Below are 57671 nucleotides of genomic sequence, written 5' to 3' on the forward strand. Positions count from 1 at the left end.
GCTTTTGATTCGATGACATGAGTACGGTATAGGTATTGGTAAGACGTCCTTGCTATATTTCCTGGATCAGGTATTTGCCGGTTAGGGGGGCACCCTTTTTTAGATGAGGCTATAGTCCTAATTCGCTTATTATGAGGTAAGTAGAGATAGGATTTGCAGGCCATGCTCAATCCTGTGCTAAGTGTAGGCCATGAAAATCCGCGTGTAAATGATAGAATTTATTAGTGTAGAATGATGGGTATTCATGCTCAACAACTTATTTAAGTGAAGCTATTTACTAGACTTTTGTAAGTACTATAAGTCACCAGAGTCGCCAGAAATTTATTAGTCGGTGTTAATAAATGTAAAATAGGTTTACTAGATGTTCAAAATGATAAGTCAATCAACACTAATCAGACCTCTATCTTATTACAAAAATTATTCACCTGTATTGAAGCTAACAAATTCTATATCGTGCGGCATCCGGTGCGCTCCATAAGTTTTTGATCTGATTTCTTGTCTGCTAAATTTCTTGTGCAAATCGTGTGCGAATAAAAAATCACTTACTGCTTTGATGCTGTAAGTGGTTGATAATCAAGTGTTAGTTGGCGAGTTCGAACCGCCAGCCCTCTTGTCCTGATCCCCTGAAAGTGAGCCAGTGAAAAGTAGAGTAAAAAAACTAACTTTCACTGTCAGACAAAAGGGAAATGAAAGCAGGAAAATTCTCTGAATCACAGATCGTAGCGATTCTCAAACAGCAGGACAGCGGCCAGACCGTCGCTCAAATCACGCGCGAACACGGCGTGAGCGAAGCCACATTTTACAACTGGAAAGCCAAGTACGGTGGTATGCAAGTTTCAGAAGTCAAGCGTCTGAAAGACCTTGAAGAAGAGAATCGGCGATTGAAAAAGATGTACGCAGAACTGAGCTTGCAACACGAAATCACAAAGGAGGCTCTGCTAAAAAAGTGGTAGGGCCGACCGGGCGACGGGCGTTGGTCAGGTGGATGATCGCTGAAAAGCGCATCAGCCAACGTAAAGCCTGTCGCTGGGTGGGCCTGACGGGGCCGCCCGTGCGGCCGGAATGCTCTGAGAGAGCCAGTAGCCGTCAAAGAAAAAGACGTGGCTCTCCAAAAGCGGATCAAGCAAATGGCCAAACGCTACAAACACTGGGGTTTGCTCAAGATTCACCACAAACTGCGCAAGCAGGGAGAGACAGCTAATCACAAGCGGGTCAGACGATTATACCGCTCAGCGGGATTGACCTTGCCCCGCAAGTTAAAAAAGCGGTTGCCTGAATCAGTCCGCCAGCCCCTGCCCAAAGCAACGGCCTGTAATGGTTGCTGGTCGTTGGATTTTACCTCTGACGGCTTGTCTGATGGGCGCAAGTTCCGTACACTGAACGTGATCGATGACTACAATCGGGAGGTTCTGGGTATCGAGGTGGACTACTCCTTACCAGCCAAACGGGTGCTTCGTCTGTTGAATAAGTTGGTTGAACAGTATGGGAAACCAACGCGGTTGCGGAGCGATAACGGCCCCGAATTCATCAGTCAAGACTTGCAGGACTGGTGTAAGGAGCATGAAGTAGTACTGCACTGGATCGAGCCGGGTAAACCCACTCAGAATGCGTATATTGAGAGGTTCAATGGTACGTTCAGGCGGGAAGTGCTTAACGCCAACGTGTTCGGTAGTCTGGCGCAGGTGCGCCGAGCGGTGGATGCCTGGTTGGTGGAATATAACACGGAACGACCTCATCAGGCATTGAGATTTATGACCCCTGTTGAGTACCGACAGGCGGCTTAAACTCCAGTCAAAACTGGCTCACAAAACGGGGTAAGGACACTCTACCTCAAAAGGAATGAAACATCTAAGCAGCTTGCCTACTAATTAACTTCTAGGTTTTACAGTAATGACCAAACCATTAATTAACTTCTTCTTCCTCTTTGTGACCCTATTTCTCCATTATAGCCCAACAACCCGTTTGGCCCATGAATTAGAAGTACCTTAGTAAATGGTTTACGACCCGCTGGGAAGATATAGTGGAGGCTAAATAATCAAGCTGCTTCGAAGTCGAAGCGACCTGACCGCATTCAACGTATATGGGTAGATTTATTACTAACCCATGCGTACTACAGTCCACCATTGAGATAATTTATTATTCTTTAAATAGTGCGCTAATGAAATACAAAAGCCCAAGCTATAGGCCAGGGCTTTCGAAGTGTGTGGATAGTACGGGCAACAGTATAGTAACAGTATTTTCAAATTAGACTCAAAAGTCCGACCAAAGTCACCTTTTTATTAAATTTTTAGGATTGTTATATAATTACTGTACTCATAATATGAAACGTTACACCTACCTCGGCGATCGCATCACCGATCCTACGTTGAAAGGTCAGGACTGTGCGGCTGTATTGCAGAAAAACGGCAAATGTATTCGAGGTAAAAATGGGAGTATGTTGGTGCAATTCGACTCTGGTCGGAGGGCGGTAGTAATTGGGAGGTTGCTTCGTAAGATTTCCCAATAATGGGAAAACCAAGTTTAGGCGGAGTTACACCTTTTTGGTTGGTTTAAAAAAGCGGGGAATATTGTCTTTGGCGATAGCGGCTAACGTTAGGCCTAGTAGGCCACCACCCGACCCCCAGCCAATATCCGCCAAGCTGAAAGCTCGATTTGGTAAAAACAGCTGACCAAGTTCGGCCAGAATAACCAATGCCGTTAGCAGGAGCCACGTAATGGCCCAGCGCGAAATGTTCTCTGAAGGGCCAACGATGGGTAACAGCCCCACGCAAAAACCAAGAATAAGTAAGGGAACGCCGGTACGAATATCCTCAAAGATTTCCTCATCGGCCCAGCGACTAATCCAGGCTGGAATAAACGTCACTTTTACCAGCTTTGGATCAGGTATCCAGCTTAAATAGAGAACCAGGGCAGCAACGAGCAGTATGACAACATATAGGATTCGCATCGCACAAGATTACGAAATGTAGATCAAAACTGAGCCAAAACCCCGTAAACGCGTATCAGAAATGGAAAAAAGCGTATCAAAACTGAACAACTTATGACAACTATAGACGACGACGACGAGGAATGCGAAAACGCTCCTGATTTCCGTGATAATATTATGAAGATTGGGACGATAAGCGCGGCATTGAAGACACAGAAGACTTATGAACGACGTAGTGATCACTCTCAAAAATTCCGAATTATCGCTCGATCAGCCCGTCATGATCCAAAAGTCGCAATGTCTTTTCTGGCTACAGTTTGCGACCATGGTAGTGAAATAAAGTTAAGGGAGGTTAGGCTGTTGGTTGCCATCCCCAATGACCAGCAGGCCTTACCCCCCCAATCCCACCCTGCGCGGTCTGGTGTTGTTGGCGCTGAAACGACAACATCCCATTTACCAGTACGTAGCGGAACAGAACGGGGTGGCCGTGATCGGCTATCACGAGCACTACATGTTTCATCATATGATGGGGCTGGTTGAATACGATTCTAATGGGGCAGCAGTCCGAATGGTATTATGAAGTGGCGATTATAAAGAGGCCACATTTAAAATAGTAAAGCCATTTTATGGCTTTATGTACATTATATTGCTATTGAATTTAAACAACGAGTTCAATGGATTTCAATGACTTAACTAAAAAAATTAAAAGAGCTTATATAAACATCGGTGAACTGTCTACGCCGAATTTTGAGAGAAAAATTAAGTGGGCGCCTAATGCTCTAAATATTAGCTTTGGGTCAACTGATGATCTAACAGATGAGACAAAAATACTTAATGCTGTTGGAGCTATAGCCGACATGAAAGATTGCATTAAGAGAAAAATGAGTTCTATGGACCTAAGCCCTAAGTTGGCAGAAGATGAAATTAACAATAATTTATCTTTACAATTAATTACAGATCTTGATAACCAGCAAAAGCATATTTATCCATTAACTAATGAGGAGAGATCTCATAGAAGTCCTCAATATAGAAACGTACATTCCTATGTAAAATTTACATTCGGGTCTGGTGCTGACTCTGGAATAGCTTTTGATTTAGTTGGCCAAACAGTTAATCCTGTCGGAAACACTGTAGTCAAAGCTGAGGTTGAGGCTGAAATAACAGACAAGGATGGTAATTTTATTGTGACCCTTGATACTATGATTAATGATGCGATTGCTATATGGGATAATTTCTTTGTACTACATAACATAAAATAACATGCCAGCCCCGCCCCCCTCCATCGCCCATATCAAAATCAATAAACATACAAAGGGGCCGGGTATAGATCATATCCATTCACTGAAACTACTTATTTGCCGGGAGCACATGATTGTCATAATGGAGAGATAAAAAAACTCAGATCAATAATATGAGTGTTTGCGCTTCCTTATCCTAACCTAAATCTACAACCCTTTTAGCCTTCAGATACAGCCCACCTGCTGCGCCTAGCCAACGTTCTGTCGATGCTTTTTTATAGAGTTTCTGCCAGTACGTAGCCATTTGCCAGCCTTGGTGATCGGATTAATTTGCATTCTGCGAGTCGTGGAATACGACTTAATTCGAGTTATCTCAATGGATGACAACTCGTTTTGTTACTAAATGCTTATTGGTGGCAGGTGGCAAACCCTTATGTAGAGCGTTGCCTTTGCCACAACTATAACTTGCGAAATAAGGCACCTTTAGTCTCTTTTATTAATACCTTACACTATACATTTTGCAAAATGATTAATGATCGCTTCAGAGCTATCTGTATCTAAAATTTGGAGTCAAAAATGGAGTCAGATTTTAAAATTATAGATAAGAAAATTCCTGAACATCCGTCCCTTAACCGCCAATCAAATTTGGGTTAATGTAATCTACCTTTTATCGGTTTTGTCAATAAGTCATACCATACATTTCCAAAAAAGGTAAAATGGAAGATTAGACGAGCTTGAGCATTTAAATCAAAATGGATTAATGGCGTATGACCAGTAAAACCGTTCAGGCAACAAGATTAGTTTGTTTGATAATTTTTTGCGAATCCGTACACTACCTAAAACAACAAACACCTAACTATCTACATTTGAGTTAGTTAGGTGTTGTTTTTGTACCGGGAGCCGGACTCGAACCGGCATGTCCTTGCAGACAATGGTGTTTGAGACCATCGCGTCTACCGATTCCGCCATCCCGGCGACAGAATCGTCTCTGTTTCCAGAGATGCGTTTGTCAAACGTGGGTGCAAAAGTAAGGATTAATGAATAATGTACAAGGACTAATTTAGAAATTTATTCTTACTCCATACACTGTATTCTACACTTTCCAGTCCATTTACTCATAACGCAAGGCTTCAATAGGATCAAGTTTCGATGCACGAACGGCTGGATAAATACCCGCAAAGAGTCCTACCGATACACAAACGAGAATACCCAAGCCCATCCAGGTCCAGGGAACTACAAAACCGCCCTTGCCCTGGCTGACAACCCCCGAAATTAAATTGCCTATCCCTAAGCCCAATAGTACACCGCCTAAACCGCCAAGGATGCAAATGACAATGGCCTCGATCAGAAACTGTTCGCGGATACGTTTGGGAGTAGCGCCGAGTGATTTACGGATACCAATCTCCCGCGTTCGCTCTGTGACGGATACCAGCATGATGTTCAGCAAGGCAATGGAAGCGCCCAGTAACGTAATGAATCCAATTCCAAAGCCGCCCATGCGTAAATACCCCGTGATATTAGCCGTTTCCTTCGCCAGTTCGTCGGCACGCTCTACATCAAATGAATCAGGTTGTCCAAGTTGATCGTGGCGCACCTGGCGCATAACCCCACGCGCTTCGTCGACAGCTTCGTCCTGATCAGAAACCGATGGCACAGACGTAGTGATATCGAACGAAAGTTTCTGAGTTCCGGCCAGGGCACGTGCGTTGTTCAAAGGAATAAGAATCATACGATCATCACCGCCACCCGAAAAACCGCCTTTCTTGGCTAATAAACCCACAATTTTGTACTGCGTACCGGACACCCGGATTACCTGGTTGAGCGGGTTTAATTTTCCTTCGAATAGCGTATTGGCTACTTCGCTGCCAATTATAGCCACATTGAGCGCATACGTTAAGTCATTAGGGGTCAGGTTACGACCGCTCTGAAGCGTGAATCCTTTCACGGCCAGATACGTATCGTCGCCCCCCGTAAGCTGGATATTGGGGTTCGTTTTTTTAGAACCAAATTTAGCCTGGGCTGCTCCTGTCACGACGGATGAAACGGAGATGGTAGCCCCATACTGAAAACGCCGTTTGAACTGTGTAGCATCGAAATAATCAATGGGTGCGTCCTGCTTCTGCACCCGGCCACCTCGACGAAAGGCATCTTGTCGGGCTACAATGCTGAACGTATTGGCACCCAGTCCGGCAAAACTACTGTCAACCGAACTCTGAATACCGTCAATGGCCGTCAGGATACCAACCAGCGATGTAATGCCAATGGCAATGATAAGCGAAGTCAGGATGGTACGCAGGCGGTTCCCCGCAATTGAGCGAAGACCTTCGCGGATATTTTCGATGAAGTTCATGAGCAGGGAGCATGAGGCAAAGGGCGTGAAGCTTGGGGAATAAAAAACCTATGCCCTTTAGCCCTATGCCCCATGCTTTTTTTTGCACAATATTTGTGTATATTTCGTTATGACAAAACTACCAAGAGCATTCTTAACGGGGAAACCAATGAAACGGCTACTGTTACCGCTTATCCTAATTCTGGTCCTGACGGGCCAGGCTTTGGCATCTAAAATTTTGATTCCTATGGACGACTCCCAGAAGAATCACCTTAAAGCCTATGGCATAGCGTATTGGGTACTGAAAACCCATGACACAGAGATCGATTGGTTACTCAATTATCGCGGTGGTTCGTTCATGATGCCGCAAAGCCAGACGTTCATCAACGAAATGGTGATCCGGGGTGTTAGCTACGAAGTTATTTCGGATGCGCAGTCAGCGCAAATTTTAAGTGAAGTGGCGGCTGCCGATGCCAATATGGATGCGGTGAAACTACAGAAACCACCGAAAGTGGCCGTCTATTCTCCTAAAACGAAACAGCCCTGGGATGATGCAGTAACGATGGTGATGACCTATGCCGAAATCCCTTACGATGTTGTTTTCGATGAAGAAGTGATGAACGGTAAACTGCCCGAATACGACTGGCTCCACCTGCACCACGAGGATTTTACGGGGCAATATGGTAAGTTTTTTCACTTCAAAGATCAGCCCTGGTATATCGCTCAAAAAAATGAAGCCGAGTCGATCACCCGCAAATTCGGCCTCACCAAAGTCCCGCAGTTGAAACTGGCAGTAGCGCAAAAGATCCGTGATTTTGTGTTGGGTGGCGGTTATCTGTTCGCCATGTGCAATGCTACTGATACGTATGACATCGCTCTGTCGGCTCACAATACGGATATTGTGGATACGTTTTACGACGGCGATCCTGCTGATCCAAGCGCCAATAGTAAGCTGGATTACAGCCAGACGTTTGCGTTTCGAAACTTTCAGGTTTACACGAATCCGTATCTGATTGAATTCTCGAATATTGACAACCAGCCCGAAGAACGCGGTCTGAGCGAACATAACGACTATTTTACGCTGTTTCAGTTCTCGGCAAAATACGATCCCATTCCAACCATGCTGACGCAGAACCACCTGAACGTCATCAAGGGATTTATGGGTCAAACAACGGCTTTCAAGAAAAACTATATTAAACCCGAAGTCGTAATTATGGCCGAAAATCGCGCAGCGGGTGAGGCTCGATACATCCATTCGCCCTACGGCCGGGGCTTTTTTACTTTCTATGGTGGGCATGATCCCGAGGATTATCGTCACGAAATAGGAGAGGAGCCTACCGATCTCAATTTACACCCTAACTCAGCCGGTTATCGTCTGATTCTCAATAACATCCTGTTTCCCGCGGCTAAGAAGAAGAAGCAAAAAACGTAGGAATATATATAGAACAAAAATGGAAACCTTCACAGAAACACAACGTTTTCGCCAGGGGTGGGTGTGGCTCATCATGGGTTTTAGCGTGCTCATTTTTTTAGGATCATTGTCCACTATTGATGCGTGGAACCAACCAATAGCCTGGTTCAGTACGATGCCGTTGCTGTTGATTGTGGGACTACTTTACGCCTGGCAATTGGATACCCAGTTGGATTCGGAAGGTATTCATTACCGTATTTTTCCGATTTTCCCCTGGCGGACAATTCCCTGGCGGGTTATTCAATCCACCTCTGTCGTTCAGTATAGTTATGTTGGCTATGGGATTCGCTGGGGATTTGAAGGCTGGATTTATAATGTTGCGGGAGATAAGGGGATACGCGTGCTTTTTGACGCTAATCAACGTATCACTATTGGCACCCAACGGTCCGATGAAGTGCAACATTTTCTTGATCAACTAATCGTTGTTCGTAGTTAATTCCAATGTCAGTGGGGAAATAACGTAGCGATAACCAACAGTTCGATCGTTTTCTGCGAACTTTGCCGCCGGATATTCCACTCTCGACTTTATGATTCGCATTTTTCAGCAAGACGCTACTTCTGTCCGCAAAATCCGCGATATTGACTCCTTCTCTAATACTGAACGGACATTATGGGTCGACCTGCAAAACCCGACGGCTACCGAAATCAAGCGGGTGGAAGAAAAGTTTGACGTTGATTTTCTGAGCCAGCAGGAGCAGTTAGAAATTGAAAGTAGCTCGCGCTATATTGAGGAGGACGATTTTATGATCGCCAACTCTAACTTTCTTGTGCCCGACACCGAACATCGATACGTAACGGTTCCAGTCAGTTTTTTGCTCAAAGATGATACGTTGTTTACGTATCGAAATGCCGATCTAAAAGCTTTCGCGGATACCGTAAAGCGTATCAAGTCGCGTCGGGCCTTGTTTAATGACGGCGCACAAATTCTAATTTCTATCTTCGAGTCCAGAATCGATTCGGATGCCGATTTGATTGAAATGGTGTCCGGCGAAATTAAGGCGATCAACCGGATGCTCGATCTGGATGCCAATCTTGACCGCGAAATGCTCCTGAACATAAACGACTATCAGGAATTGACGATGTCCATTCGGGAAAATGTGGTTGATAAACAACGGGTTATATCGGCCATGATACGTTCTGATGGTTGGTTTAACGAACTTGAACAGCAGCGTTTACGAACGTTGATCAAAGATATCAACTCACTGATCGACCATACGAATTTTATATTCGAGCGCCTGGAATTTTTGCAAAATACCTACCTCGGTCTCATTGATCTGGAACAGAACCGGGTCGTCAAAATCTTCACCGTCGTGTCACTGGTATTTTTGCCCCCAACGTTACTGGCCAGTATCTGGGGGATGAACTTCGATGAGATGCCGGAAGTCCATTGGAAATATGGATACGTTTTTGCCCTGACCATGATGATTTTATCTTCGGCGCTGACGGTCTGGATATTCCGACGTAAAAACTGGCTGTAACCTCAAGAAAAACGTAAAAATATAGCTGGTTTACTGATCGGTAAGGAGGTTACTTTTCTGTTTATTAGCGTCTGATCCCCAAACACTACTCTCCTTTTATTTATGGAACAGGCGCAAACCAGACTTGAGCTATTCTATAGCCAGGTACTAGCCTTTGCCACGCTTTATGGCGGCAAGGTATTACTGGCTATTATCACCCTACTTGTTGGCCTTTGGGTTATTGGTTGGATCTCGAAACTTTTAACATCAACCATGACTAGGCGGCATGTCGATCGCGACGTGCAGCCGTTTCTTTTGTCGTTAGTGAATGGGTTACTACGTGTACTGTTGCTCCTGAGCATTGCCAGTACCTTAGGGGTTCAAACGACCTCGTTTGTAGCTATAATAGGAGCGGCAGGGCTGGCCGTCGGGCTGGCTCTTCAGGGAAGTCTGGCAAATTTTGCCGGTGGAATACTGATCCTGATCTTTAAGCCATTCAGGGTGGGTGATCTGATTTCGGCACAAGGCTTTACTGGCAATGTTGAAGCAATCCGTATTTTCGATACAACGCTGGTCACGCTGGATAACAAGACGATTATTCTGCCAAATGGGTCGTTATCAACTTCAGCACTTACGAATATCAGCACCAAAGGCGTTATCCGGGTAGATCAGGTATATGGTGTTGGTAGCCAGAACGATCTGGATGCTACGAAAGCGTCCATTCAAAAGGTAGTCAATGCTTGCCCATATGCGCTTAAAGATCGCCAACACGACGTATTGATTGCCAAACTGAATCCAAATTCGCGCGAATATGATGTACGCGTCTGGACAAAGAGTGAAAACTTTTGGGATACCCATTATTACATGCTCGAAAACATTGCCAGGCAGTTTGGGAAAGATGGGATCGAAGCCCCAAAACCGAAAATGTTTATCACCAACGAAGCCTGATGCTTACGTTCATATAGCCTAGACTTTCGCCCCACTGAATCAGACAGTGGGGCGTTTTTTTTGTAGTACGTTAAACGTTTGATAAACTAGGTAGTCTAACGTCCGATGAGTGCAAAAGCTCAGCACTTAACAACGTAGCATCATGAATAGTCTGAATAAAATAAAACTGGTTGGTCTGATTGCAGTACTTGCATTTGGTCCATTTGTTGCCCGCGATGCTACGGCTCAACCGGGTATAAGTGTTCCGGTACAAACGTTCTATAACGAACTCGCTCCGTATGGACAATGGTTACCTAGCCCCAACTACGGTTCGGTCTGGGTGCCGAATGTTGGACCTGATTTTCAACCTTATGCCACGGATGGCCACTGGATTGTAACGGAATTCGGGAATACCTGGGTGTCCGATTATCCCTGGGGCTGGGCACCGTTTCACTACGGTCGATGGTATTTCGATAATCAGTATGGGTGGGCGTGGGTGCCAGATAGCGACTGGGGACCAGCCTGGGTGTCCTGGCGATCAGGAGGAGGCTACTACGGGTGGGCGCCCCTGGGACCTGGTTTGAATATTAACGTGAACATTAACATTCCGGCGCCGTACTGGACGTTTGTTCCGCAGATATACATCACGAGCCCGCGCTTATACAGCTACCGCGTGCCCCGGCCTAACGTAGTGAACATTTACCAGAATACGACAATTATCAATAATATTTATCGCTCCAACAACCGTTCCTACGTGTACGGACCACCACGGGGCGACATTGAACGGATAACCCGCCGATCGGTTCCCGTATACCGGATAGATCCAATGGATCGCCCCGGTCGTTCGATGGTTGGCAATGGGTCAGTTGGTTTTTACCGGCCCGGTCAGTCGTCGGGATACGGTCAGAACTACGGGCGCAATGACCGATTTGACAACGCCCCCCGCTCTGGTTATAGTGAATCAAATCGCGGCAATTACGGTGGCGGAAATCGGGATTATAATGGCAACAATACGCCAAACCGAGACTATAACAACAGTAATAACAATTCGCCAGGTCGGGATTATAATAGTAATTCAACACCGAGCCGGAATTACGACGGGAACAATAATCTCCCAAGTCGAGGTAATTATGGCGGTAACAATCCGACGGACCGAGGTGGAGCGTATAATAACAACAATACACCCACAACGCCTACACCGAATCGGGGTGGCTATTCGCCGGTAAGTCCTCAACCAAATAATACGCAACCGAGCGATAACTCGTCGGGTAATACGTCTCGCGGCAATTACTCACCCGGTATGCCGCCATCAAACGGCTCGTTACCACAGCCAAACCGGTCGTTTGATCGGGGTGAACAGCAGGGGTCAGTCAATAGCCAGCCGATGCAAGGCGGACGTAGCGATGGAGGGAATTTTCAGCGGATGCCGGAGAGTCGTGGCGGGCAGAGTCAACAAGCTGTTCCACAACCTCAGCGGCCCAGTATTGGTGGCGAACGTCAGGGCCGCGGACCGCGCTAAAAGACACTGAGTTGAAACAGAAAAGCCTCACGTTCAATTGAACGTGAGGCTTTTCTGTTTGTGGCTTCGAATTATGCTGGGACTTCAGGGCTTAGCGAGCTGATGACTGCGCCGGCCAGTTGCTCCGTACCCGCATTTAGCTGCTGGACATAGGGAAGAATTGCACCAACGCCGATTGGATGCCAGATTGACCGTTGACCAGTGGGTGTTTCCACAATGTCAGCAATTAAATCAGCCACCTCCTGTGGATCAGGGCTGGTTTCGGAAGGTACAAATAAGCCCGCAACGGCAGATTTGAGCTGAAGCGTATCGTCGCTATAATTTGCTTCTACCGATAAATTAGCGGGCGTTAGTTGCTTGGCAATAATATCGGTTGTGGGATAGCCTCCGGGTTGAACAATGACTGAATCAATCCCCGACGACCGGAGTTCATAATGATAGGTTTCTGCCAGCGCATCAATGGCTGCTTTGGCGGCTACGTAAGCACCCATATGCGGCAAATGAAGCCGGGCCAATCCACTGGACAACTGAATGAGTAGGCCGCTTTTCTGTTGGTGCATATAGGGAAGAACCGCCTTAATCAAGCGATCGGCTCCAATTACATTTACCTGGAAAATTTGATTAACCTGCTCTGAGCTAAACGATTCATTCAGGCCAATGGCGGCAATACCGGCGTTATTAATCAGTACGTCGATCTTTCCGCTTGCTTTGTCTGCTATCTCGGTTATGGCTGTTTTAATGGATGCATCGCTGGTCACATCCAGTTCTACGACTTGAATATCTGCGTTATTGTCAACTGCCCACTGCCGAAGTTGATGCGCTGCCGCTGCATTTGTTGTGCTGACATTCCGCATGGTTGCGAAAACGGTGTGTCCTTGTTTGGCTAATGTCTGAGCGGTGAGTAATCCGAAACCACTGCTGCTTCCTGAGAGAATGATATTTTTCATTTGGGATTTACTGAATTTTATATACCGATCGGTATATGAGTTGATAAAAAAATAAAGCAATAATTTATTGACTGGCTTGCGCATCCATATACCAATCGGTATATGGATGCGCAAAAAAATATTAATCCACTTCGATAGCGTTGATCATTTCCTTAACTGTCTCTAGTACGGTACTCATGTATTCATAATTTTTAGTGGATTTGCCAAGTAAAATACCCCCTTCAATCAAGGCTATCATGGACAACGCCAACCGATTTGCATCTACATCAGCCCGAAATTCATTAGCCGTAATCCCCTGTTGAATCAGGTCTACAAGGTCATTTTTCCATTGCAGCAATGCCTCGGCAACCCGTTGTCGTAAGGGTTCATTTGTATCGTCGGCTTCCGTACCCGTGTTCAATAAGGGACAGCCGCCCTCTGGTAGCGTAATGCTTGCGCCACTGCCATATAGCGTGGCATAAACCAGCAATTTGTCTTTGTAGCTTGAATACGTGCCAATTTTATCTCGTGCCGTCTTGACGCGGTTTGCAGCATTGTAATCGAAAGCGGCCAGCGCTACGTCTTCCTTGTTCTCGAAATTTCCGTAAATACTCCCTTTCGTAAGCTTTGTTGCTTCCGTCAAGTCTGAGAGTGACGTACCCGCATAGCCCTTCACATTGAAAATACCAGCGGTACGTTCAATAATGAATTGACGGGTGCTTTCTGAGCGGGGTTGAAATTTCATGATGCAAATATACCGATCGGTATATGAATGTCAAATTTTAGCGTAAATTTTTTTTAGGTAGTGTATTTGTGCTCTTAAAAAAGACGTAGTGAAATGACAACTGATCATTAAACGGTACTTTTGCGTGGTATGCGTTATTTTATTGAATTATCGTACCGGGGAACGGAATACCACGGTTGGCAGACGCAGGCAAATGGCGTAAGTGTTCAGGTAACGCTTGAGGCAGCCCTAACGCAACGCATCGGTACGCCAATCTACGTAATGGGAAGCGGCCGCACCGATGCGGGTGTCCATGCCCGGCAGCAGTTTGCTCATTTCGATATAGATGAGCCACTAAATTTGACAGACACCTTTATTTACTCGCTCAACTGCATCTTGCCCAGCGACATTGCCATCCACGCCATTTTTCCCGTTAGTGATAAAGATCATGCCCGGTTTTCGGCGGTTTCCCGCTATTATCAATACCACATTACCCGGCAGAAAAATGCATTTCAAACAGGCTTAACGTATCATTTCAGGCCGCTGCTGAACGTAGCGTTAATGAATGAAGCTTGCCAGATACTCTTGCAGCATACCAATTTCCAGAGCTTCAGTAAAGCCCGTGCTAACGTAACGCACTTTCACTGTCGGCTTGATTTTGCTTATTGGGAGCGCATAAACGATGATTTGCTGACGTTTCATATCAAAGCCAATCGGTTCCTGTGGGGCATGGTACGTACTATAGTGGGAACAATGGTAGAAATAGGGCAGGAGCGAATGAGTCTTGACCGATTTGAGCAGATTATTCTGGCCAGAGACCGTACCGTCGCAGGTCGGGCGGCCCCGGCCAATGGGTTATACCTGGTGGAAGTCGGTTATCCGGCGGAAGTGATGGTGGCACGGGGCAGTGGGCATAAGGCATAGGGTTAAGGGAGTAGCAACCAAGTGCAAATGGCGTGGGCAAGGTGAAACAATTTTGTTGATGCAGGAAACAAATTCCCCGCTTTATACCCTCCTTGTGCCGTAATATCCCCCTGCTCTCTGCCCTTACCCCTTGGCTAGTTTGCCTATTTCCCTTAAAGTTTGTTAAATTCGGCCATTCAGTGGTTGAATAGGTTATTTTTGTTTCATAACACGAACCCCATAAATGGCTCGTAACAATAAGAAAGTAGGTGCGTATCCCAGCGGGATCATTCTGTTTAGTTTAACGCTGGCATTGTTTTTAATTGGTTTCTGTGGGTTACTGGCTATCCAGTCGAAGCGATTGGTAACCTACATCCGGGAGAACTACGAGGTTCGGGCTTTTCTGGATAAAGGCATTAAACTGAAAAAGATAAACGCTTTATACAAAACCATTGCCGACCGGCCTTACATTCTGAAAGCCAATGGGACTCCTCAGATTAATCTGGTTACCAAAGAGGAAGCCGCTAAAGAGTTTATTGCTGAAACAAAGGAAGATTTTTCGAAGTTTTTAGGGGAGAATCCACTGCACGACAGCTATCGGATCAAGCTCAATGAAGCCTATTTTGAAGAAGCCAAATTGCAGGAAGTAAAGCAGGATTTAGAGCAGATTGATGGCGTGTTTGAAGTGGTGTATCAGGAAAATCTGGTAGACAAGATCAATCAGAACATCACGCAGATTTACATTGTTATGTCGGCCTTTGCGCTGATTCTGCTCGTGATTATTGTTGTGCTGATGAATAATACCATTCGTCTGGCGCTGCATTCTCAGCGAATGCTGATTCGAAGCATGCAACTGGTTGGGGCAACGAACGCTTTCATTACCCGACCATTTCTGGGCCGGGGGATGTGGCAGGGCTTTCTGGCTGGCGTTGTCGCTGTCCTGCTGCTTTTGGTAGGATGGGAGGTTGCCAAGCATAACATGCCTGAGTTAGCCGCTTTTCAGAGTATAGAAAAGATGATTATTCTGCTGGCCGGTATTATCGGATTGGGCGTTCTGATTGGTTTTCTCAGTACGTTTCAGGCGGTCAATCGGTATCTGGGCCTCACATTGGATGAGCTTTATTAAGGTAAATGAATAATGTATGATGGGTAGTGAAAGTGAATGAGATAGGATCGATAAAAGATCATTATTCAGTTTAAATTATCCGCTAAAAACACAGAAAGGACATGGCAAAAGATAAACAATACGGCTCGACGCTGACTCGCGATGAACCAGCCGCAAAAACAATGGCTACATCACCTGTAGCGCCAAAAACGGTTTCTACCCGTTCGTCGGTAACGGAATCAACCCGCCGGGACGTAGCGGCAGCGGCTGCCATGCCGTTTGGTCGGCAGAACTACATCTTACTGTTGGCTGGCATTGGTATTATTCTGGCTGGATTCTTCATTATGAGTCTTGATAAAGAAGAATTTGGCTTTGGCTTTCTTGGCCTCACGCTCGGACCTATTGTGGTTATGAGCGGTTTTGTGGTCGAATTCTTTGCGATTCTTGTGAAGCCCAAGGCGTAAAAGTTATAAAGTTTACAGGTATTGAATGATCCGCCGTAGCGGTTGTGAAGGTTTCCACTGGTAACTTTACAGCCGCTACGGCGGATCGTTTTATGACTTTGTACCTTTACAACCTAATTAATGGATCTTATTCACGCTATCGTATTAGCTATTATTGAGGGATTGACTGAGTTTCTGCCCGTTTCCTCAACGGGTCACATGATTATCTACTCGTCGCTGGCGGGTATTGCCGGAAACGAATTTACCAAACTTTACACGGTCGACGTGCAATTCGGTTGCATTTTATCGGTCCTGGTGCTCTATCATCGCCGGTTCATGACCGACACCCGTACCGGTACGTTCGTTGTGCCTTCTTACCTGAAGTCATTGCCAGTTCGTTTTCAACCATTGGCAGATTTTTACAGCAAAATCCTGATTGCTTTCCTGCCGGCGGCTGTTATCGGGTTTCTGCTGAACGATTTTATCGATTCACTGCTCGAAAGTATTACCACCGTAGCTGTCTCACTTCTGTTGGGGGGCATTGTACTCGTGTTTATTGATCGCATCGTGAATCGCCAGCCGAAGGATGGGGACGTAACCGTGCCGGATGCGATACGTATCGGATTCTTTCAGTGCATCGCTATGATTCCCGGTGTGTCGCGGTCGGCAGCAACCATCATCGGCGGCATGTTTCAGGGGCTAACCCGGACGCAGGCGGCTGAGTTTTCGTTTTTTCTGGCTGTGCCAACAATGGCTGCAGCGTCGGGATACAAGCTCCTTAAAACTTACAAGCTCCTTCAACCCGCTGACTACCAGACCTTGCTTATTGGTAATGTGATCGCCTTTATCGTCGGCTTGCTTGCTATTCGTGGCTTTGTGGGTTTCCTGACGCGCTACGGATTCAAAGTGTTTGGCTACTACCGAATCGCGCTTGGTTTGTTATTGCTGGGATTAATGGCCGCTGGCGTGAAATTAGACGTGCTTTAAAATTATTTCACAGAGATACATCTAAGTGAACAAAGATTCGCAGAGGCTTCCTCTGAATCACCGTCATGCCAACTCCGTTATCTCTGTTTTTCTCCGTGTATCTCTGTGTTACAAGAAACCATACCACAACCCGATCCCGGCCAGATTATTCTGATCGATAAGCCGCTTACCTGGACATCTTTCGACGTAGCGAACAAGCTCAAATACGCCTGTAAATTCAAGAAAATAGGCCATGCCGGAACACTCGATCCGCTGGCTACCGGCCTGCTCATTCTCTGCACGGGCAAGATGACCAAGCAGATCGATCAATATCAGGCGCAGGAAAAAGAGTACACGGGCACGCTTGTCCTAGGAAAAACTACGCCATCAGTCGATCTCGAAACTACGTTTGATGCGGAGTTCGATACGTCGGCCATTTCAATCGAACAAATTCAGGAAGCTGCCCGGCAACTGACGGGCGATATTTTGCAGGTGCCTCCGATTTACTCAGCCATTCGGGTGAATGGCGAGCGGCTTTACGAAAAGGCCCGTCGTGGTGAAACGGCGGCTGGTGTCGAAGGGGGAATCAAGTCGCGGCAGGTAACCGTCTCGGTATTTGATATTGAGGCCAGCCGCTTCCCCGAAGTTGATTTTCGTATAGTATGTTCCAAAGGCACGTATATTCGCAGTTTGGTACGTGATTTAGGGCTCTTGCTCAACAATGGAGCGTATATGAGCAGCCTGCGCCGGACGCGTATTGGCGGTTTTCGGGTAGACGATGCACATACTATCGAGAGTTTTATTAACACCTGCCGTCCACAAATAGCTAACGAATGATTATCCATACGGGTCTTGACGACATCCAACCGATAGTGAATGCCGTAGTGACAAGTGGCACCTTCGACGGTGTTCATCGCGGCCATCAGACTATTTTATCCCGGCTAACGGAGGTTGCTAAAACGATTGGCGGGGAATCGGTCCTGATAACGTACTGGCCACATCCGCGCACCGTCGTTTCCAACGACAGCCTTAATTTGAAGTTACTGACGACGTTAGACGAGAAAATCGAACTCCTCGATCAGGCCGACGTCGATCATCTGGTTGTCATTCCGTTTACACGTTCATTTTCTCAGTTAACTTCTGAAGAATACATCCGGCAGATTCTGATCGAAAAGATCGGGACAAAAAAACTGGTCATTGGCTACGATCACCGCTTTGGCCGCGACCGCGAAGGTGGATTTGACTACATTCAGGCGCACCAGCGCGAATATGGTTTTGAGGTTGAAGAAATCCCTCGTCAGGATATTGAAGCCGTGGGCGTAAGTTCGTCCAAAATTCGGGCGGCTTTGAATGAGGGGAATATTCAATCGGCGAATCAGTTTCTGGGCCGTCCCTACAGCTTGACGGGGACTATTGTGAAAGGGCGGCAGCTTGGGCGCACGATTGGCTTTCCGACAGCCAATATGCAGGTCGATGACCCGGTAAAACTTATTCCGGCCAATGGCGTCTATGCTGTTGAGGTGCTTTACGCCGGGCAGACGCTGGGAGGAATGCTTAACATTGGTTTCCGGCCAACGGTTGCTGGCACGAATCAAACCATCGAAACTTACATTTTTGACTTCGATAAGGACATTTACGGCGAACACCTGACGCTTAAATTCCGTGAATTTCTACGCCCGGAGCAGAAATTCGACGGTCTTCCTGCATTGGTAGCACAGCTAAAAATCGATGAGGAAGCGGCAAGAAACGTATTGAGATTGCCTTGATAAAATTAAACAGAAAGCCGGGCCACCGTTCTGAACGGTGGCCCGGCTTTCTGTTTAATTCCTCTTGTCACACCCCAATATTCAACCCCGCAACGTAGCCGGTTGTCCAGGCGCTCTGGAAATTGAACCCGCCCGTAATACCATCGACATCAAGCACTTCGCCCGCAAAAAACAACCCCGGTTGAGCCTTGCTTTCAAGCGTTTGTACATTCAGACTGTCGAACATGATACCACCGCAGGTTACGAATTCGTCTTTGAACGTGCTTTTCCCAACTACCTGAAACTGGCTATTTGTGAGCCGTTCAATTAGTTTGTTCAGCGGTTTGGCGGGTAGGTCGGCCCAGCGTTGTGTTTCGGGAATGTCTACTTCCGAGGCCAGCGCCTGCCAGAGCCGACTCGGTAATCCCAACGGATTCTGGGAAATGACTTGTTTTCGCCCGTTCTGTTGTCGAAAGTTCTGCAGCGTAGTACGTAACTCATTCTCGTTCAGTGTGGGCACCCAGTTAACGCGAAGCGTGAACCGGTAGTTGGCATCAGCTAAATCGCGGGCCGCCCAGGCTGAGAGACGTAGTATAACCGGGCCGCTAAATCCCCAATGCGTTAGCAATAAAGGCCCGCGCTGTTCCTGCTTCGTTCCCACCACATACACTTTTGCATCGGGCACCGCTACACCGGCCAGCGACAAAAATGGACTATCAGGAATGTTGAATGTGAACAGCGACGGTACGGGTGGGATGATGGATTCGGCGGGTTCCGGTAACCAGCCATACGAGGCCAGTTGGGGGTAGCCACCTGTTGCGATGAGCACCCGGTTGGCGCTAATCGTTTCGCCAGTAAGCAGATGTACCGTCCAGTCGGATGATTCACTACGTCGAATTTCGGCAACGCCACAACTGGTACGTATCTGGATGCCCAGCCGCCGGGCGGTTGTGAGCAGGCAGTCGACAATTGTATCGGAGGTGTTAGTCGACGGAAACATACGTCCGTCAGCTTCCGTTTTCAGAGGCACTCCCCGCTCTTCGAACCAATTTACGGTGGCAGTGGCATCGAATTGAGTCAGCAACGAACGTAGTGGTTTTTCCCCGCGTGGGTAATGTTTAACGAGCTGTCGGTTATCAAAACAGGCATGAGTAACGTTGCAGCGCCCCCCACCCGAAATGCGGACTTTGTTAAGTACCGTGCGGTTTTTTTCGAGAATTGTAACGCGGGCATTAGGAAACGTTTCGGCTGCCGTGATGGCGCCAAAAAAACCGGCTGCTCCTCCGCCGATTACGACAATAGTTAACGATGACATGGGTTTTCAACAGTTGTACACGCTATACGGTTCACGCTTCAGTGTGTCAGTCTAACGGTCATCCATACGAAACCGTAACCCTTGAACCGTAAACCATAAACACTTGTGTAACTTTACCGCTATGCGATTCAATCCTCGACCTTCCTCCAAAAACTATCATCGCCGGGGTTTCCGCCTGCGGGGTAATACGCTCGTTCTGCTCTTCGTGTTTTTCCTAATCGGCTTGTTTCTCCACTACGGTGGCCGGACCCAGCCGGTTGTCGCTTTCTGGAATGATTTTCGGCAGATCATCGGCCTGGGCCGTTCTAAATCGGAAAGCAGAGAAGATAATCCCTACAAAGCACCTGAGCCTGGCCAGTCAGAACGGGGCGGAGCCTCATCAACGGAAAGCGAAGCCAGCGATACCAAAGGCAATGCGCCATCTCCGTCGGCTGGATCGCCAAAAATAGTACGGTTTGACTTCGAGAAACAGGTTGATTTCATGCTGCCAGTGTCCAAATCGGGCAATGAGATTATCCGTCATGAAGGCTACACGCTGAGCTATCGCGACGAGTATAAAGATGCTGAATGGGTCGCCTATCCGTTGCTGGATTACGAAACCACGGGCGACGCCGACCGCAAATACGAGCAGTTTAAGCCTGATCCGGAGGTGGCAATTGGTACGGCTCTCCCATCCGATTATACCCGTTCTGGTTACGATCGAGGCCATTTGGCACCGGCTGGCGATTTTAAGTTTTCGCAGCGCATGATGAAAGAAACCTTCTTTATGAGCAACATAACCCCCCAAACGCCGGATTTTAATCGGGGTATCTGGAAAGAACTTGAAGAGCAGGTGCGGGCGTGGGCGATACGTGACAATGGCCTCTATGTCATAACGGGGGCAGTGTTGAAACCCGGTTTGCCAACTATTGGTAAGACGACTGAGGTTAGCGTGCCCGAAAAGTTTTACAAAGTGATTCTGTACTGCAACAAGCCCGATATCCGCATGATTGGGTTTCTGCTGGACAACAAAGGGGCAACGAGTTCACTCAAGCAATTTGTGGTTCCCGTCGACCAGATCGAGCAGCTAACCGGCATTGACTTCTTCCCCAAAATCCCCGATGACCTGGAGCGAAAACTGGAAAGCAAAGGACGTAGTGAAATGGTTGACGAGTGGTTTAGTAACTAAAGTGGCTCACCAAATTCCTGACCAACACATGATAGCTATTTAGCATCTTCATTCAAACGATTTTGTTCGCTACAGAATCCATACCAATAAATTGACCTTATGGCTTGCGTTCATACGTCACAAAGTCAAATGAAACAACATGCCGTTCATCGGTGGGATGGGGGTGCCGACTGATTTCCTGCCACTCATTTTTATCGAACGAAGGGAAATACGTATCGCCGTCGTATGATTGATGGATTTCCGTCAGATAGAGTGTCGTGGCAATGGGTAAGGCCATCGTGTAAATTTCGGCTCCGCCAATGACAAATATTTCGTCGGATTTTCGGGGTGCATTCATCGCTACGTCAATGGCGTCGTCAAGCGTATGCACAACCGTTACGTTCTCCGCCTTGAAATCCTGGTTGCGCGTGAGAACAATGTTGGTACGATTGGGTAAGGGTTTACCAAGAGCTTCCAGCGATTTACGGCCCATAATAATTGGATGATGGCTGGTTTTGCGCTTGAAGAAGGCAAAATCGTCGGGAAGGTGCCACGGCATATCATTGTCGCGACCAATAACGCCGTTTTGTGCAACAGCAGCAATGAGACTTATTTTCATAGATTAATGAGTGAATTAGTGAAAAGCTGGCGCAAACCATTTTTTCTGGCGCATCAGACAGCTCCTTCACTCTTTCGTTCTTTCGCCTTTCGTTTTACGCCGTTCCATTAATTCGCGCCAGGTGGTGACAATAATACCTTCTTTTTCGACAAAAGTTTTAAGAGTGGGGTCCATCATGCCCAGCATATCGCCTTTGCGGGATTGACCCGAACTGCTGATCTGATCGAACGTTGGCGTGGGCGCCGTGCAGTGCATAATGATGTAAGTCAGCCCCGGCTTTGCTGAATTGAGCAACTCAATGAATTTTTGTGTTTTAAATGTCTGTAATGCGTCGTCCGATGTTCCGGCTGGTAAATTATGGCTGGTAATAGAGCCGTCCAGATCATCCAGAACGGGCAGGCCAGCGTCCCAAAGCTGTTTGCCAACCTGCTTGATCAGCTGTTGCCGATCGGCTGGTACGTTGTTGGCTTTGATGATCAGGGAGGCATGACCGCCGGGAAACAGTATCGGGATTTTCTCTTCTATCGCCAGTTTGACGTAGCTCATCAAAAACTTTGGCTCAAACAGGGTGCCCATATGCGAATCCATGTGCGTAGGCTGTACCCCAAACGACCGATAACGAGCCAGTTGTGCCCGGATTTCTGCCGAAACTTCATCCGCCGATGCGTGTTGAACAACCTGCTCGACGGTGTGCCAGAAGGCGCCCTGCTCATCGTACAAACCCGGTGCTTTGTCTTTGCCAACCAGCGGAAACCACCGGTAGTTAGTCCACTCCGAAGTCAGGGTCAGGTGAACACCCGCATCGACTGTTGGGTGCTTTTTTACGTAGTCAAAAAACTGGGGTACCCACCCGCAAGGCATCATGATACTGGTCGAATTGGCAATGCCCTTGTCGATAGCATTGATGGTTCCTATGTTTGAGTCGTAGCTCATGCCCGCATCGTCGACGTGGAAAATGACCACTTTTTTGCCCTTCGGAAAGCCTAATTTTTCAGCATACGTTTCAGTTTGGGCATACATAGCAATATGGCTAAAAGCAGTAAAGAAAAGGCAGAGTAAAAGGAGTTTCATGAATGGTTAGAGAGTAGCCGGACGGCCACGTCCGGGTTTAGAAAATATATTATTTTACCTGGACGTGGCCGTCCAGGCTACTCTTTAAAGCTTATTCCCCCGCAAAAACTCCTCGGCAGTCATGCGCCGTTTTCCTTCGGCCTGGAGCGCGTCGATACGTAGCCAGCCATCGTCTGCGCGAACCAGTATAACTTTTTTGTTGTCGGTGTACGCTTCTCCCGGTTCAGCCGCAAACGGCGATTCGTTGGCGATTGATACGTCATACAGCTTGAATACTTTCCCGTTAATCAGCGTCCAGGCAGTAGGGTAGGGCGAGAGGCCACGAACGAAATTGTGAATGATTTTAGCGGGTTGATTCCAGTTTATTTCCGTTGTTTCCCGGCTAAGCTTGGGCGCTGATTTCAGGTCGTCGGATGCGGGTTGAGGAAGACGAGGATAGTCGCCCGCTTCGATGGCGTGAACCGTTTTTAGTACCAGATTGGCACCCCGTTCCATCAATCGGTCGTGTACCGTTCCAGCGTTATCATCCGGGTAAATGGGCTCGTAATCCTGAAAAATCATCTGGCCCGTATCAATTTCTTTTTCGATAAAAAACGTCGTTACGCCGGTTTCTGTCTCCCCATTGATAATGGCCCAGTTAATGGGCGCAGCTCCACGATACTGCGGCAATAATGACCCATGCAGGTTGAACGTACCAATCGTTGGCATTGACCAGACTACCTCTGGTAACATACGGAAGGCAACAACAATCTGCAAGTCAGCGTTATAACTGGCAAGCTGTTCCAGAAATGCCGGATCACGTAGTTTTTCGGGTTGAAGGACCGGTAAATTTGCAGCCTCGGCGGCTTTTTTAACGGGCGACGGCGTTAGGTGCAACCCCCGTCCTGACGGGCGGTCTGGCGCCGTAACGACAGCGACCAAAAGGCAGCCCGCACCGAGCAGTCGTTGCAGGCTGGCAACAGCAAAATCGGGCGTACCCATAAACACAATACGAAGCGGTTGAGTCATGAATCAAGACGTTGTTTTTAAGGTACCCATTAGCTATTTGTTGATATAGCCGGGAAGTATTTCTATTTTTGTATCAGCGATGCGTTGCTCTAAACATACCACGTCAGAATGTGATGGCCGATAAACGGCTGAGTCTATGCGAAGAACGATTTGTTATATTCCTGAACCGCTGGCTTCGGCTATCCGACGGCGACCCTGACGCGTCTGCAAAGAAAACCAATTTGGTTGCAGAACGGTCGGTGTACCGTTCTTTTTGTTTTAGGAGTACCCAAAACCAATGTGAAAAACGAGTAAGTATTTAAGTATCATGGCAAAAATTTCATACTACACCGAGGAAGGACTCAACCGGCTTAAGGCTGAACTGGTTGAATTGAAAACAAAAGGTCGAACGGCAATTGCTCATCAGATTGCCGAAGCGCGCGACAAAGGCGATTTGAGTGAAAATGCGGAGTACGATGCCGCTAAAGATGCGCAGGGTTTGCACGAATTGAAAATATCGAAACTCGAAGAGGTCCTGTCGAATGCCCGCGTTCTGGACGAGTCCACGATTGATGCTTCGCTGGTATCCGTGCTGTCGAAGGTGAAGATCAAGAATAAGAAAAATGGCGCTGAAATGAACTACACGCTTGTATCGGAAGAAGAAGCGGATCTGAAGGCTGGCCGGATTTCGGTAAGTTCACCCATTGGGAAAGGCTTGTTGGGTAAGCGCGTCGGCGAAACCGCTGAAATTAAAGTACCCGCTGGTGTCGTGGAATTTGAAGTAATTGAAATCGCCCGGTAAATTTTAATTATGAATTATAAATGATGAATTATGAATACAAAGTAGTGACGTATTTTCATCATTTATAATTCATCATCGCACCGGCGACCCGGTCATCATTACGCTTATGCCTTCTACCTTCTCCCGCATCGTTTCCGGTGAAATTCCGGCTCACAAGATTGCTGAGACCGATGACTATCTGGCTTTCCTGGACGTAATGCCCACCGCTACGGGTCATACACTCGTTATCCCTAAAAAAGAAGTCGATTATCTTTTTGATCTGGATGATGATCTCTATAACGGCCTGATGGCGTTTGCCAAAAAAATCGCTCCCGCCATTGAAAAAGCCGTACCCTGCAAACGTATCGGCGTGGCGGTTGTTGGGCTGGAAGTTCCTCACGTGCACGTCCATTTGATTCCGCTCAACTCAATGGCCGACATGAATTTCAGCCATAAGCTCAAGGTAAGCCAGGAAGAGTTAGCGGCCACCGCAGCTGAAATACGGGCGTTTCTGTAGGAAGCGATCGCTTGGCCATTAAGCAAATTGGCTACTGCCATGCTACTCAATCAAAGCCGTCAATATGCTAACCCGACTAATTCCTTCCAGTAAAGAAGCACTGCCTGTGGTTGGGCTCGGCACCTGGCAAACCTTTGACGTATTGACGCCATCAGCCAAAGAACCCTTAAAGGACGTACTGAAAACAATGCACCAGTACGGCGGGACGTTAATCGACAGTTCGCCGATGTATGGCCGTTCAGAAGGTGTAGTAGGTGAACTGACAGCTGGTTCAGACCTGGAAAATCAGTTTTTTTACGCGACCAAAGTCTGGACGCAGGGCCGGGAAGCGGGCATTCAGCAGATGAATGAGTCGTTTAGGCTCATGCGCCGGAAAACGATGGATTTGATGCAGATTCATAACCTGACGGACTGGAAAACGCATATAAAGACGCTGAAAGACTGGAAAGCGGCTGGAAAAATACGCTACATTGGTATCACGCATTACACTGATTCTATGCATGGCGAGCTGGAGCAGATTCTATCGTCCGTGCCAATAGATTTTGTCCAGTTCAATTACTCGATCGTTTCTCGCAATGCCGAAAAACGGCTACTGCCCGCAGCTGCCGAACACGGCGTGGCTACGTTGATCAATCGGCCATTGGGCGAAGGCGGCTTATTTGCCAAAGTGCGTGGAAAGAACTTGCCCGATTGGGTAAAAGAATACGGAATAGAAAGCTGGGGGCAATTCTTTCTTAAATTTCTCCTTTCGCACGCAGCCGTTACGTGTGTTATTCCGGGAACAAGCAAGCCTGATCATATGGCGGATAACGCCAAAGCTGGTATCGGCCCTTTGCCCGATAAAGCAACGCGCGAGAAAATGGCGGCTCTCGTTGCTAGCTTTTAAACACGTAGCCAGAGCGTAAAAAGGCCCAAAATTGTCAAACATCAAGTGGACAATTTTGAGCCTTTTTGTATAAATCTATTCGCAATTCTACGAAACGGCTTTCTCTAGCGTCTTTTCGACGCCCGCTGTCAACAAGGCATTAAGATCGGCGGCAACTGCTTCTGAAAAACCGGGTAGGGCCGTTAGATCGGTTTGCCAAAGTGTTACGTCCGAGAGAACACTCTTGACAAATGCCTGAACCGTGGCAGGCGAATTCGTTTTGACAGTCTTCCAGTCGCCATAAAAATAACCTGCTTTGTCATCTTTAATGGGGTACGTTAACTGGCCTCCCTTAACGGCAATCTCGCCGAAAAACTGCCCCTTTTCTTCACGAACTACTTTCATGAATAGCAGATACGCTGCGAATCCCAAGGCGGTCAGTTTCGGTACGGCGTTAAATTGTTCGTAATACCGTTGAATGGTCGCTACATTGCGGGCCTGCATTTTAGCCGTTTCCTGAAGTGAAATATTCAGCAGCAGGTGATCCAGATACGGGTTTCGGAAACGATCCAGTACGTCGTGAGCGAACTGCGAAATGGCCGCCTTGTCCATGCCGGGAATGCCATAATCCGGCACGGTCGGTACAATTTCGTTGAGCATGAGCGACTCAATAAACTTACTCATGGTTGGATGCGTCATCTCATCGGCAACGGTTTCCAGGCCGAGTAAATAACCCAGTGGCATGGTGAGTGTGTGCGATCCGTTGAGCACCCGAAGTTTGCGCTCTTTGTAGAAATTGATGTCTTCGTCGATGATCACCTGAGGGGTGCTGCCATCAGCAAACGTCAGCGTTTGTTTAACGCGATCATCGCCTTCGATGGCCCATAGATGATAGGGCTCCGTGAAGGTGAGCAGATCGTCTTCATAGCCCACTTCCTGCTCCAACGTCTGTTTGGCTTCGTCGGTTGGGCGCGTTACGATGCGGTCAACGAGGGAGTTACAGAAACGAACGTGAAATTTGAGCCATTTCGTAAATAACTTACCCAGCTCATTAAACTTGGCCAGTTGCTCAACGGCGTCCCGCAATTTCAGCCCGTTATCCGTCACGAGTTCGGTTGGGATCACAATCAACCCTTTCGCCTTCGAGCCACCCACGCTACGAAAACGCTCATATAAAAACGAGGTTAATTTCGCCGGAAATGACTGGGGTGGGTTCTGGAAAATACTTTCCTCAACGTAGTTCAGCCCCACTTCGGTAGTATTGGAGATGATGATTTGCAGCTTCGGGTTTCGGGCTAGTTTCAATACGTCACTCCACTGCGTTTGGGCGGCCAATACCCGGCTGATTGCCGAAACAATGGTATTTTCGACAACTTCCTGGCCCTGTTGAACCCCCCGAACCGCCACCGTATAGAGATTGTCCTGATCTGAAAATTCGTTGGTTTGGCTATCCGTAGATTTAACGACGACGATTGATCCCTCAAATCGCCCTTCGGCATTCGCTTTTTGAATCAGATAATCGGGCAAGCCCCGTAAAAGAACGCCTGTGCCAAATTGAAGAACTTTTTCGGGAAAAATGGGAGCGGGGTTTGTCGAACGAGTGAGCTTTGTCATAGTTGGGTGGGCGGCAATGGATTCTGCGGTCATCAGTTGAACAGGCTTACTATTAACTAAAATTGAATGTTGATGTTGGATATTTCATAATTCAGCAATATTACAAACTACTTTGTTAACCGTAACCGCTAATTTATCGAATGAACGACTATTAAGCCCTTAACGCTTCAGTCGTCCCGAACTATCACCGCTGGCCAACGTATCGACCTCGGCTACAGTTGCCAGATTTACATCGCCGGGAATGGTATGTTTTAAGGCCGAAGCGGCCGCTCCGAACTCAACGGCCCGTTGCAGATCATTGAACGTAAGCAGTCCATAAATCAAGCCTGCCATGTAGGCATCGCCCGTACCAATTCGATCCGTAATGGGCTGAATATCATACGTTCTTGATTTGTAAACGCTCTGCCCGTCAAATAACTTGGCCGACAATTGATTGTGCGATGCGCTTAGCGAATTGCGTTTGGTATCGGTGAAGTAGCGAACATTGGGAAATCGTTTCATCATCGCACGCCCTGACTCCTGAAAGGTACTGCCCACTACGTCGTATAGCTCAGAAAAAAGGCCTTTACTCCCCAAAACCAGCGTACAGCCTTCGGTTAGCGCGGGCATGATCTCCTGGGGCGTTTTGCCATATTGCCAGAGATTACTGCGGTAAACAATGTCGCCCGATACCGGAACGCCCAGGCGATTAGCGGTCTGTATACCGGCCAGTAAACAGTCGGCGGCACCCTGCGAGAGCGCGGGCGTAATACCCGTCCAGTGAAACCACGACGCCCCCTGTAAAATCGGCTCCCAGTCAATATCGTCGGGTTTGATGCGCGAGAAGGCCGAATCGGCCCGGTCGTAAATAATCTGGCTGGCCCGGCTTCCGGCGCCCGTTTCCAGAAAATACAGGCCCAGTCGACCATCGCCGTAGCGAACGTGTTCTGTGCTCACATCGTATTTGCGCAGGTAACCGGCAGCCGCCCGCCCCAGCGCGTGATCCGGGAAACGGGTAACATGGGCTGCCTGTAAACCAAGTTGCGCCAGCGATACCGCTACGTTGGCTTCGGTGCCGCCAAAGTGCATCGTCAGTGAATCTGTCTGGGCAAATCGACCGACACTCGGTGGGCTTAGTCGTAGCATGACTTCGCCAAAAGTGACAATTTTCATTTGTTCGTCGTTAAGTACGGTCCCGCTTCGTTGTTGGCCGTTGAGGAAATGGGGACGATCGTTACTGATCGCTGGCTAATGACCAATTGCCACTTTTCTCCAATTCCTCCGTTGTAACGGGTTCTAATTTAGGTAAGACCAGGTGAATAATGACCAGGGCTAGCAAGTAGGCGCAACTGGCAATCATAAACATGGGTAAGTAGCCAAAGGCGGTGATGATGCGCCCAGCCAGCAATGATAGCAAAATGCCACCAACTGCGCCAAACATTCCCCCAATTCCTGTTACAGATGCCACTACGTTCCTGGGGAATAGGTCAGAGGCAAACGTATACATATTGGCTGCCCAGCCCTGATGAGCCGCCGTTGCCAGCGAAATCAGGGCAATGGCAATGGTCAGGCTGCTGGTTTGGGCGGCAAAGAAAATTGGAACCACACAGAGTGCGCAAATGAGCATGGTTGTTTTGCGGGCGCGGTTGGCCGACCAGCCCCGGCCCATGAGCTGCGTACTCAGCCAGCCGAAAAAAATACTGCCCGCATCAGAAACAACGTAAATAATTAGAAACGGCACGCCAAATGTTTTGAGGTCCAGTTTTTGATCCAGTGCGTCGTTGGAGTTGAAAAAATCGGGCAGCCAGGACATATAGAACCACCAGATTGGGTCCGCCATAAATTTCCCAATCGCAAACGCCCATGTTTGCTTATACCCAAGCAGTTGCCCCCATGATACGTTCACGGGCGCCATTTTTTCCTTATCACTGCGAATGTAAGCCAGTTCATCGGCCGAGAGCTGCGGACTTCGTTCGGGTTTATGGTACATGAACCACCAGAAAATCAGCAGCCCAAATCCCAGCAAACCGGTTACGAGAAAAGAGCTTCGCCAGCCAAATTGTAAGATCAGATGGGGCACCAGCAGGGCGGTTAAAATAATTCCCACATTAGTCCCGGCATTGAAAAGCCCATTGGCAAACGAGCGCTCACGACGGGGGAACCACTCGGCTACGGTTTTAACGGATGATGGAAAATTGGCGGCTTCCCCCAAACCTAAAAATACCCGTGCCCACCGAAGGCTGGTCATATTGCCAACAAACGTGGTCATAACGGCGGCAATACTCCAGACAAAAATTCCCAGTGAGAAACCCCGCTTTGTACCGATCCGGTCAATGAGCCAGCCAACCAGCAGAAAGCCAATGGCATAGGCAAATTTGAAGGCCGCGTCTACATCGCCGTAAAAGATCTTGAACCGGTCAGTCGCTTCTTTGGTGAGCACTGAATCGGGCGTCATATCGAGCATTTCTTTTCGAAATAACTCGTCGGTCATGGTAAATGACAATACCTGTCTGTCTACGTAGTTGATTGTCGTCGCCAGAAATAACAAGGCGACAATGCGCCATCGAAATCGGCCAGATGTGGTTGGCGTTTGCAAAACAAGTAGACTCTTTTGATGAGAAAAGCAGCAAGGATTGCTTATTTACCTAAAAATAGTCGGTAGTCGACCGTCGATAGGTATTAGTTGCTTCCTGCAAACACTAATCCTACTGACTGTCAACTACCGACTACTGACTAACGACTATTCATATGCTTGAACAAACCTGGCGATGGTTCGGTCCCAAGGACCCCGTATCGCTCAACGACGTCCGACAGGCGGGTGCTACGGGAATCGTAACGGCCCTGCATCATATTCCAAATGGCGAAGTCTGGTCGCTGGAAGAAGTCCAGAGTCGGAAAACGCTCATTGAAGCCAATGGGCTTACATGGTCGGTGGTGGAGAGTATTCCGGTGCATGAGGGCATCAAGACCCGAACGGGTGATTTTCAGCGATACATCGAAAATTACAAGGAGTCGATTGTTAATCTGGCGCAGGCCGGGATCGATACGGTTTGTTATAACTTCATGCCGGTGCTCGACTGGACGCGTACGGATCTGGACTTTCCAATGCCGGATGGCTCTACAGGGCTCCGTTTCGACGCTACTGAATTCGCAGCTTTTGAACTGTTTATTCTCCAGCGACCCGGTGCTGAATATTTATACAACGATGAACAGAAACGCCAGGCAAAAGCCAAGCTGGACGCTATGGGTGATGCGGAGGTAAAACGCCTGACCCGAACGATCATTGCCGGGTTGCCGGGTTCGGAGGAGAGTTATACGGTGGAGCGGTTTCGGGATGCACTGGCTACGTATGCCGATGTGGGCGATCGCGAACTACGCCAGAATCTTTATGCATTTCTCCACGAAATTGTACCCGTCGCCGAGTCGGCAGGGGTACGGCTGTCCATTCACCCCGACGATCCACCCTACCCAATTCTTGGTTTGCCACGAGTGGTAAGTACTGAAGCCGATGCCCGTGCGTTGCTGGCTGCGGCCGATTCGCCTGCTAACGGGATTTGTTTTTGTACGGGTTCCTACGGCGTTCGGGCCGATAATAACCTGGTTGGCATGGTCGAACGGTTGGGATCGAAAATTCATTTTATCCATTTGCGCAGCACCGAACGTAGTGCAGACGGCAGTTTTCAGGAAGCTAATCACCTCGAAGGCGACGTACCGATGGCGGGCGTTATGCGGGCGTTACTGGCTGAACAGAAAAGGCGGAAAAAAGAGGGACTTACTGACCTTCGGATGCCATTCCGCCCCGACCACGGGCACCGGATGCTCGATGATTTGACTTCCGGCAAACGAACCAATCCGGGCTATACGGCCATTGGACGGTTGCGTGGTCTGGCTGAACTGCGTGGTCTGATGGTGGGCTTGTCGATTGAGTGATATGAATAGTTTTGACAGGATTTACGGGGTAAATGGGATTTTTGTAGTCTCTAATCTTGTTTTACCCCGTAAATTCTGTCTTTAGTAGTTATCTTGCCAATAGCTAAACAGTGCGGTTATGGAAGCGATCAATAAGCCGAAGCACCCTCCTCTTACTCCTTAACAGAAACAACGTCGTGCCGAACGTGCCCGATTACTCAAGTCACTTGTCTACGAAATGTGGGACGGTAAGCCGGTGTATTATGCCGGCTATGAAGACGTATTGAAGGGTATAAAAACGGTTGAGCAGGTTAGGGGTTCGAGCATTTTGCAAAGTCGGTTAGTCGTTCGATTATCTGCCTATTTATTGTCAGTATTAAACTTGAACGTGTATGACGTCTTGGGGAACGAAGTAGGAATTCAGTTTAAGAAAGGGGATTGGCAAGCCTGTAATATAGCCATTTTTGAATTGGAAATTTTGGAAGGGCAGGACGAGACAAAATACGCCTGGGTGCCTCCTAAAGTAGCCATCGAAATAGATACGAAAGCTGACATGGATCAATATGATTCGGCTTTTGACTACTACGAAAAGAAAACAACAAAACTGCTTGACTGTGGGGTTGAAAAGGTGATCTGGTTATTTACTAAATCCCGTAAAGTCTGGATTGCCGAAGCCAATAAAGACTGGATTATTTGGGACTGGAGCCACCCCGTTGACGTATTACCTGGCTGTCAGTTTGTGCCCGATACGTTTATAACAACATCAAAAAAATAATAATGAAAGCCGGGAGAAATCGCCCGGCTTTTGCTTTTGCCTACCATGAATACACTCGTGACCGCTCCAACTTTTTTATCCGACGATTTTCTGTTACAAACCGAAACCGCCCGTCGGCTCTATCACGATTATGCCCGGCCAATGCCGATCATTGATTATCATTGTCACCTACCGCCGGATCAAATAGCCACCGACAAACGCTTTGAGAATGTCACCCAGCTCTGGCTTTATGGGGATCACTACAAATGGCGGGCGATGCGAACGCACGGTATTGACGAACAGTATTGTACCGGCAATGCTTCGGATTGGGCGAAGTTTGAGAAGTGGGCTGAAACCGTGCCTTACACGCTACGTAACCCACTTTACCACTGGTCGCATCTGGAGTTGAAAAACCCATTCGGCATTACGGACGTACTGAATCCAGGAACCGCCCGCTCGATATATGATACGTGCAACGAGCAATTGCCGCAGCTCACCGCCCGAAATTTGCTTCAGCACTTCGACGTACGTGTAGTTTGTACGACCGATGATCCACTGGATTCGCTGGAGCACCACCGCGCTATTGCGCAAAGTAATTTTTCGGTTAACGTGTTGCCTGCGTTCCGGCCCGACAAAGCCATGGCCGCTGATGATCCGACTGCGTTTCGTGCCTACGTGGAAAAGTTAGCAACGTTGACGAACCGCGAGATTCGGACATTGACGCATTATCTCGACGCGTTGAAATCCCGCCATGATTATTTTGGCGAAATGGGTTGTCGCCTGTCAGATCATGGATTGGAAATGATCTATGCTGAACCGTATGTCGAAAGTGAAATTGAGACTATATTTTCGAATTTACGGCTGAATTGGAAAGACGGCGTTTCGGTACTCAGTCCGCTTGAAGTGCTCAAATTCAAGTCGTTCATGCTGGTGCAGTTTGCGGAGTGGGATCACGAAAAAGGGTGGACACAGCAGTTTCACCTCGGCGCACTACGTAACAATAACATCCGTCGGCTCCGTGAACTCGGCCCCGACACGGGCTGGGACAGTATCGGCGATTTCCCACAGGCGGCTTCACTCTCTCGCTTCTTGGGTGGATTGGACGACCGGAATAAGCTGACCAAGACCATTTTGTATAACTTGAATCCGGCTGATAATGAAGTGATGGCCACCATGATTGGCAATTTCAATGATGGCTCGGTACGGGGTAAAATTCAGTTCGGTTCAGGCTGGTGGTTTCTCGATCAGAAAGATGGCATGGAGAAGCAAATCAACGCCCTCTCGAACATGGGGCTGCTGAGCGCGTTTGTAGGCATGCTCACCGATTCGCGCAGTTTCGTCTCTTACCCGCGTCACGAATATTTCCGACGAATTCTGTGCAATATCTTCGGTAATGAAATTGAAAACGGTGAGCTGCCCAACGATGTAGAGTGGGTTGGTCAGATTATCCAGGACATCTGCTACCGCAACGCAGAGAGGTATTTTGAGTTTTAGGGTTCTAAAAATTATTGAACACAGAGCCACGGAGAACACAGAGTTAAAGAATTTCTCTGTGTTCTCCGTGGCTCTGTGTTCAATATCCTTATTTAATCCATGACCCATACTTTTGTTAAAACCAATAACATCCAGTTGCATGTCGTTCAGGCGGGTCCAGCAGATGGGCCGCTTGTGATTTTGCTGCATGGATTTCCTGAGTTCTGGTATGGCTGGCAGCATCAGATTGATACGTTAGCCGAAGCCGGTTTCTTTGTGTGGGCGCCCGACCAGCGAGGCTATAACCTGAGCGACAAACCAACCGGTGTTGATGCTTATGGCATCGATACGTTAGCCGCCGACGTAGTGGGGCTGATTGATGCCGCGGGTCGGCAAAAAGCAATTGTTGTCGGTCACGACTGGGGTGCGGCTGTAGCCTGGTGGACAGCCGTTACGTATCCGGAACGCGTCGACCGACTAGTGGTTATGAATGTGCCACATCCGATTGTTATGAAGAAGTTCGCTAGTCGCGATCTGGGGCAGATGCTACGTAGCTGGTACATCGGTTTCTTCCAATTGCCGTGGTTACCAGAAACGCTATCCCGATTGGGTAACTGGGCAATGCTGGTGCGAACACTACGTAAAAGCAGTCGGCCCGGTACGTTCTCCAATGCTGATTTGCAACAGTATAAAGCGGCCTGGTCGCAGCCGGGTGCTTTTACGGCCATGGTCAACTGGTACAGAGCTGCGCTTCAAAAGCCACCTTCCCGACGTTCTGACATTCGAATTACCGTACCGACGTTGTTGATCTGGGGTGTTCGCGATCAGTTTCTGAAGCGGGAAATGGCGCAACTCAGCATCGATCTTTGCGATAACGGGCGTATTGTGTTCATTGAGAATGCTACCCACTGGGTTCAGCACGAAGAAGCCGAACGGGTTAATGAGTTGATAAAGTCAATAGTCGTTAGTCAGTAGTCGCCAGTAACTGATGTTGGCGGCAACTGACTAACGACTAACGACTAACGACTAGTTTTACTGTTTATACACTTTGCCGTCTTTCATGACAAACTGGACAGCTTGTAAGGTTTTAATGTTCTGAATTGGGTTTTCGGCGACGGCGATAATGTCGGCAAATTTGCCCGCTTCAATGGAGCCAATCTGCGCGTCCATGCCTAATAATTTGGCATTCGTCATCAGAGCCGCTTTGATCGCTTCAACCGCTGGCATGCCCGCTTCAACCATGTATTCGAACTCCTTCGCATTGTAGCCGTGGATGAACACACCCGCGTCGGTGCCAAACGCGATCTTCACGCCCGCTTTATACGCCTTGCCAAATGTGGCCTGAATTTTCGGGCCGATAGCCAACGCTTTGGGAACTACTAAAGGCGGATAATAACCAAAATGGCGGGCAGAGTCGGCGGCTGTTTTACCGGCAATGATGGTTGGGACGTAGTAGGTGCCGTGTTTTTTGAACAACTCAATCGCTTCGTCATCCATCAATGTGCCATGTTCGATCGTCTGAACACCTGCTTTGATGGCGCGTTTCATCCCTTCGGCGCCGTGGGCATGGGCCGCTACAGCAAAGCCATAATCTTTAGCCGCAAGCACGACGGCGTTGACTTCTTCCTGCGAAAACTGTGGGCCAGAGCCATCTTTGGCATTGCTCAACACGCCACCCGTAGCCGTGATCTTAATCAGATCAGAGCCGTCTTTGTACCGTTGCCGAACGGCTTTGCGCGCATCTTCAGGACTATTGACAACGCCTTCCATTGGACCTGGGTCGCCCATCAAATCTTTGCGATAGCCATTCGTAGGATCGGCGTGCCCGCCCGTCGTGGCAATGGATTTGCCAACCGTTAACACACGGGGGCCTTCCACCAGGCCGGCATTAATCGCATTGCGTAGTGATACGTTCACCCCCGAACCACCCAGGTCACGGACGGTGGTGAAGCCTGCCAGCAACGTTGTTTTAGCATAACCGGCTGCCCGATACGCCACATCGGCCGGGTTGCTGGTGAATCCATCAATGGCCCCACCCCGACGCGTTTGCATTTCGAGGTGAACGTGCATGTCAATCAGACCAGGCAATACGGTTTTTGATTTCATATCCAGCACCCGATCCTGACCGGCGGGGGCTGTGTAGCCCTTCTGTACGGCTGTAATTTTGTTGCCTTCCACCACAACTGTCATTTGCGGTTGTAAGGTATTCCCCAACCCATCAAAGAGATTTCCGCAGTGAATTAAGGTGCGCTGGGCAAACAGAGGAGCCGCCAGCAGCGACAAGCCTGCCAGCATGTATAGTTTTTTCATAGAACAAATTGGTTGGGTACAAAAAAAGGCTGCAACGGGTAGTTGCAGCCCTTAAGCTACGAAAAGAGCTTGAACATCGCTTATATTTTTGTTACCTGGACAAGTGCCACCTGAGGTTCATTTGTAGGAGGATAGCTTGGATAGGGATTGACCCCGTTCAGTATTACCTTATAAACCGTGCTACCTAGTGTAACATCTGTAGAGTCCAATCGGCTGGCGTTAAAGCTTCGCCCTAATGTCAAACGCACAGGGGTTGAGGCAGTAGCATTTGAAAGTAGTAGTTTAACCTTCGCTTCACCCGCCCAGATGCAGGTAAGGCCGGTTGGGCAACGACCATCCTGAATCGAATCGATACGGATTGTAACGTCCGGACCCAGGCGGGCCGATTGATTCAGGCCAAGTGATACCCGACCAGATGGCGTTGTTTCAGACGATGTGCAGGCCGAAAAGAGTGTTGTTCCAACGATGAGAAAACCAGAAAGTAATTTCACTGAATCTACCATAGTTCTTGCATTTTTTTACAAAGACACTATGGCTGGAAAAAGGGTTGGAAACGGGTTCTTATCTTTTTACAATCACCCCATCAGCCACGAACGTCAGGGCTTTTTCAGGCTCGGTGATCTTCTCGATTTCCTCCTTAGACTTTCCAGCGTCCTGGGCGAAGTGGCGCAAATCAGCTACGGGTGTCGTGCTGGTTTCGGCAGTGCCTTCAACAACAACGGTTTTGCCGACAATGTCTTTGGGGACGAAAAAGCCATAATCTTTGAACGTAACGCGCATTGTCTGACCATCACTGGTTTTAACCTTCATCCAGCAGCCTTTTACTTTGCAGACCGATTCAACGGTGCCTTCTACTTTGGCGGGCATTTCAGTTTTGTCAGCCATTTTAGTGGCTAGCTGTGTGGCTGGAATGGCACCGCTTTCTGTGATTTTTTTGCCGTGATAGCTAATGTCGCCTTGGGCAAATACGCCAACTGAAGCGGCAACAAGTAAACTGGTGAGCAGTAGGGTGTTCATTGATTTCCTGATGATTAGTGCGAGTAATTGCTGTTGTATGCTTGCGCATGGAAGCCTGTAGAGACCCATTGGGTTTGCGCAGTCGATACCCAAAAGTACTCATTCAGATTGATACCAAAAAGTAAATGAAGACCGTAATTCACAAGTGGCTACCGGTAAATGAGGAGCGCACGCATAGTTTTAGTAAGCTTGTAAAAACATAGCTATGCAGATTATAATAACTGATCTCCAAAAACAGCTGGCAAATGACTGTCAGGCGTTCGTTGACGTAGTACATAGCTACACGGACGAAGCGTTTACGTATCACCCTGATGGAAAGTGGTCAGTCGGTGATGTCGTGCAACATTTGTACCTGTCAGCCCGACCAGTCGCGCGTTTGATGGCTGGTCCGCGCGAAGTGTTTGACCAATGGGGGAAGCCAACGGGGTCATCAAGCACCTATGACGAACTGGCATCCGCTTACAAACAAATACTGACAACTGGAGTGAAAGCATCCGCTGCCATGTCGCCACAGATTGAAGATATGCAGGAAGGCAGAAGCATCGTTATGGCGCGGTTTGCGGCAGTTTATGAAGCATTACTAGATGTTCTTTCTCATTGGTCAGAGCAGGAATTGGACAACTGTTGTATGCCACATCCGGCCCTGGGAAAATTGACGGTTCGGGAAATGATCTACTTCACGAGTATCCATACACAACATCATTTGCGGTTGTTGCCGAAGCCATAAAAAATCGGTAATTTGTTTGTATACTAGTCTGGTTACCAGCGGACCGATTGAAATTTCCAACCCGGCTGTACCTTCTGCATTTCGATCTCATCATCTCGTTTCGTTAAGCCACAAGTCAGGTAATTCTGGTGAAGTCTGGCCAGTGCTTCCCGATCCAGTTCAACCCCAAGTCCCGGCTCAGTCGGCACAAGCACCGCACCCTCTTCAAATTTGAAGCGCCCGGACGTAATGATTTCATCGGATTGCCAGGGGTAATGCGTATCCAGCGCATAGGGGACTTTGGGCAACGCAGCTCCCAGATGCACCATAGCCGCCAGCGAGATACCCAGATGACTGTTGGAGTGCATAGACAACCCGCGACCGAACGTTTCGCAGATGCCCGATAGCGTGATCGACGCACGCAAGCCACCCCAGAAATGGTGATCACTCAGAATAATATCTTCAGCACCAATACGTATGCTGTTGGGGATATCGTCAAACGACGTGGTACACATGTTCGTAGCCAATGGCGTTTTCAGTGCTTTCCGAACGGTGGCCATATTCTCCTGCCCACGAGTCGGATCTTCCAGATACTCCAGAATCGGCTCCATCTGTTTGCCATACTTAATAGACGTTTCAACCGTCCAGAGCGCATTCGGATCGACACGTAGCGGTACGTCGGGACCGAAGGCTTCATGTAGCGCAAACATAGCATCGACTTCTTGTTGCGGTTCAAAAACTCCGCCTTTCAACTTGATAGACTGAAAACCAAATTCGGCACACATGGCTTTGGCCTGTGCTACAATTTCGGTTGGGTTGAGGGCACTGGCCTGCCGGGCGGCCGCCCATCCCTGCGCATCTGGGTCTGTACCGAATGCGAGCTTGCCACCGGCTCCTTCGTATTTGTAAAACAGATAGGCTGAAAACGGCACCCGATCCCGCAGTTTACCACCTAACAGATCAACAACGGGCCGGTTGGTTACCTTGCCGATAATGTCCAGGCAAGCCACTTCAATAGCGCTAAAAATATGAACCAGTTTGCGCTGATCCCAGGGCGTTTCTCCGCGTTCGGCCGCGCTGTCCGTCCCAAACCGATCGATTAAAACCTGCCTGATTTCATTCAGTTGAAACACGTCTTTCCCAATCAGCAACGCTCTGGATTCTGCCAGTGCGGCATCAATGGCCGACGTGCCCGGAATTTCACTAATACCCGAAATGCCGTCGTCCGTGACCAGTTCGACAATGGTACGTAGCGCATAGGGCGCGTGTAAACCTGCCGCGTTCAATAGGGGAGGATCGACAATGGCAATGGGTGTAATATGAATTTCCTTGATATGGGGGCCGGTTTTGTTAAGCATGGTAAGTTTTATTTTCGACGGGATTTACAGGATTGATAAGATGAGAAATAGAAAAGAATCCTGTTTATCCTGTAAATCCTGTCAGAGAAAATCAGGCGGCTTCATCGGTCACGGTTTGAAGCAATCCTTTAATATAGCCGTAGCAGAACGAAAAAGCCTGCAAATCAGCGGCATGGTCGGCGTGATGGGGTACGTGATCGGGCATGACCATACCCGAAAAACCAACGTCACGCAGGGCCCGCACTACGTGTAGAAAATTCATGTCGCCGTTGTCGGGATAAACCTCCTGGAAGTTATTCCAGCCGCCTTTGATATTGCGCAAATGAACGTTAAAAATCTGATTTCGCTCGCCCACCCATTTGATGATCGGCAAAATGTCATTTTTTGGATCTTTCAACCCTTCGGCAATGGAGCCGATACAAAAATTAAATCCGTGATACTCACTATCGTACAGCTTTGCAAAGCGTTGAATTCCCTTGAAAACATCGGGGCTGTTCCAGCGCGTGATGCCGCGATACCCAACCGGCGTTGGGGGGTCAGCAATGTGGTTGGCCAATTTGACTTTGTACTCTTTCGCAACAGGCAGAATGCGGTCGAGGAGATACGTAATGCGCTCGAACATCTGCTCAATGTTTACGTCACCAGCTACCGTTTTTGGCAAGTTTTGCTTCAGCGCTTCCTCATAATTCCAGGTACTGTAAATGGCATTGCCGCGCTTAGGGTCAACCGTTTTGCCGGTACGTAGCACTGGTAGGATGGTGGTGTTGTAATTCAGCACCTTAATGCCTGTCTTACCCGCTACCTGAATCATTTGCTGGAGAATTTCGATTTCCCGATCTCGTTCCGGGCTTTTCCCCAGCATGATGTTGGGGTATTCGGCCTTGTCGATCCCTGAGGATGCTAGTGGGAAGTGATACGCATCCAGGCTGATGCCATACTTCTCACACGCTTCTTTTCTACGCATCGAATCGTCTAAATCCCAGCCTTTACCCGCAATGGTTTTGGGTGCACCGCCGTCGAGATTATAGACGCCATGCCGGGCTTTGAACTCTAGATTCTCCATTGACGTACCACCCGATTGGCAACCAACTTTCATCAGAACCTTTTTCGGGACTGCGGGCTTACGGGCTGTGTTTGCAGCCGTTACGTGCTCCGTCCCGAAAGCTGCCGCACTTACGGAACCCGCCGTCAGGACTCTAATAAAGCTTTTACGTTTCATGGTAGTTAAGGGTTTAGTTGAATTATTGTCATTCCAGCAGCAATAGGAGGGAGCTATGGTCCAGGTCGCCATTGCCCTGGTCTACAGCCGCTTTCATTTGGTCGGCTACCAGAGCCGTAGCTTTAAGCGGAACCGAAAAGGCTTCGCCCGTTTGTAGAGCGATACCCAGGTCTTTCTTATGTAATTTGATCTTGAAGCCCGGCTTGAAATTTTCGTCGATCATGCGTTTTCCGTGCAAGTCGAGGATGCGACTTTGAGCAAATCCGCCCAGCAGAACCTCCCGCATTTTCTCCAGATCGACCCCGGCTTTTTTCGCCAGTGCGAACGCTTCGGCCACTGCCTGAATGGTTATTCCGACAATCATCTGGTTGCAGGCTTTGGTGGTTTGTCCTGCGCCTGGTTCGCCGATATGGACGATGTTTTTGCCCATTGCCTGGAAAAGCGGCAACGCACGCTGAAAGGCGGCTTCCGTTCCGCCCACCATGATAGATAGTGAAGCGGCTTCAGCTCCCACCTGACCACCAGAAACCGGAGCGTCAAGTGCTTCTACGCCTTTCTCCTGCATCAACTTGTAGATCTTTTTTGCCGTGGCGGGGGCAATTGTCGACATATCGATAAACAAAGCGTCTTCCTGAATACCTTCCAGCACGCCATCTGGTCCCAATACAACCTGCTCTACGTCCGGCGAATCGGGCAGCATCGTAATCACTACGTCGCACTGTTGAGCGAGTGCTTTGCTAGTTGGAAATGATTGAGCACCAGCCAAAACCATCGTTTCAGCCGTCTTGCTTTGACTTAGAACCGATACCGAATAACCTGCCTTGATTAAATTCAACGCCATGGGTTTTCCCATGATCCCTAATCCAATAAAACCTACTTTTTTCATTTTTGACTACGATTACAGAATTGTACAATAACAGCCGCAAGTTAAACCAGCGGAAACAATTGGGCGGCAATCATGATCACAACCAGACCAGTTAATCCCATTACCACGAGCAAGGGCGAAATTGTTTTCAGGGCTTCCTGTTCGGTGAGGTTGCTTAGTTTACAGATAATCCAGAAGCCCGCATCGTTCATCCAGGGCACCAGTTTTGAGCCGCAACCAATAGCCAGACCCAGGTACAACGGATGAAATTCAAGGTGGGCGTTGCTGGCCATCCCAGACAAAATTCCCGACGCGGTGATCAGCGCTACGGTTGCGGAACCCTGCGCTGTTCGGACAACGGCAGCAATGAAGAACGCCATCGGAATTAACGCCATCTGGTATTCTCTGGTCATATCGGCGATACGGGCACTGATACCGGTTTGCTGCAACATCCCCCCGAATGCACCACCCGCAGCCGTGATCAGGATAATGCCCCCACCACTCATGAGCGCTGCCTGAACGAAGGCCGTCAAACTCTCTTTGCTGTCTTTCTTTTGGCGAGCCAGAATCAGCAGTGCCGCAATGCCACCGGTCACAATAGCGATGTTTTTATCGCCGAAAAATTTGACCAAACTTAGAAACTGGTTCAGAAAAGGCGACGATGTCAGTGGCTTACCCGGCGTAGCCAGCGCCGTGAGCGCTGTATCGGCACAGATAAAAACCAGGGGAATCAAAACGGGCAACAACGACAAACCCAGTGCCGGAAGGTGATGCGTTTCGCGAGCCGCAATGGCTTTAATGTCTTCCAGTTTGGCGTCCAGTGAATCGCGTAGTGGAATTGGCCATTTTTTGTTAGCCCAAAGCGCAAAGAAATAACCGGCTGTAATGGTGAAAAGTCCGACAATAGTACCGCCAACCATCATCAGCCCGATGGGAATATGCATTTCGCCCACCAGAAACAGCGGCCCCGGTGCGGGCGGTACTAAGGAGTTGGCCATGGCTGCGCCCGCCATGATACAGAGTACCAGCAGCAGATAATTTTTGCCGATACGTATCGTCATAGCTTTGGCCAGCGGCATCATCAGAAAAAGAACCGTATCAAAAAAGACGGGTATGCCCAGAAAGAAACTGCTCACCAAAAAGGCAATTGGTGCTTTTTCGATGCCCGTCAGCCGCAGCATTGACCGGATGATTCGTTCGGCGGCTCCGCTTTCCAGCATGCATTTGCCGATGATAGCCGCCATCGCGATCAGGATGCCGATTTTGCCGCAGGTGTTCCCAAACTCAGTGGCGATGCGTTCGCCGATACTTTTCCTGGCTAGTGCGAGGGCTGCGGCTGGAGCCGTTCCTTTCGCCAGGGCAAATTGCTCAATGGCTGAAGCTGGGGTCATTAATGCTACCACAAACGCACCAAGCAGTAGCGCCAGAAAGGGGTGTAGTTTAAGTCCGATGATGCCGCCCACGACAATAATTACGCCAGCCGCTAAGATTAAAAGAGGATCAGTCATTAAGGAAAGGGTTAGGAACGGTTTGGGTAATTGGGATTCGCCGGGTTTATGGGTCCGTTATAAAATATCAGCGGTTATTTTATAACGGATCGAAAAGCATCCAGCTTTTTTGCCAGATTTCGAGCACCATCCGCAACGAACGTAGCGTCGGCCCCACAGGCGATTAGTCGAATGCCCAGGTCATGATACCGCTGATAATCGTCGGGGTTAAAGAAAAGGATGCCCGTTGCTTTCCCCGCTTTTTGTGCTGCGTTAACCGTTTCCTGCAAGGCTTCCTTAAAACGTGGATGATCGAACTGCCCGAAAATGCCCAGCTCCATTGACAGATCGGCGGGGCCGATGAACAGTACATCGACATTCTCGATGGCGGCTACCTCGTCCAGATGATTCAGCACGTCCACCGTTTCGATCTGAACGACGCCCAAAATCGTTTCCTGCGACTCCTGATAATACTGGTTAAAATTCTGTGCGAAGCCGGTGGCACGTACCATTTTGGCAACCCCCCGACTCCCGTGCGGAGGATAATGCAAACCGTTGGCAACCTTTTGTGCATCCGCCGGATTGCCTATTTTGGGACACATTATGCCTTCTGCTCCCATATCCAGCACCCGATGAATCCGCTGACTTTCAGCACTCTCAACCCGAACGATCGCTCCGGCGGCTGTGTGTTCAAGCGCCTGTAACTGATACAGCGCGTCTTTCTCCGACCCGGCTCCGTGCTCAAGATCAATGAGCACCCAGTCAAATCCAGCCTGACCAACAATCTCGGCCGTTAGTGAGCTTCCCAGGTTCAGCCAGCAGCCGTTGAGCGTTTCCCCCGCTTTGAGTCGTTTCTTTAGATTTTTCATTCAGAATAAAGGCAGAATAAAAGACACTTTACTTTTTATCCCACCAAATGCGGGTATCCAGCAGGTTTGGCCCTTGTCGGCTAATGGCCTGCTGCACATTGATTTTGTTTACGTTTAGCTCAGCATCGGTATAGGTCAGACGGCGGATGAACGGCTCGGTTTTGAGATCGCTGCCCGGATACGGATTCGGTGTTAATATCGGAAAGCCCGACCGCCGGAAATTAGCCCAGGTTTCGGGACCCATCAGAAAAGAGGCTACCCAATATTGCGTATTGATATGCTCCAGCTCTTTGCCCGCCGTCAACGGGTTGGCTGTTACATACGTAGTGATGGCAGTTTCAGCAACGGCGGTGCTTGTGCCATACGTAGCTAACTGCCGCATGTGCGACCGGATGCCGTTGGCGTAAAGGGTAGCCGCATCGCCCGTTGTCCATTTCCGAAAGGCAGCTTCGGCCAGTAAAAGCTGCGTTTGGGCGTAGGTGACCAGAAAGCTGGGGGCTAGTAGAGCCGCCATTCTCGTTTTGTCGAGCTGGCTATAATCCCACAAACTGGCGAGTTTACTGGCAGTTACAGCCGAACTGATGGTCGTATTGTCGTAGCCCAGTGGAGCACCAATCTGAACGGCGGGTGTCCGGTTAGCTCGCGACTCAACCTGTTGTGCGCCACTAGTTGCACCAACGTAGCGGACGGCGATGGATGCCAGTCGAGGATCATTGTTCTTGCTTAAGTATGTAACGAAATCTTCAGCCAGATAAAAGAAAGCCGATTGACCCCCATTCAACTGTGAACCAACAGGGTTCGTAAAACTGGCGGTATGACGGATAATCGCGTTGTCATCATTTGACTGCATAAGCCCACCCGCCACTGCTTTTCCAACGTATTCGGCCGCTTTTGTGGGGTTGACCTTTGAGAGCCGCATGGCGGCACGTAGCAAGATCGAATACCCCAGTCGCTTCCATTTCACTACGTCGCCGTCATACAGAATATCGCTGGCTACCTTTGTTTTGGCTGCATCCAGCCCTGCCGAAGCGGCATCCAGTTCCGAAAGAATGTCAGAATAAACGGCTTCCTGCGTGTCGTAAACGGGCGCGACAACCCCTTCCAGATAACTCTTGCCCGCCTGCGTGTACGGAATGTCGCCATACGTATCGGCGAGGACCATGAACGAGTACGCCCGCCAGATTCTAGCCATGTTGTACAGGTTTGTGCGCGTTGGGTCATCTTTCGTTTTGGCAAGTACGTCGGTCAGTTCCTTGATAACACTCTGGTAGTAATTTACCCAGTTGCCATTGCTGACCGTCCGGTTATCCTGATTGAAATTGGCCGCCGAACCCTGACCACTAAAAGGCGTAATCATCTGTTTGACAATGGTCGTTTCGTAACTCAGGTTGCCGTAGCCCGGAGTACTATTCAGGATCGCCGTATTTAATTGGAAAGAGGGCTCAACGCCCGTCAGGGCAATAGGATTCACGTTCATTTCGTCGAACCCTTTGTCGCAGGACGTCAGTAAGCAAAGAGTGCAGACACAAGTAAGTAGTTGTTTATACGTGATTTTCATAGTCTTTTTATAGAAGTTGCACCCCTAAATCCCCTGAAGGGGACTTTGTTTGAGTGTGAGCTAAGTCCCCTTCAGGGGATTTAGGGGTGGGAGTTACTAGTTAAAATTTGACGTTAAGATTGAATCCTATACTGCGGGTTACTGGCAAACCAGTTGCTTCCAGACCGATCAAATTGTCGGAGGGAAAGCCAAACTGTTCCGGGTGGATATTGGGCACCCATTTTTTGATCACTGCTACGTTGTTGGCCACGGCGTTCAGTCGAATTCCCTTGACGAACGTACCTGAGGTTGGCAGGAATTTGGTGAAGTCGTAGCCAATCGTGATCTGGCGCAACTGCCACAGCCCCGCATCGTAGACAAATTCTTCGGCGATGTTCTGCGAACGTACCGTTTCGTAATAGGCTTGCACGCCCGACTTGGTTCTATTGACTTCGCCGTTTGGATTGACGCCGTCGCCAATGACGAAATTCTCGGCCCGGCCCACCAACGTTGCTTTGTGCAACCCATGCCGCCAGGCGTTATGGTTCGTACCCGAAATCATCTTGTTGCCCAATTTGAAATCGATTAGGAATGATAGATTGATTCCCTTGTAGGTGAAGCTGTTGGTGATGCCGCCAACCCATTTCGGTAAAGCGCTACCAAACGGAATCTGCGTTGCCGTGCGCAGAGGGCGTCCGTTGCCCGCATCGAAAACCTGCCGTCCCTGGGCATCGCGGAGATAGCCAAACCCAAACAACTGACCCATTGGAAGGCCAACGACCTGCCGGAGTTCTCCGCTGAAATCGCCCGTGCCCACCGTAATCATATTATCACTGACGCTGGAGCCTAAATCGAGCACTTTCGTTACGTTGTAGGCCGCATTGAAATTAACGTCCCAGTTAAAATTTGGTCGTTTCATGGGCGAGAATGTGAGCAACATTTCCAGGCCCCGGTTCTGGCTTTGACCTACGTTGATCAATTGAGTCAGGTACCCACCTGCATCGGAGGTTTGCGCCCGCAGGATTTGATCGGATGATAGTTTGTCGTAGTACGTTAAATCCAGCCCTACGCGGTTATTGAACAGTTTCAGCTCCAGGCCCACTTCTTTTTCGGAAACCCGCATGGGGCGCAGATTGGCGTTTGGAACGGTCGATCCGCTTATGGATGCCAATGGCTGAGCCGTACCGCCAGGCGAGGGGAACTGTTGTGAATTGATTCCATAAAAAAGATTGTTGGCGTAGGGCTGTACGTCGGTATCGCTACCTACTTCGGCGTAGGCTGCTCTGATCTTGCCAAAGGTCAGCCAGCCCGGTAATACATTGGCAAAGGCTTGTGAAAAGACGAAACTGGCCGTCATGGAAGGGTATAAGATACTACGGTTTGCCGCAGACAGTGTTGAAAACCAGTCATTCCGAACGGTGCCGTTCACGAACAGGAAATCCTTAAACGAAACCTCCGCCGAACCGTAAAGCGAGTTGACCTGCCGTTCGGACAGTTCATACGTAGCGTCGCGCTGGCGTCCGTTTCCGATGGTGTAGAGATTTCTCGTGTAAAAATCCTGCACAAAAACATTGTGTCGGCTGATTCGACGATACATCTGGTTGCCACCGGCGTTCACGTTCACGCCAAAAACACCGAATGTTTTGTTGGCCCCAATCAGAAAATCAGTGTTGAGTTCGCGGACGTTCCGGGCGTCCTGAACGTACTGGCCGTTCACGAAGCCTGCCGGTGCCGCAGGCTGTCGCTGGCTGCCCGTGGGGAGGTTGTAATCCTGTTCGCGCGAGTAATAATCCTGGCCAACCCGTGCCTGCAAAAATAGCCAGTCCGTAAAATTGTAGCGGGCCGTCAGGTTGCCAAATACGCGGTCGTTGCGAATGTTTTCGAATCGTTTTAGGGCAAAATAAGGATTGGTTCGGTTCGTAAATCGCGACCAGATAACCTCATTGCCGTTCGCATCCGACGCGTACTTTTCCAGCAAATCAAGCGGCATGGAGTTCGCCATGCTGAACAAAACAACCGGGCTATAATCCTGCTCGGCAATGTTGGGTGGGTTTGTCCGCCGTTCGTTCGAATAGTTAACGTTTCCTGATATAGTTAGTCGTTTGGCGAGCGTTTGCGTAAAGCCCAGGTTAACTGTTTTGCGGTTATAGCCCGAACCGGGCAGGATCGTCTTGTTATCCATGTTCGAAACTGACAGGTTAAAACCGCCAAATTCTCCCCCCGATGAAAGGCTGATGGTATTCGTCCAGGTCTGGCCGGTTCGGTAGTAATTCGTTATCTGATTCCGCTGTGGTACGTAAGGTACTTCAACGCCATCGAATAAAATCTGAGTCATACCCGGCTGAAATTTCTCGCCAAAACTCCACTGCCCCGACGTCGGGAAAGGAGCCGTTGGCCGAACGCCGTTTTCTCCCTGCCCGTATTCATACTGATAATCGGTGTAGTCCAGTGGGGTGTCGGTCGTAAAATTGGTGTTGTATTCGATGCCAATGCCCGAGCCCGTCCCCCGGGTTTTGGTCGTAATCATGATCACGCCGTCCTTTGCGCGGGACCCGTACAAAGCCGAAGCCGCTGCGCCTTTCAGCACGGTCATCGTTTCGATATTGTCCGGATTGATGCTGCTCAGACCATCGCCACCATCGGAGGTTCGGTTGCTGCCCTTATCCGATACGTCCCCTCTGGCTCCATAATTTGTATTGTCGATGGGCACCCCATTGACCACGATCAGGGGCGAGTTGTTGCCACCAAACGATGACTGACCACGGATACGGATTTTGCTGGTTCCGGCAGGTCCTGACCCCAGCGACGTAATGTTGACGCCAGGAATTTTGCCCTGCAATGTGTTCATGAAGTTGGCCGTCCGGTTCACCGTAATCTGATCCGACGTGACGGTGGACGTAGCGTACCCAATGCTTTTGGCTTGCTTTTTTATGCCTAAAGCTGTGACGACCACTTCATTCAGCGATTTGTCGGCTGGAGCAAGCGAAACACGCAAAACGGACTGATTTCCAACGGCAACTTCTTTGGCTTCATAGCCGACGAAACTAAAAACCAGTACGGGGGCACCATCATCCGGAATGTCCAGTTGAAAATTGCCTTCGGTATTGGTCGTTGTACCCCGCTGAAGTCCTTTCACCAGGACACTTACACCCGGCAAGCCGCTGCCTTTTTCGTCGCTCACCTTGCCCGAAATCATGCGTTTCGGCGCGACCTCTTCGACAGGGTTTTCAATGGGACTGACGAATCCGGTTTCGTTGGAAACAGGTCTGATGGACGACAGGACTAACTTTCTGCCCACTAGTTCATACGTCACTTTCAATGGTTTAAAATACTTGATAAGTACTTCTTCCAACGTAGCATTAGTTGCCTGGATGCTTATCTTTTGTTTTGGTTCGATGACTTCCGAGCTATATACAAATTGAACGCCCGTCGCCTTTTCAATGTCAGTCAAGACCTTTTTGACTTCCTGATTTTCAGCGTGTAACGTCAGGCGCATCTTCAGGTATTCCTGCGCGTTGCTCGAATGAGCGTGGGATACGCCGATCAGTATTAGCATAACTAAACTCTGTGCCAGTGAAAATCGCATGAGTTCTACCCAGAATGTCCCGGAGAGATGTTTTTTCATAGTTTTAATAGAGTAAAGGTTCTGATTTAGGAGGGTTCTGTTTGCCGTTTTTGCGGTTCTCCGCCGGGATTTATGGCGGTCCGTCGCTACGGTGGCCCGGCTACACCCGATCGCTTTTGCCTATGCGATACGGCAACCGTAGCGACGGATCGCCAAAAACCGTAAACTTTAGACCATGCGCTTATTGGCTACTCTTCCGGCTGATCACAATCTGACCATCTGTTATTTCGTAACTCGCCGGGGCGGCTTTACAGAGCAGATCCAGTTTTTCGTACAGGGACTCGGTTGAAAGCGTTGCCGTGATTTTACACGTTTCGAAACTTTGCTCATCAAACTGTATTGGAATGCCGTAGCTTTTTTCTAACTCCCGTAAAATCACGGATAAGGCAACTTCATCATACACAAACTGAGCTTCTTTGACGTTTTTCGTCACCAGAGTCGGATTGGCTACCAGCGTTTTCGTTAGATTACCGTCGCTTTTCTCGAAAATTGCCGCCTGATTCGCATGAAGAATCAGGCCATTAACTTCTTTATTATCAGGTGATTGTCTTTGCTTTTCTTTATACACCGATACTTTTCCTGAAGCAACCTGTACCGTAATTTCCTTGTCCAGGTCGAAGGCTCGTACGACAAACCGGGTGCCTAATACTTTTGTCACCATGTTGCCGGTATAGACCATAAACGGCTGATTCCGACGCTTTACCGAAAAGTTGGCCTCGCCTTTCAAATACACGATTCGAGAATTCCCCGTAAACTGAGCCGGGTAACGTAGCTGACTCTGCGGGCTCAGCAATACCTCCGAACTATCATTCAAAATCACTCGAAGTGGATGTTGCGTATCATTCGTCGTTTCGACTAAGTGAACGGTTGATGCCCGTGCCCGTTGGGGTGTCAATTCAGCAGGTTTGGATCGGGAAAGGTACCAGTTCATGCCAATGATTACAGCTAGCAAAGCTGCAACGGACGCGCTCCATCGAAAGGTAAGACTTGTATTCCAGATGCTCTTTTTATGATGAAAATCGGGTAGTGAATTCTGACGATTGGGTATATACGCACTCGCTCGTTCAATAAATAAATTCGCTTCTTTTCGGATCTCCAGATCACTGATACGTTCTGGAGAAACCTGGGTTGCCCGAATAAACCGCTCAGCCCGTTGCATGGCCTCCTGTTTCTCTGGATACTGTTCAGGAAAGGATAACCAGAAAGCTTCCTGATAACTACGTCCCTGCACCCAGTCTCGAAAGTCGTCGTCCTGAATGAAATCCTCCACCCTGTATGAGCTATAATTATTCACGTCTAAATCCTGCGTTCCGGTTGGTAGATGATTCGGCAAAGACACAAATTATACCCTCTCAATGAGGCAGAGAAAAATGACTATTGTATTGACAGTCCAGTTCTTGCGAAGACTGTTTAACGATTTTTGAAGTAGATTGTATACCGATTGACGGCCAAGATGCATGACATCCGCGATCTGTTCAAAACTAAGGTCCTGGTAAAAACGGAGGTAGATTAGTTCTTTCTGACGCTCCGGTAAATTATTGATGACGTGCTCTAACTTGCGAATTTTATAAACTTCATTCTCTTCTTCAATCAACTGTATATCAGCTGCAAACTCAACCGAAAACGAGTAGTCGTCTGATAGAGTGGATTTGAATGAACGGTGCTTATTGGCCAACTCCCGCAGGATGTGCGTTTTAAGTACGACGAGCAGATAGGATCTCACATTGTCAACCGAATTGATAGATTTCTGGAGCTTCCAGAGATTCATAAACACTTCCTGAATGCAGTCTTTGACAAAGTCACGATCAGTATGCAGACGCATACCCCAATGGAAAAGATCGGAGTAATAACTCTGCATAATTTTGGCCAGTGCATACATATCGCCCGACCGGTATTCCTGCCAAAGTTGTTGTGCTTCTTGCGAAGGTAGCCGGCTGCTCATGAGTCTACGGTGGCTTTACCAGTATGAGCAGATTTTAACAGAAAGTTAACCTTTAGTATAAGATTATTTTATTAAAAAATAATAAAATAGCTATATGGCAGATTACATGTCCTGGCCGGAAAGCCGCGCTACGTAATATACAGAAAGCCCCAACAATTCCAATTTCTTGACTTGTTGGGGCTTTCTGTGGATTGAATTCGTATTTGTCTGACTTTATCGCGCCAGTTTAAGACCGCGATTCCCTACAGAACCAAAATAATAATTGACACCCAGCTTTATCCGACCGCCTTTTCCGCGGCTGACCGTTGGGTCAATCTTATTGTAAAAACTATTTTCGTATGATACTTCTGCGCCCAGGCGGTGCAGAATCCATGCCATCGCTCCAATTTCCAGACCAACACTGGTGTATTTAAACTTTTCATCGGCGGGAACATTTTCTGAGAACTCCCGGCCACTGTTTAAACTGGCTCCAATAAAGCTGCTGATACGTGTGCGGAAGGGATAATAGCGAGCAAAGGCACCTATCTGCCGACTATGGTATTTGTTCCCCACAAGCCGGTCGAAATCATAGCGCAAACCGGCTGTAAAACCGGGCTGAAAAAAATACCCAACACGTGTGTTGATACCAATATAGGCCTTGCCATCGGTAGCGCCCAGGCCAAGTCCACCGCCAACGAAGACATTACCCGGCTGGAACCAGCTAAGCTGGTGAGTCTGCTGATAGCTGCGGGATTTGTCGACTTCTTCTTCTATTTTTTCGCCCGCCTGATTCGCTTTCTGACGAATTTCCTGTTTCGTATCGTCATCAAGAAGTGGCTTGGACCGACCTGTTGAATCCGATCTATTTTGGGCCATGCCAACTACCGACAGACAGGTTAGTAGCAGTAAAGTTGTAAGTGATTTCTTCATTGTCGTTGAGTTAATATCATGGAAACAATACCTTATTAACTAGTCAGCTAAAATAAGGTTTGTGTTTATCGAAAGGTATTGAGCCTGATAGCCTAAAAAAAACGTCTTCTCGATGCATGAGAAGACGTTTCCTAGACAAAGCTATGAGTGCCAGTTTATTTTTTGAGTGCCTCAATCAACGCTGCAACCTGATCGGCGGAAACAGCCGGGAAATTGGCAATCCGAATTTGCGACTCTTTAAATTTACCATACCCGCTTCCAACAATCATATTAGCCGCTTTAGCCGTAGAGATCACGTCGGCCGGCGACTTCCGCCCGGTCGTAGCCACAACCACCGTTTGTGACCGATGCCGTTCCTGTTTTACAAACGGTTCGTAGGTATCGCTGGTCTCCAGGAACTTATACAGCATCCGGGCTTTTTCTTCAGTCTGTTTGCGAATCGTATCGATGCCAATTCGGTTGAAATCTTCGGCGATTTTACCAAGCAAGTAGATAAATAGTACGTTCGGGGTGGCTGGCGTCTCGAAGTCTTTGTAATGTTTCCAGAGCGTTGGCAGCGTATGATGTGCCCCAATGGTCATCGAATCGCTTTTTTGTAAATATTCGGCTTTCTCCAGGCAAGCCTGGTTCGAAATCCAGACGCCCAAACCGGCAGGCATGCCAAAGGCTTTCTGGACCGAGAAAAATGCCGAATCGATCAGGCTAAAATCAAGATCAGGGTAGGGAGCCGACGAAACCATATCCACACAAAACAGCTTTTTGGGGTATTTGCGCTTTAGTTTATGCATCTCCGCCGGTTTCATCTGCACACCCGACGAGGTTTCGTTGTGTGTCAGGCAAACCAGCTCGGCATATTCTGGTACGTCGATGTCGGCCGCATCGAAGCCTTCGCCGAAGGGCTTGTTCAGAACATGTGCATGCTTGTGTAAGGCACCCGCATAGTCATAAAATTTTTGGGAGAACGAGCCATTGACAAGGTGAAAGCTCTCGTGCTCCACACAGTTGAAAAGTACACGTTCCCACACTTCCGACGCCGAGCCGGTGAAGAAAATGCCATGTGAGTCTGGGATCGACAACAACGTTCGTAGCTGCTCATCGGCGAACCGATAAATATCCCTGAACTGCTTGCTCCGGTGCGAAATTGAGCCAATCTGCTCATCCATCGCCGTTTGCAGATGCTGATAGAAGGTCGGGTAGAGTTCGGCCGGGCCGGGGGTGAAATAGATGTTTTTCATATAATAAAGAGTGAAAGAGTGAATGAGTGAAAGAGCGAATAAGCACAGACTTGCCGGATGATATTCGCTCTTTCACTCATTCACTCCGCTTCGGCGGTCCGATTTCGCCATTAATAAAGTAACCGGAACTTAATCGTGTTATCAATGCCCTTCAGTTCCTCGACCACTTCGTCGGCATATTCTTTTGCTACGTCCGTAATCACGTAACCAATCTTCTCGTTGGTTTTCAGGTACTGACCGTGAATATTGATATGATAATTGGCGAAAATGGCGTTCATTTTTGCCAGAATACCCGGAACGTTGGCGTGAATGTGCAGCAACCGGTGAGCGCCTTTCAGCAACGGCAATTGCAGTTCGGGAAAGTTCACGCTGCCATACGTACTGCCATTGTTGATGTATTCGAGCAGTTTTCCGGGCACGAAATTGCCAATGTTTGCCTGAGCCTCTTCAGTACTTCCGCCGATGTGGGGCGTCAGAATCACGTTTGGCTGACCACGTAGCGCGTTTATAAACTCTTCGTTGTTGGCTTTAGGCTCCTGCGGAAATACGTCAACGCCTGCGCCAGCCACCTTGCCGCGCTCAATAGCATCGACCAGCGCCGGAATGTCGACAATATGACCTCGCGACAGGTTCAGGAAAATAACGCCCGTCTTCATCAGGCCAAATTCGCGATAGCTGATGAGGTTTTTGTTTTCCTTCCGACCGTCGGGGTGCAGGCTGATAATGTCGGCAATGGCGAGCAGTTCATCAAGTGATTTGCACTTGCGGGCATTGCCAAGCGCGAGTTTATCCACTACGTCGTAGAAGTATACCTCCATGCCCAGCGCTTCGGCTACGACCGAAAGTTGTGTGCCAATGTTACCGTAGCCAACGAGCCCCAATTTTTTGCCACGTACTTCAAAGCTGTTCTTGGCCGATTTGTCCCAGCCGCCCTGGTGCATCAAATTGCTTTTCGGCACGATGCTACGGATCAGCATAATGATCTCGCCAATGGCCAATTCAACGACAGAGCGCGTGTTGCTATAAGGTGCATTGAATACGGCGATGCCCTTTTCGGTACAGGCATCCAGATCGATCTGGTTTGTGCCAATGCAAAAAGCGCCTACGGTCATTAGTTTGTTAGCATGTTCCAGCACCCGGGCCGTGACGTTCGTTTTGGAGCGGATGCCCAGAATCGATACGTCGCGGATGGCTTCGATGAGTTCATCTTCGTCCAGCGCACCCTTCCGGATTTCGACGTTAAACCCTTCCTGCTCAAAAAGCTGAACGGCCACTGGGTGTACGTTCTCCAGCAACAAGACTTTAATCCGGCTCTTAGGGTATGACTGGCTTCGGCTCAAGTTATTGTGGTATAAAAATTCGTCGAGTGAAGGCGCTACGTGATCGGCTTTCTCGACAACTTTTGGACGCATCACGTTTTCGGTGAAGGCATAAAACCGATTGGCCAGACCGGCTGCCCGGATTTCGTAATCCGTATACCCGTCGCCAATGACGTACACTTCGCCGTCGAGATTCAGGGTGCGAATCACCTGCGACTTACCCCCATTGGCCGACAGGGGATTTTGGGGATCGAAACCAACAATAGCCCCACTTTCGTCAAATTCGAACGTATTGGCAAACACATTCTCGGCCCGGATGCCCAGGGACGTAACGATAGGAATGATGAATTCTTTGAATCCATTGGAGACGATATAAATATGCTCCGCGTTCTCGCTCAGAAACGGCTTGTTACGTTGAAACGAATCGGAGATTTTACCCATCAAATTCTCGATGAGTGCAGGAAGTTGGTCCCGATGCGCTTTTAAAAGATTCAGGCGGAGATTGAGGGAATCGGTAAATGAAATTTCGCCCGACATACCGCGGTCAGTAATTGCTTTAATCTGGTCCAGCACGTCGTCGCGGTCAGGGCGGCCAACGAGGGAGATTTCACCCAGCACGTCCAGGGCTTCTACTTTCGTGAAGGTGCTGTCGAAATCAATAATGTAATACGTCTGTTCGGCCTGGCCGACACTCGGAGCTTTAGTGAGCATAGTGTAAATAACCGCCGTCAAAGCAGCTTATAATCATAGCGAATTAGATTCTGTTAAAAAAGCCAAAGCCCGTTCTTCCGACCAGGACGTGCCATTAAGACCGCCTTTGTTGGATGTAAAACCGCAGTGGCCGCCCTCTCCGGGAAACTCCATCCAGACATTGGGGAGTTCCCGCGCCAGTTCACCTGGAAAGCATTCTGGCGATAGAAACGGGTCATTTTTAGCGTTGACGATCAGTGTTGGAATGGCAATAGAGGGTATGAATTGTAACGAACTGCTGCGGGTGTAATAGTCCGTCACATCCCGAAACCCATTTAATGGAGCCGTAAATACATTATCGAATTCACGGATACTACGTGATTTAAGAACAGCTTCAGTCGGAAAGGCCGACGGCATCAAAGCGGCTTTTTGCATCACTTTTCGCTTGAGCGTTCGACTGAAGCGATAATTATAAACCAGACTGTCCCATTGTTCGAGCCTTCGGGCTGATCCCATCAGATCGAGCGGAACCGAAAAGACGACTGCCTTTTTTATTGCCGGGTTGATGCTTTTTCCTTGTTCCCCGATATACTTCAGTGTTACGTTACCACCCGCACTGAAACCCATTAGATAAATAGTTTGATACCCTTTCGAGATCGTGTATTGAGTAACGTAGTGTAAATCACTGGTTTCCCCAATGTGATAGAATCGCTCCTGCCGATTCAGCTCACCACTGCATGAACGATAGTGCCAGGCGAGGCAATCAAACCCATTATGCGTCAGGTGCCGCACCATGCCCGCCAGATACTGACTTGTTGAACTGCCCTCAAGCCCGTGAGAGAGGATAATTAATGATGAATGATGTTCTGCGTCAGCTAATTCATTATTCCGCCCGGCGGCCCGGATCATTCCTAATTCATCATTTGAAAATGCCCAGTCTAAATCCAGGAAATCATCGTCGGGGGTTTCGATACGTTCGCGGACGTAGGAAACCTCGACCTTGCGAAATAGCGAGGGGATAATGGTTTGCAGGTGGCCATTCCACAAACGGGTGGGCGGCTCATAATTCGATGGGGCAATCAGCGGCATTAGTGAACGCGGGCGATTGAAGCCGCAAAGGTAAGGGTTCTACTTTGCTTTTGGGAAGTTGGGATAGATAAACAGCAAAAAACATAGCTTTGTGCTCTATTCGACCGTAATGCTTACTTTCAGCGAACAAGGTTTATTAACGCCTGCCGATGGTATTTCGGCAACTATTGATGATCTGTACAACATTTTTGTGACGCCCTTCCTTGAATCAGAAACCCGAAATCGTTTGTTTACGGAGTGGACAATATACAATCGGATGCTACGTCAGCAGATTAGTGAGGACTTTGTTTAGTGGGTGGATGCCGGGCGGCCGTTGCCGAAGCTTTGTGACGCAGAAACTTAATCCAAAGGATATTGATATCGTGAGTTTTATTCCATCTTATCTTTTCCGTAAATTTGAGAAGCGTCTGGACTATTATTGGACTGACAATTGGGAAAAAGAGGGAATTGACGCTTATTTAGTTGAACTGTATATGGGCCAACATCCTCGTTTCTTTGAATATGAGTCAAACCTTGAAAATTGGCGGAAGCTTTATACGAGTACGAAAGCAAAAGATAATTTTGTTGGGGCTAACAAAGGTTTTCTAATCGTTAGAATCAAATGAACGAACAACAATATGCGCAAGCCTTGAGTCGCCATTTGGACATGATAGCGGGCTTTAAGCGGTCACTTACTGCGCAACGGGATCATGGAACTGACTTAGGTGTGAGACAATATCAACATTTGGTCGGGAAACTTTTTTAAGAATTGGACGAGTTAATGACCATGGCGCCAGAACATCTAAAACACGAAGTAATTGTTCATCAGGAATAGTTATGAATATGTTCACCGACAAAGGCCGCTCTCGCAAGCGGCCTTTGTATTTTTGTGCTTAATAAAGGCTTACAGCGCCAGTTCCTTTTCCGAGACGATCGTCAATACTTCGGGGTCTTTGAGACGCACGGCTAAGCCCAGCGTTTTAGGAACCTCGTAGTGGAAGTAAAATTTCATCGTGTGAATTTTACCTTCATAAAAAGCCAGATCGTCGCCCTGCGGATTTTGCGTGATCAGGATTTGTTTCGCAACCGTCGCCTGTTTTAGCCATTGCCAGGCAATAACGACGATGCTGAATAGCTCTAGAAAGAGTGTTGCATCAGATAGATACCGCTCGATATCGCCCTTCTGAGCGTGCGGCATCAGGCTCATCACTACGTCTTGGGTGCGCTTAAGTTCGGCTGCGAGTTTGTCGGCATAGGGTTTCAGGTCGTCGTGGGTACTGGCTTCGGCAATGGTCTTGCTCATTTCGGAAAAAAGCAATTGGGGGGCTTTCCCACCTTTCATGGTCATTTTTCGACCTAATAAATCCTGTGCCTGAATGCCCGTTGTGCCTTCATAAATTGGCGTAATGCGAATGTCGCGGTAGAGTTGCTCCACCGGAAAATCCTCCGTGTAGCCGTAGCCGCCAAAGGTTTGTACGCTCTGACTCACCGATTGGACACCCATTTCGGAAGGGTACGATTTGGCTACGGGCATCAGGATGTCGAGCAGTAGGAAAGCGTTCTCTTTTTCCTCGCCTTCAGCCACCTCACTGATATCATAGAGACGGGCTGCTTCAATCAATAATGACAATGAACCTTCAGTTACGGATTTCTGGAATAGCAACATTCGCCGAACGTCGGGGTGATTGATAATAGATGTCTGCGGAGCGTACAGGTGGTTTTTCTCATTCAGTCGGCGGCTTTGCGGCCGTTCTTTCGCATACTGCAAAGCGGCATAATAAGCCGCCGTTGCAATGGCTGCGGCC

At 48.5% G+C, this 57671-nt stretch carries 54 protein-coding genes, 1 tRNA gene and 1 pseudogene (2 of these 56 running past the window's edge); 25 read left to right on the forward strand and 31 right to left on the reverse strand.

Annotated features, from left to right (window positions below):
- A protein-coding gene (locus BM202_RS20615) for a glycosyltransferase family 8 protein (RefSeq protein WP_093829606.1) crosses the window boundary here: on the reverse strand, positions 1–19 show its 5' end (the start). Its footprint begins 980 nt before the window's first position; the window shows 19 of its 999 coding nt (coding positions 1–19); the start codon lies at positions 17–19; the stop codon falls past the left edge of the window.
- Between the two features lie 667 nt (positions 20–686).
- Here BM202_RS20615 and BM202_RS20620 point away from each other — a divergent pair.
- Positions 687–1784, forward strand: a pseudogene (locus BM202_RS20620) (IS3 family transposase).
- Positions 1785–2320: 536 nt separating this feature from the next.
- On the forward strand, positions 2321–2506 hold the full coding sequence (locus BM202_RS36705; protein WP_143100721.1) for a hypothetical protein: 186 nt from the start codon (positions 2321–2323) through the stop codon (positions 2504–2506).
- Between the two features lie 24 nt (positions 2507–2530).
- Here the strand turns inward: BM202_RS36705 and BM202_RS20625 are convergent, their stop codons facing one another.
- Together BM202_RS20625 and BM202_RS37325 are read right to left on the reverse strand one after the other, a co-directional pair.
- Positions 2531–2947: a VanZ family protein gene (locus tag BM202_RS20625; RefSeq protein ID WP_093829608.1), complete on the reverse strand. Its 417-nt coding sequence runs from the start codon at positions 2945–2947 to the stop codon at positions 2531–2533.
- A gap of 331 nt (positions 2948–3278) precedes the next feature.
- Positions 3279–3449, reverse strand: coding sequence for a hypothetical protein (locus tag BM202_RS37325; protein ID WP_177236638.1), 171 nt, complete (start codon positions 3447–3449; stop codon positions 3279–3281).
- Between the two features lie 151 nt (positions 3450–3600).
- Between BM202_RS37325 and BM202_RS20635 the strand changes: the two genes are divergently transcribed.
- The gene (locus tag BM202_RS20635) at positions 3601–4185 is read left to right on the forward strand and encodes a hypothetical protein (protein WP_093829612.1); all 585 of its coding nucleotides are present in this window, start codon (positions 3601–3603) and stop codon (positions 4183–4185) included.
- An 870-nt stretch (positions 4186–5055) separates the two neighbouring features.
- Here the strand turns inward: BM202_RS20635 and BM202_RS20640 are convergent.
- Both BM202_RS20640 and BM202_RS20645 read right to left on the reverse strand, forming a co-directional pair.
- Positions 5056–5139, reverse strand: a tRNA-Leu gene (locus tag BM202_RS20640).
- 136 nt (positions 5140–5275) lie between these two features.
- Positions 5276–6514 carry an ABC transporter permease gene (locus tag BM202_RS20645; RefSeq protein ID WP_093829614.1) on the reverse strand — a complete coding sequence of 413 codons (1239 nt, stop codon included), beginning with the start codon at positions 6512–6514 and terminating at the stop codon, positions 5276–5278.
- A 148-nt stretch (positions 6515–6662) separates the two neighbouring features.
- On the opposite strand from BM202_RS20645, the gene BM202_RS20650 reads away from it, so the two are divergent.
- The 5 genes from BM202_RS20650 to BM202_RS20670 all read left to right on the forward strand — a co-directional run bounded on the left by BM202_RS20650 (position 6663) and on the right by BM202_RS20670 (position 11867).
- Complete coding sequence (locus BM202_RS20650; protein WP_093829616.1) at positions 6663–7925, forward strand: asparagine synthetase B; 1263 nt, start codon at positions 6663–6665, stop codon at positions 7923–7925.
- Between the two features lie 19 nt (positions 7926–7944).
- On the forward strand, positions 7945–8400 hold the full coding sequence (locus BM202_RS20655) for a hypothetical protein (protein WP_093829618.1): 456 nt from the start codon (positions 7945–7947) through the stop codon (positions 8398–8400).
- A gap of 91 nt (positions 8401–8491) precedes the next feature.
- A complete protein-coding gene (gene corA, locus BM202_RS20660; RefSeq protein ID WP_093829620.1) occupies positions 8492–9442 on the forward strand; it encodes a magnesium/cobalt transporter CorA in 951 nt (316 codons plus the stop codon).
- A gap of 102 nt (positions 9443–9544) precedes the next feature.
- Entirely contained in the window at positions 9545–10369 is an 825-nt protein-coding gene (locus BM202_RS20665) for a mechanosensitive ion channel family protein (RefSeq protein ID WP_093829622.1), read from the forward strand.
- Positions 10370–10511: 142 nt separating this feature from the next.
- A complete protein-coding gene (locus BM202_RS20670; RefSeq protein WP_093829624.1) occupies positions 10512–11867 on the forward strand; it encodes a DUF6600 domain-containing protein in 1356 nt (451 codons plus the stop codon).
- A 71-nt stretch (positions 11868–11938) separates the two neighbouring features.
- On the opposite strand, the gene BM202_RS20675 is transcribed toward BM202_RS20670, so the two are convergent.
- Entirely contained in the window at positions 11939–12814 is an 876-nt protein-coding gene (locus BM202_RS20675) for an SDR family NAD(P)-dependent oxidoreductase (protein ID WP_093829770.1), read from the reverse strand.
- A 121-nt stretch (positions 12815–12935) separates the two neighbouring features.
- Positions 12936–13538, reverse strand: coding sequence for a TetR/AcrR family transcriptional regulator (locus BM202_RS20680; RefSeq protein ID WP_093829625.1), 603 nt, complete (start codon positions 13536–13538; stop codon positions 12936–12938).
- A 129-nt stretch (positions 13539–13667) separates the two neighbouring features.
- On the opposite strand from BM202_RS20680, the gene truA reads away from it, so the two are divergent.
- The 6 genes from truA (at position 13668) to BM202_RS20710 (ending at position 18700) form a co-directional block, all read left to right on the forward strand.
- Positions 13668–14441 (forward strand): tRNA pseudouridine(38-40) synthase TruA, encoded by a 774-nt coding sequence (gene truA / locus BM202_RS20685; protein ID WP_093829627.1) that lies wholly within the window; start codon positions 13668–13670, stop codon positions 14439–14441.
- Positions 14442–14664: 223 nt separating this feature from the next.
- A complete protein-coding gene (locus tag BM202_RS20690) occupies positions 14665–15546 on the forward strand; it encodes a cell division protein FtsX (protein WP_093829629.1) in 882 nt (293 codons plus the stop codon).
- Positions 15547–15647: 101 nt separating this feature from the next.
- Positions 15648–15989 (forward strand): DUF3098 domain-containing protein, encoded by a 342-nt coding sequence (locus BM202_RS20695; protein ID WP_093829631.1) that lies wholly within the window; start codon positions 15648–15650, stop codon positions 15987–15989.
- A gap of 120 nt (positions 15990–16109) precedes the next feature.
- The gene (locus tag BM202_RS20700) at positions 16110–16955 is read left to right on the forward strand and encodes an undecaprenyl-diphosphate phosphatase (RefSeq protein ID WP_093829633.1); all 846 of its coding nucleotides are present in this window, start codon (positions 16110–16112) and stop codon (positions 16953–16955) included.
- A gap of 105 nt (positions 16956–17060) precedes the next feature.
- Positions 17061–17771, forward strand: coding sequence for a tRNA pseudouridine(55) synthase TruB (gene truB / locus BM202_RS20705; protein ID WP_093829635.1), 711 nt, complete (start codon positions 17061–17063; stop codon positions 17769–17771).
- A complete protein-coding gene (locus BM202_RS20710) occupies positions 17768–18700 on the forward strand; it encodes a bifunctional riboflavin kinase/FAD synthetase (RefSeq protein ID WP_093829637.1) in 933 nt (310 codons plus the stop codon). The genes truB and BM202_RS20710 overlap by 4 nt, the downstream gene beginning before the upstream one ends.
- 67 nt (positions 18701–18767) lie before the next feature.
- Here BM202_RS20710 and BM202_RS20715 read toward each other — a convergent pair whose 3' ends face one another.
- The gene (locus BM202_RS20715; RefSeq protein WP_093829639.1) at positions 18768–19994 is read right to left on the reverse strand and encodes a BaiN/RdsA family NAD(P)/FAD-dependent oxidoreductase; all 1227 of its coding nucleotides are present in this window, start codon (positions 19992–19994) and stop codon (positions 18768–18770) included.
- A 121-nt stretch (positions 19995–20115) separates the two neighbouring features.
- Between BM202_RS20715 and BM202_RS20720 the strand changes: the two genes are divergently transcribed.
- Entirely contained in the window at positions 20116–21162 is a 1047-nt protein-coding gene (locus BM202_RS20720; protein ID WP_093829641.1) for a DNA/RNA non-specific endonuclease, read from the forward strand.
- A gap of 97 nt (positions 21163–21259) precedes the next feature.
- On the opposite strand, the gene BM202_RS20725 is transcribed toward BM202_RS20720, so the two are convergent.
- The 3 genes from BM202_RS20725 to fmt form a co-directional block, all read right to left on the reverse strand.
- Positions 21260–21760, reverse strand: a complete 501-nt coding sequence (locus BM202_RS20725) for a dihydrofolate reductase (protein WP_093829643.1) — start codon at positions 21758–21760, stop codon at positions 21260–21262.
- A 66-nt stretch (positions 21761–21826) separates the two neighbouring features.
- Positions 21827–22831 (reverse strand): polysaccharide deacetylase family protein, encoded by a 1005-nt coding sequence (locus tag BM202_RS20730; RefSeq protein WP_093829645.1) that lies wholly within the window; start codon positions 22829–22831, stop codon positions 21827–21829.
- An 84-nt stretch (positions 22832–22915) separates the two neighbouring features.
- On the reverse strand, positions 22916–23839 hold the full coding sequence (gene fmt, locus BM202_RS20735; RefSeq protein ID WP_245776728.1) for a methionyl-tRNA formyltransferase: 924 nt from the start codon (positions 23837–23839) through the stop codon (positions 22916–22918).
- A 307-nt stretch (positions 23840–24146) separates the two neighbouring features.
- Between fmt and greA the strand changes: the two genes are divergently transcribed.
- The 3 genes from greA to BM202_RS20750 all read left to right on the forward strand — a co-directional run bounded on the left by greA (position 24147) and on the right by BM202_RS20750 (position 26002).
- Complete coding sequence (greA, locus tag BM202_RS20740; protein ID WP_093829649.1) at positions 24147–24620, forward strand: transcription elongation factor GreA; 474 nt, start codon at positions 24147–24149, stop codon at positions 24618–24620.
- Between the two features lie 106 nt (positions 24621–24726).
- Positions 24727–25116 (forward strand): HIT family protein, encoded by a 390-nt coding sequence (locus BM202_RS20745; RefSeq protein ID WP_093829651.1) that lies wholly within the window; start codon positions 24727–24729, stop codon positions 25114–25116.
- Between the two features lie 64 nt (positions 25117–25180).
- The gene (locus BM202_RS20750) at positions 25181–26002 is read left to right on the forward strand and encodes an aldo/keto reductase (protein ID WP_093829653.1); all 822 of its coding nucleotides are present in this window, start codon (positions 25181–25183) and stop codon (positions 26000–26002) included.
- A gap of 87 nt (positions 26003–26089) precedes the next feature.
- On the opposite strand, the gene BM202_RS20755 is transcribed toward BM202_RS20750, so the two are convergent.
- From BM202_RS20755 to BM202_RS20765, 3 genes are all read right to left on the reverse strand, one after another.
- Complete coding sequence (locus tag BM202_RS20755; RefSeq protein WP_177236639.1) at positions 26090–27595, reverse strand: tagaturonate reductase; 1506 nt, start codon at positions 27593–27595, stop codon at positions 26090–26092.
- Between the two features lie 159 nt (positions 27596–27754).
- Positions 27755–28747, reverse strand: a complete 993-nt coding sequence (locus BM202_RS20760) for a sugar kinase (RefSeq protein ID WP_093829657.1) — start codon at positions 28745–28747, stop codon at positions 27755–27757.
- Between the two features lie 61 nt (positions 28748–28808).
- Positions 28809–30170: an MFS transporter gene (locus BM202_RS20765; RefSeq protein ID WP_093829659.1), complete on the reverse strand. Its 1362-nt coding sequence runs from the start codon at positions 30168–30170 to the stop codon at positions 28809–28811.
- 152 nt (positions 30171–30322) lie between these two features.
- On the opposite strand from BM202_RS20765, the gene uxuA reads away from it, so the two are divergent.
- The 4 genes from uxuA (at position 30323) to BM202_RS20785 (ending at position 34685) form a co-directional block, all read left to right on the forward strand.
- Positions 30323–31504: a mannonate dehydratase gene (gene uxuA, locus BM202_RS20770; protein WP_093829661.1), complete on the forward strand. Its 1182-nt coding sequence runs from the start codon at positions 30323–30325 to the stop codon at positions 31502–31504.
- Positions 31505–31721: 217 nt separating this feature from the next.
- The gene (locus BM202_RS20775) at positions 31722–32258 is read left to right on the forward strand and encodes a hypothetical protein (RefSeq protein ID WP_245776729.1); all 537 of its coding nucleotides are present in this window, start codon (positions 31722–31724) and stop codon (positions 32256–32258) included.
- A gap of 45 nt (positions 32259–32303) precedes the next feature.
- The gene (gene uxaC, locus BM202_RS20780) at positions 32304–33731 is read left to right on the forward strand and encodes a glucuronate isomerase (RefSeq protein ID WP_093829663.1); all 1428 of its coding nucleotides are present in this window, start codon (positions 32304–32306) and stop codon (positions 33729–33731) included.
- A 99-nt stretch (positions 33732–33830) separates the two neighbouring features.
- Positions 33831–34685: an alpha/beta fold hydrolase gene (locus tag BM202_RS20785; protein WP_093829665.1), complete on the forward strand. Its 855-nt coding sequence runs from the start codon at positions 33831–33833 to the stop codon at positions 34683–34685.
- Positions 34686–34742: 57 nt separating this feature from the next.
- On the opposite strand, the gene BM202_RS20790 is transcribed toward BM202_RS20785, so the two are convergent.
- From BM202_RS20790 to BM202_RS20800, 3 genes are all read right to left on the reverse strand, one after another.
- Positions 34743–36020 (reverse strand): metal-dependent hydrolase family protein, encoded by a 1278-nt coding sequence (locus tag BM202_RS20790; RefSeq protein ID WP_093829667.1) that lies wholly within the window; start codon positions 36018–36020, stop codon positions 34743–34745.
- A gap of 80 nt (positions 36021–36100) precedes the next feature.
- Positions 36101–36523 carry a hypothetical protein gene (locus tag BM202_RS20795; protein ID WP_093829669.1) on the reverse strand — a complete coding sequence of 141 codons (423 nt, stop codon included), beginning with the start codon at positions 36521–36523 and terminating at the stop codon, positions 36101–36103.
- Between the two features lie 58 nt (positions 36524–36581).
- Entirely contained in the window at positions 36582–37037 is a 456-nt protein-coding gene (locus BM202_RS20800) for a DUF4920 domain-containing protein (RefSeq protein ID WP_093829671.1), read from the reverse strand.
- A gap of 205 nt (positions 37038–37242) precedes the next feature.
- Here BM202_RS20800 and BM202_RS20805 point away from each other — a divergent pair, with 205 nt between their 5' ends.
- Entirely contained in the window at positions 37243–37764 is a 522-nt protein-coding gene (locus BM202_RS20805) for a DinB family protein (protein WP_093829672.1), read from the forward strand.
- A 32-nt stretch (positions 37765–37796) separates the two neighbouring features.
- On the opposite strand, the gene BM202_RS20810 is transcribed toward BM202_RS20805, so the two are convergent.
- From BM202_RS20810 to BM202_RS20870, 13 genes are all read right to left on the reverse strand, one after another.
- Positions 37797–39101: an enolase C-terminal domain-like protein gene (locus tag BM202_RS20810; protein ID WP_093829674.1), complete on the reverse strand. Its 1305-nt coding sequence runs from the start codon at positions 39099–39101 to the stop codon at positions 37797–37799.
- 91 nt (positions 39102–39192) lie between these two features.
- Complete coding sequence (locus BM202_RS20815; RefSeq protein WP_093829676.1) at positions 39193–40320, reverse strand: mannonate dehydratase; 1128 nt, start codon at positions 40318–40320, stop codon at positions 39193–39195.
- A 28-nt stretch (positions 40321–40348) separates the two neighbouring features.
- A complete protein-coding gene (locus BM202_RS20820) occupies positions 40349–41206 on the reverse strand; it encodes a 2-hydroxy-3-oxopropionate reductase (RefSeq protein ID WP_093829678.1) in 858 nt (285 codons plus the stop codon).
- Between the two features lie 41 nt (positions 41207–41247).
- Positions 41248–42693 (reverse strand): GntP family permease, encoded by a 1446-nt coding sequence (locus BM202_RS20825; protein ID WP_093829680.1) that lies wholly within the window; start codon positions 42691–42693, stop codon positions 41248–41250.
- Between the two features lie 74 nt (positions 42694–42767).
- Complete coding sequence (locus BM202_RS20830; protein WP_093829682.1) at positions 42768–43541, reverse strand: HpcH/HpaI aldolase family protein; 774 nt, start codon at positions 43539–43541, stop codon at positions 42768–42770.
- Between the two features lie 28 nt (positions 43542–43569).
- Complete coding sequence (locus BM202_RS20835; protein ID WP_093829684.1) at positions 43570–45099, reverse strand: SusD/RagB family nutrient-binding outer membrane lipoprotein; 1530 nt, start codon at positions 45097–45099, stop codon at positions 43570–43572.
- A gap of 100 nt (positions 45100–45199) precedes the next feature.
- A complete protein-coding gene (locus tag BM202_RS20840) occupies positions 45200–48703 on the reverse strand; it encodes a SusC/RagA family TonB-linked outer membrane protein (protein ID WP_093829686.1) in 3504 nt (1167 codons plus the stop codon).
- 181 nt (positions 48704–48884) lie between these two features.
- Positions 48885–50036, reverse strand: coding sequence for a FecR family protein (locus BM202_RS20845; RefSeq protein WP_245776730.1), 1152 nt, complete (start codon positions 50034–50036; stop codon positions 48885–48887).
- A 9-nt stretch (positions 50037–50045) separates the two neighbouring features.
- Complete coding sequence (locus BM202_RS20850; RefSeq protein ID WP_093829688.1) at positions 50046–50645, reverse strand: RNA polymerase sigma factor; 600 nt, start codon at positions 50643–50645, stop codon at positions 50046–50048.
- Positions 50646–50858: 213 nt separating this feature from the next.
- Positions 50859–51554, reverse strand: coding sequence for a porin family protein (locus tag BM202_RS20855; protein WP_093829690.1), 696 nt, complete (start codon positions 51552–51554; stop codon positions 50859–50861).
- Between the two features lie 155 nt (positions 51555–51709).
- On the reverse strand, positions 51710–52789 hold the full coding sequence (locus BM202_RS20860) for an aminotransferase class V-fold PLP-dependent enzyme (protein ID WP_093829692.1): 1080 nt from the start codon (positions 52787–52789) through the stop codon (positions 51710–51712).
- A gap of 110 nt (positions 52790–52899) precedes the next feature.
- Entirely contained in the window at positions 52900–54819 is a 1920-nt protein-coding gene (serA, locus tag BM202_RS20865) for a phosphoglycerate dehydrogenase (protein WP_093829694.1), read from the reverse strand.
- A 33-nt stretch (positions 54820–54852) separates the two neighbouring features.
- On the reverse strand, positions 54853–55887 hold the full coding sequence (locus tag BM202_RS20870) for a YheT family hydrolase (protein ID WP_093829696.1): 1035 nt from the start codon (positions 55885–55887) through the stop codon (positions 54853–54855).
- 109 nt (positions 55888–55996) lie between these two features.
- Between BM202_RS20870 and BM202_RS20875 the strand changes: the two genes are divergently transcribed.
- Both BM202_RS20875 and BM202_RS20880 read left to right on the forward strand, forming a co-directional pair.
- Positions 55997–56179, forward strand: a complete 183-nt coding sequence (locus BM202_RS20875) for a hypothetical protein (RefSeq protein WP_093829698.1) — start codon at positions 55997–55999, stop codon at positions 56177–56179.
- Between the two features lie 34 nt (positions 56180–56213).
- On the forward strand, positions 56214–56492 hold the full coding sequence (locus BM202_RS20880) for a DUF6932 family protein (protein WP_143100722.1): 279 nt from the start codon (positions 56214–56216) through the stop codon (positions 56490–56492).
- A gap of 278 nt (positions 56493–56770) precedes the next feature.
- Here the strand turns inward: BM202_RS20880 and BM202_RS20885 are convergent, their stop codons facing one another.
- Positions 56771–57671 carry the final stretch of an acyl-CoA dehydrogenase gene (locus BM202_RS20885; protein WP_093829702.1) on the reverse strand. The gene runs 935 nt beyond the window's last position, so 901 of the gene's 1836 nt are visible here — the last part of the coding sequence; its start codon lies beyond the right edge, outside the window; it ends in the stop codon at positions 56771–56773.

The organism is Spirosoma endophyticum, assembly GCF_900112365.1.
In the GTDB taxonomy this organism is placed as follows: Bacteria; Bacteroidota; Bacteroidia; order Cytophagales; family Spirosomataceae; genus Spirosoma; species Spirosoma endophyticum.

Bases quoted from the DNA above. Each gene is read 5' to 3' on its own strand.
- BM202_RS20775 (WP_245776729.1), top strand. From the start codon at position 31,722: ATGTGGGACGGTAAGCCGGTGTATTATGCCGGCTATGAAGACGTATTG.
- BM202_RS20715 (WP_093829639.1), bottom strand. From the start codon at position 19,994: ATGTCATCGTTAACTATTGTCGTAATCGGCGGAGGAGCAGCCGGTTTT.
- BM202_RS20875 (WP_093829698.1), top strand. From the start codon at position 55,997: ATGCTTACTTTCAGCGAACAAGGTTTATTAACGCCTGCCGATGGTATT.
- BM202_RS20655 (WP_093829618.1), top strand. From the start codon at position 7,945: ATGGAAACCTTCACAGAAACACAACGTTTTCGCCAGGGGTGGGTGTGG.
- BM202_RS20805 (WP_093829672.1), top strand. From the start codon at position 37,243: ATGCAGATTATAATAACTGATCTCCAAAAACAGCTGGCAAATGACTGT.
- BM202_RS20665 (WP_093829622.1), top strand. From the start codon at position 9,545: ATGGAACAGGCGCAAACCAGACTTGAGCTATTCTATAGCCAGGTACTA.
- BM202_RS20810 (WP_093829674.1), bottom strand. From the start codon at position 39,101: ATGCTTAACAAAACCGGCCCCCATATCAAGGAAATTCATATTACACCC.
- BM202_RS20790 (WP_093829667.1), bottom strand. From the start codon at position 36,020: ATGAAAAAACTATACATGCTGGCAGGCTTGTCGCTGCTGGCGGCTCCT.
- truA (WP_093829627.1), top strand. From the start codon at position 13,668: ATGCGTTATTTTATTGAATTATCGTACCGGGGAACGGAATACCACGGT.
- BM202_RS20820 (WP_093829678.1), bottom strand. From the start codon at position 41,206: ATGAAAAAAGTAGGTTTTATTGGATTAGGGATCATGGGAAAACCCATG.
- BM202_RS20760 (WP_093829657.1), bottom strand. From the start codon at position 28,747: ATGAAAATTGTCACTTTTGGCGAAGTCATGCTACGACTAAGCCCACCG.
- BM202_RS36705 (WP_143100721.1), top strand. From the start codon at position 2,321: ATGAAACGTTACACCTACCTCGGCGATCGCATCACCGATCCTACGTTG.
- BM202_RS20695 (WP_093829631.1), top strand. From the start codon at position 15,648: ATGGCAAAAGATAAACAATACGGCTCGACGCTGACTCGCGATGAACCA.
- BM202_RS20730 (WP_093829645.1), bottom strand. From the start codon at position 22,831: ATGAAACTCCTTTTACTCTGCCTTTTCTTTACTGCTTTTAGCCATATT.
- BM202_RS20825 (WP_093829680.1), bottom strand. From the start codon at position 42,693: ATGACTGATCCTCTTTTAATCTTAGCGGCTGGCGTAATTATTGTCGTG.
- BM202_RS20750 (WP_093829653.1), top strand. From the start codon at position 25,181: ATGCTAACCCGACTAATTCCTTCCAGTAAAGAAGCACTGCCTGTGGTT.
- uxuA (WP_093829661.1), top strand. From the start codon at position 30,323: ATGCTTGAACAAACCTGGCGATGGTTCGGTCCCAAGGACCCCGTATCG.
- corA (WP_093829620.1), top strand. From the start codon at position 8,492: ATGATTCGCATTTTTCAGCAAGACGCTACTTCTGTCCGCAAAATCCGC.
- BM202_RS20855 (WP_093829690.1), bottom strand. From the start codon at position 51,554: ATGAAGAAATCACTTACAACTTTACTGCTACTAACCTGTCTGTCGGTA.
- BM202_RS20850 (WP_093829688.1), bottom strand. From the start codon at position 50,645: ATGAGCAGCCGGCTACCTTCGCAAGAAGCACAACAACTTTGGCAGGAA.
- BM202_RS20800 (WP_093829671.1), bottom strand. From the start codon at position 37,037: ATGAACACCCTACTGCTCACCAGTTTACTTGTTGCCGCTTCAGTTGGC.
- BM202_RS20675 (WP_093829770.1), bottom strand. From the start codon at position 12,814: ATGAAAAATATCATTCTCTCAGGAAGCAGCAGTGGTTTCGGATTACTC.
- BM202_RS20710 (WP_093829637.1), top strand. From the start codon at position 17,768: ATGATTATCCATACGGGTCTTGACGACATCCAACCGATAGTGAATGCC.
- BM202_RS20870 (WP_093829696.1), bottom strand. From the start codon at position 55,887: ATGCCGCTGATTGCCCCATCGAATTATGAGCCGCCCACCCGTTTGTGG.
- uxaC (WP_093829663.1), top strand. From the start codon at position 32,304: ATGAATACACTCGTGACCGCTCCAACTTTTTTATCCGACGATTTTCTG.
- BM202_RS20835 (WP_093829684.1), bottom strand. From the start codon at position 45,099: ATGAAAATCACGTATAAACAACTACTTACTTGTGTCTGCACTCTTTGC.
- BM202_RS20815 (WP_093829676.1), bottom strand. From the start codon at position 40,320: ATGAAACGTAAAAGCTTTATTAGAGTCCTGACGGCGGGTTCCGTAAGT.
- BM202_RS20700 (WP_093829633.1), top strand. From the start codon at position 16,110: ATGGATCTTATTCACGCTATCGTATTAGCTATTATTGAGGGATTGACT.
- BM202_RS20840 (WP_093829686.1), bottom strand. From the start codon at position 48,703: ATGAAAAAACATCTCTCCGGGACATTCTGGGTAGAACTCATGCGATTT.
- BM202_RS20755 (WP_177236639.1), bottom strand. From the start codon at position 27,595: ATGACAAAGCTCACTCGTTCGACAAACCCCGCTCCCATTTTTCCCGAA.
- BM202_RS20785 (WP_093829665.1), top strand. From the start codon at position 33,831: ATGACCCATACTTTTGTTAAAACCAATAACATCCAGTTGCATGTCGTT.
- greA (WP_093829649.1), top strand. From the start codon at position 24,147: ATGGCAAAAATTTCATACTACACCGAGGAAGGACTCAACCGGCTTAAG.
- BM202_RS37325 (WP_177236638.1), bottom strand. From the start codon at position 3,449: ATGATGAAACATGTAGTGCTCGTGATAGCCGATCACGGCCACCCCGTT.
- BM202_RS20650 (WP_093829616.1), top strand. From the start codon at position 6,663: ATGAAACGGCTACTGTTACCGCTTATCCTAATTCTGGTCCTGACGGGC.
- BM202_RS20670 (WP_093829624.1), top strand. From the start codon at position 10,512: ATGAATAGTCTGAATAAAATAAAACTGGTTGGTCTGATTGCAGTACTT.
- BM202_RS20680 (WP_093829625.1), bottom strand. From the start codon at position 13,538: ATGAAATTTCAACCCCGCTCAGAAAGCACCCGTCAATTCATTATTGAA.
- BM202_RS20725 (WP_093829643.1), bottom strand. From the start codon at position 21,760: ATGAAAATAAGTCTCATTGCTGCTGTTGCACAAAACGGCGTTATTGGT.
- BM202_RS20635 (WP_093829612.1), top strand. From the start codon at position 3,601: ATGGATTTCAATGACTTAACTAAAAAAATTAAAAGAGCTTATATAAAC.
- BM202_RS20720 (WP_093829641.1), top strand. From the start codon at position 20,116: ATGCGATTCAATCCTCGACCTTCCTCCAAAAACTATCATCGCCGGGGT.
- BM202_RS20830 (WP_093829682.1), bottom strand. From the start codon at position 43,541: ATGAAAAATCTAAAGAAACGACTCAAAGCGGGGGAAACGCTCAACGGC.
- BM202_RS20795 (WP_093829669.1), bottom strand. From the start codon at position 36,523: ATGGTAGATTCAGTGAAATTACTTTCTGGTTTTCTCATCGTTGGAACA.
- BM202_RS20625 (WP_093829608.1), bottom strand. From the start codon at position 2,947: ATGCGAATCCTATATGTTGTCATACTGCTCGTTGCTGCCCTGGTTCTC.
- BM202_RS20690 (WP_093829629.1), top strand. From the start codon at position 14,665: ATGGCTCGTAACAATAAGAAAGTAGGTGCGTATCCCAGCGGGATCATT.
- BM202_RS20645 (WP_093829614.1), bottom strand. From the start codon at position 6,514: ATGAACTTCATCGAAAATATCCGCGAAGGTCTTCGCTCAATTGCGGGG.
- BM202_RS20745 (WP_093829651.1), top strand. From the start codon at position 24,727: ATGCCTTCTACCTTCTCCCGCATCGTTTCCGGTGAAATTCCGGCTCAC.
- serA (WP_093829694.1), bottom strand. From the start codon at position 54,819: ATGCTCACTAAAGCTCCGAGTGTCGGCCAGGCCGAACAGACGTATTAC.
- fmt (WP_245776728.1), bottom strand. From the start codon at position 23,839: ATGACTCAACCGCTTCGTATTGTGTTTATGGGTACGCCCGATTTTGCT.
- BM202_RS20860 (WP_093829692.1), bottom strand. From the start codon at position 52,789: ATGAAAAACATCTATTTCACCCCCGGCCCGGCCGAACTCTACCCGACC.